Source organism: Moorella glycerini (assembly GCF_009735625.1).
Classification (GTDB): Bacteria; Bacillota; DSM-521; order Neomoorellales; family Neomoorellaceae; genus Neomoorella; species Neomoorella glycerini.
Genome location: NZ_CP046245.1, coordinates 1 through 50,075, shown reverse-complemented (window position 1 = coordinate 50,075; position 50,075 = coordinate 1). Strand labels below are relative to the sequence as shown.

57 protein-coding genes and 2 pseudogenes are annotated in these 50,075 nt (G+C 55.4%); 4 read left to right on the top strand and 55 right to left on the bottom strand.

Annotated features, from left to right (window positions below):
- Positions 1 to 216: 216 nt before the first annotated feature.
- The 20 genes from MGLY_RS17730 to MGLY_RS17635 all read right to left on the bottom strand — a co-directional run bounded on the left by MGLY_RS17730 (position 217) and on the right by MGLY_RS17635 (position 15,084).
- Entirely contained in the window at positions 217 to 1,365 is a 1,149-nt protein-coding gene (locus MGLY_RS17730; RefSeq protein WP_170291262.1) for a copper amine oxidase N-terminal domain-containing protein, read from the bottom strand.
- A gap of 55 nt (positions 1,366 to 1,420) precedes the next feature.
- Entirely contained in the window at positions 1,421 to 1,819 is a 399-nt protein-coding gene (locus tag MGLY_RS17725; RefSeq protein ID WP_156276682.1) for a HEPN domain-containing protein, read from the bottom strand.
- On the bottom strand, positions 1,806 to 2,165 hold the full coding sequence (locus MGLY_RS17720; RefSeq protein ID WP_246187525.1) for a nucleotidyltransferase domain-containing protein: 360 nt from the start codon (positions 2,163 to 2,165) through the stop codon (positions 1,806 to 1,808). Before MGLY_RS17720 ends, MGLY_RS17725 begins: the two co-directional genes overlap by 14 nt.
- A gap of 460 nt (positions 2,166 to 2,625) precedes the next feature.
- Positions 2,626 to 3,114: a hypothetical protein gene (locus MGLY_RS17715; protein ID WP_156276680.1), complete on the bottom strand. Its 489-nt coding sequence runs from the start codon at positions 3,112 to 3,114 to the stop codon at positions 2,626 to 2,628.
- Between the two features lie 22 nt (positions 3,115 to 3,136).
- Positions 3,137 to 3,640, bottom strand: a complete 504-nt coding sequence (locus MGLY_RS17710) for a hypothetical protein (protein WP_156276678.1) — start codon at positions 3,638 to 3,640, stop codon at positions 3,137 to 3,139.
- Positions 3,641 to 3,732: 92 nt separating this feature from the next.
- On the bottom strand, positions 3,733 to 3,933 hold the full coding sequence (locus tag MGLY_RS17705) for a hypothetical protein (protein ID WP_156276676.1): 201 nt from the start codon (positions 3,931 to 3,933) through the stop codon (positions 3,733 to 3,735).
- Between the two features lie 29 nt (positions 3,934 to 3,962).
- On the bottom strand, positions 3,963 to 4,661 hold the full coding sequence (locus tag MGLY_RS17700; RefSeq protein WP_156276674.1) for a prepilin peptidase: 699 nt from the start codon (positions 4,659 to 4,661) through the stop codon (positions 3,963 to 3,965).
- Positions 4,658 to 5,212 (bottom strand): pilus assembly protein TadG-related protein, encoded by a 555-nt coding sequence (locus MGLY_RS17695; RefSeq protein ID WP_156276672.1) that lies wholly within the window; start codon positions 5,210 to 5,212, stop codon positions 4,658 to 4,660. Before MGLY_RS17695 ends, MGLY_RS17700 begins: the two co-directional genes overlap by 4 nt.
- A gap of 8 nt (positions 5,213 to 5,220) precedes the next feature.
- Positions 5,221 to 6,090, bottom strand: a complete 870-nt coding sequence (locus tag MGLY_RS17690) for a type II secretion system F family protein (protein WP_156276670.1) — start codon at positions 6,088 to 6,090, stop codon at positions 5,221 to 5,223.
- Positions 6,091 to 6,105: 15 nt separating this feature from the next.
- Entirely contained in the window at positions 6,106 to 6,408 is a 303-nt protein-coding gene (locus MGLY_RS17685) for a hypothetical protein (RefSeq protein WP_156276668.1), read from the bottom strand.
- Between the two features lie 25 nt (positions 6,409 to 6,433).
- A complete protein-coding gene (locus MGLY_RS17680; RefSeq protein ID WP_156276666.1) occupies positions 6,434 to 7,318 on the bottom strand; it encodes a type II secretion system F family protein in 885 nt (294 codons plus the stop codon).
- On the bottom strand, positions 7,318 to 8,586 hold the full coding sequence (locus tag MGLY_RS17675) for a TadA family conjugal transfer-associated ATPase (protein ID WP_156276664.1): 1,269 nt from the start codon (positions 8,584 to 8,586) through the stop codon (positions 7,318 to 7,320). The genes MGLY_RS17680 and MGLY_RS17675 overlap by 1 nt, the downstream gene beginning before the upstream one ends.
- A 15-nt stretch (positions 8,587 to 8,601) precedes the next feature.
- Positions 8,602 to 9,876, bottom strand: a complete 1,275-nt coding sequence (locus tag MGLY_RS17670; protein ID WP_156276662.1) for a CpaE/TadZ family protein — start codon at positions 9,874 to 9,876, stop codon at positions 8,602 to 8,604.
- A gap of 35 nt (positions 9,877 to 9,911) precedes the next feature.
- The gene (gene cpaB / locus MGLY_RS17665; RefSeq protein WP_156276660.1) at positions 9,912 to 10,547 is read right to left on the bottom strand and encodes a Flp pilus assembly protein CpaB; all 636 of its coding nucleotides are present in this window, start codon (positions 10,545 to 10,547) and stop codon (positions 9,912 to 9,914) included.
- The gene (locus MGLY_RS17660; protein ID WP_156276658.1) at positions 10,534 to 11,739 is read right to left on the bottom strand and encodes a cellulose synthase operon protein YhjQ/BcsQ; all 1,206 of its coding nucleotides are present in this window, start codon (positions 11,737 to 11,739) and stop codon (positions 10,534 to 10,536) included. The genes cpaB and MGLY_RS17660 overlap by 14 nt, the downstream gene beginning before the upstream one ends.
- On the bottom strand, positions 11,688 to 11,924 hold the full coding sequence (locus MGLY_RS17655; protein ID WP_156276656.1) for a hypothetical protein: 237 nt from the start codon (positions 11,922 to 11,924) through the stop codon (positions 11,688 to 11,690). Before MGLY_RS17655 ends, MGLY_RS17660 begins: the two co-directional genes overlap by 52 nt.
- 171 nt (positions 11,925 to 12,095) lie before the next feature.
- A complete protein-coding gene (locus tag MGLY_RS17650; RefSeq protein ID WP_156276654.1) occupies positions 12,096 to 13,727 on the bottom strand; it encodes a recombinase family protein in 1,632 nt (543 codons plus the stop codon).
- Positions 13,705 to 13,908 (bottom strand): hypothetical protein, encoded by a 204-nt coding sequence (locus MGLY_RS17910; protein ID WP_170291260.1) that lies wholly within the window; start codon positions 13,906 to 13,908, stop codon positions 13,705 to 13,707. The genes MGLY_RS17650 and MGLY_RS17910 overlap by 23 nt, the downstream gene beginning before the upstream one ends.
- A 91-nt stretch (positions 13,909 to 13,999) precedes the next feature.
- On the bottom strand, positions 14,000 to 14,569 hold the full coding sequence (locus MGLY_RS17640; protein ID WP_211662178.1) for a hypothetical protein: 570 nt from the start codon (positions 14,567 to 14,569) through the stop codon (positions 14,000 to 14,002).
- A gap of 254 nt (positions 14,570 to 14,823) precedes the next feature.
- Positions 14,824 to 15,084, bottom strand: coding sequence for a helix-turn-helix transcriptional regulator (locus MGLY_RS17635; protein ID WP_246187531.1), 261 nt, complete (start codon positions 15,082 to 15,084; stop codon positions 14,824 to 14,826).
- A gap of 144 nt (positions 15,085 to 15,228) precedes the next feature.
- Here MGLY_RS17635 and MGLY_RS17630 point away from each other — a divergent pair, with 144 nt between their 5' ends.
- The 3 genes from MGLY_RS17630 to MGLY_RS17620 all read left to right on the top strand — a co-directional run bounded on the left by MGLY_RS17630 (position 15,229) and on the right by MGLY_RS17620 (position 17,070).
- Positions 15,229 to 15,585, top strand: a complete 357-nt coding sequence (locus MGLY_RS17630) for a helix-turn-helix domain-containing protein (RefSeq protein ID WP_246187524.1) — start codon at positions 15,229 to 15,231, stop codon at positions 15,583 to 15,585.
- Positions 15,585 to 16,586 (top strand): ImmA/IrrE family metallo-endopeptidase, encoded by a 1,002-nt coding sequence (locus tag MGLY_RS17625; protein ID WP_156276647.1) that lies wholly within the window; start codon positions 15,585 to 15,587, stop codon positions 16,584 to 16,586. The genes MGLY_RS17630 and MGLY_RS17625 overlap by 1 nt, the downstream gene beginning before the upstream one ends.
- A gap of 121 nt (positions 16,587 to 16,707) precedes the next feature.
- Positions 16,708 to 17,070 (top strand): hypothetical protein, encoded by a 363-nt coding sequence (locus MGLY_RS17620; RefSeq protein ID WP_156276645.1) that lies wholly within the window; start codon positions 16,708 to 16,710, stop codon positions 17,068 to 17,070.
- 43 nt (positions 17,071 to 17,113) lie between these two features.
- Here the strand turns inward: MGLY_RS17620 and MGLY_RS17615 are convergent, their stop codons facing one another.
- The 24 genes and pseudogenes from MGLY_RS17615 to MGLY_RS17505 form a co-directional block, all read right to left on the bottom strand.
- Entirely contained in the window at positions 17,114 to 17,383 is a 270-nt protein-coding gene (locus MGLY_RS17615; RefSeq protein ID WP_141265376.1) for a hypothetical protein, read from the bottom strand.
- Entirely contained in the window at positions 17,380 to 17,646 is a 267-nt protein-coding gene (locus MGLY_RS17610) for a hypothetical protein (RefSeq protein WP_156276643.1), read from the bottom strand. The genes MGLY_RS17615 and MGLY_RS17610 overlap by 4 nt, the downstream gene beginning before the upstream one ends.
- A gap of 378 nt (positions 17,647 to 18,024) precedes the next feature.
- Entirely contained in the window at positions 18,025 to 18,390 is a 366-nt protein-coding gene (locus MGLY_RS17605; protein ID WP_156276641.1) for a hypothetical protein, read from the bottom strand.
- A 426-nt stretch (positions 18,391 to 18,816) separates the two neighbouring features.
- The gene (locus tag MGLY_RS17600; RefSeq protein ID WP_246187523.1) at positions 18,817 to 19,293 is read right to left on the bottom strand and encodes a thermonuclease family protein; all 477 of its coding nucleotides are present in this window, start codon (positions 19,291 to 19,293) and stop codon (positions 18,817 to 18,819) included.
- Positions 19,294 to 19,388: 95 nt separating this feature from the next.
- Complete coding sequence (locus tag MGLY_RS17595) at positions 19,389 to 20,504, bottom strand: P-loop NTPase family protein (RefSeq protein WP_156276639.1); 1,116 nt, start codon at positions 20,502 to 20,504, stop codon at positions 19,389 to 19,391.
- Positions 20,501 to 20,863: a hypothetical protein gene (locus MGLY_RS17590; RefSeq protein ID WP_156276637.1), complete on the bottom strand. Its 363-nt coding sequence runs from the start codon at positions 20,861 to 20,863 to the stop codon at positions 20,501 to 20,503. The genes MGLY_RS17595 and MGLY_RS17590 overlap by 4 nt, the downstream gene beginning before the upstream one ends.
- 16 nt (positions 20,864 to 20,879) lie before the next feature.
- On the bottom strand, positions 20,880 to 21,830 hold the full coding sequence (locus MGLY_RS17585) for a M23 family metallopeptidase (RefSeq protein WP_156276635.1): 951 nt from the start codon (positions 21,828 to 21,830) through the stop codon (positions 20,880 to 20,882).
- Positions 21,830 to 23,629 (bottom strand): VirB4 family type IV secretion system protein, encoded by a 1,800-nt coding sequence (locus MGLY_RS17580; RefSeq protein ID WP_156276633.1) that lies wholly within the window; start codon positions 23,627 to 23,629, stop codon positions 21,830 to 21,832. Before MGLY_RS17580 ends, MGLY_RS17585 begins: the two co-directional genes overlap by 1 nt.
- Positions 23,630 to 23,631: 2 nt before the next feature.
- Positions 23,632 to 24,261: a TraC-like domain-containing protein gene (locus tag MGLY_RS17575; RefSeq protein WP_156276631.1), complete on the bottom strand. Its 630-nt coding sequence runs from the start codon at positions 24,259 to 24,261 to the stop codon at positions 23,632 to 23,634.
- A 4-nt stretch (positions 24,262 to 24,265) separates the two neighbouring features.
- Positions 24,266 to 24,559 carry a PrgI family protein gene (locus MGLY_RS17570; RefSeq protein ID WP_156276629.1) on the bottom strand — a complete coding sequence of 98 codons (294 nt, stop codon included), beginning with the start codon at positions 24,557 to 24,559 and terminating at the stop codon, positions 24,266 to 24,268.
- A gap of 30 nt (positions 24,560 to 24,589) precedes the next feature.
- Entirely contained in the window at positions 24,590 to 24,979 is a 390-nt protein-coding gene (locus MGLY_RS17565) for a hypothetical protein (protein WP_156276627.1), read from the bottom strand.
- Positions 24,980 to 24,986: 7 nt separating this feature from the next.
- Positions 24,987 to 25,844, bottom strand: coding sequence for a conjugal transfer protein TrbL family protein (locus tag MGLY_RS17560; protein ID WP_340674050.1), 858 nt, complete (start codon positions 25,842 to 25,844; stop codon positions 24,987 to 24,989).
- Between the two features lie 61 nt (positions 25,845 to 25,905).
- The gene (locus tag MGLY_RS17555) at positions 25,906 to 26,247 is read right to left on the bottom strand and encodes a hypothetical protein (protein WP_246187529.1); all 342 of its coding nucleotides are present in this window, start codon (positions 26,245 to 26,247) and stop codon (positions 25,906 to 25,908) included.
- 32 nt (positions 26,248 to 26,279) lie between these two features.
- Positions 26,280 to 28,115, bottom strand: coding sequence for a VirD4-like conjugal transfer protein, CD1115 family (locus tag MGLY_RS17550; RefSeq protein ID WP_156276692.1), 1,836 nt, complete (start codon positions 28,113 to 28,115; stop codon positions 26,280 to 26,282).
- Positions 28,116 to 28,117: 2 nt separating this feature from the next.
- Positions 28,118 to 30,553, bottom strand: coding sequence for a MobP3 family relaxase (mobP3, locus tag MGLY_RS18640; protein WP_156276625.1), 2,436 nt, complete (start codon positions 30,551 to 30,553; stop codon positions 28,118 to 28,120).
- Entirely contained in the window at positions 30,550 to 30,885 is a 336-nt protein-coding gene (locus MGLY_RS17540; RefSeq protein WP_246187528.1) for a hypothetical protein, read from the bottom strand. The genes mobP3 and MGLY_RS17540 overlap by 4 nt, the downstream gene beginning before the upstream one ends.
- A 451-nt stretch (positions 30,886 to 31,336) precedes the next feature.
- Positions 31,337 to 31,723 carry a type II toxin-antitoxin system PemK/MazF family toxin gene (locus MGLY_RS17535; protein ID WP_156276621.1) on the bottom strand — a complete coding sequence of 129 codons (387 nt, stop codon included), beginning with the start codon at positions 31,721 to 31,723 and terminating at the stop codon, positions 31,337 to 31,339.
- Entirely contained in the window at positions 31,723 to 31,968 is a 246-nt protein-coding gene (locus MGLY_RS17530) for a hypothetical protein (RefSeq protein ID WP_156276619.1), read from the bottom strand. Before MGLY_RS17530 ends, MGLY_RS17535 begins: the two co-directional genes overlap by 1 nt.
- A gap of 149 nt (positions 31,969 to 32,117) precedes the next feature.
- Positions 32,118 to 33,011: a DUF3854 domain-containing protein gene (locus tag MGLY_RS17900; protein WP_246187527.1), complete on the bottom strand. Its 894-nt coding sequence runs from the start codon at positions 33,009 to 33,011 to the stop codon at positions 32,118 to 32,120.
- 151 nt (positions 33,012 to 33,162) lie between these two features.
- Positions 33,163 to 33,474: a hypothetical protein gene (locus tag MGLY_RS17520; protein ID WP_156276617.1), complete on the bottom strand. Its 312-nt coding sequence runs from the start codon at positions 33,472 to 33,474 to the stop codon at positions 33,163 to 33,165.
- A 14-nt stretch (positions 33,475 to 33,488) separates the two neighbouring features.
- Positions 33,489 to 33,650, bottom strand: a complete 162-nt coding sequence (locus MGLY_RS17895; RefSeq protein ID WP_170291256.1) for a hypothetical protein — start codon at positions 33,648 to 33,650, stop codon at positions 33,489 to 33,491.
- An 88-nt stretch (positions 33,651 to 33,738) separates the two neighbouring features.
- Positions 33,739 to 34,578 carry a zincin-like metallopeptidase domain-containing protein gene (locus MGLY_RS17515; protein WP_156276615.1) on the bottom strand — a complete coding sequence of 280 codons (840 nt, stop codon included), beginning with the start codon at positions 34,576 to 34,578 and terminating at the stop codon, positions 33,739 to 33,741.
- 644 nt (positions 34,579 to 35,222) lie between these two features.
- Positions 35,223 to 36,896 (bottom strand): group II intron reverse transcriptase/maturase, encoded by a 1,674-nt coding sequence (gene ltrA / locus MGLY_RS17510; RefSeq protein WP_246187526.1) that lies wholly within the window; start codon positions 36,894 to 36,896, stop codon positions 35,223 to 35,225.
- 347 nt (positions 36,897 to 37,243) lie between these two features.
- Positions 37,244 to 37,909, bottom strand: a pseudogene (locus MGLY_RS17505) (transposase); the annotation flags it as partial.
- A gap of 175 nt (positions 37,910 to 38,084) precedes the next feature.
- Between MGLY_RS17505 and MGLY_RS17500 the strand changes: the two are divergent.
- On the top strand, positions 38,085 to 39,899 hold the full coding sequence (locus MGLY_RS17500; protein WP_156272643.1) for an IS1634 family transposase: 1,815 nt from the start codon (positions 38,085 to 38,087) through the stop codon (positions 39,897 to 39,899).
- Between the two features lie 85 nt (positions 39,900 to 39,984).
- Here MGLY_RS17500 and MGLY_RS17495 read toward each other — a convergent pair.
- The 11 genes and pseudogenes from MGLY_RS17495 to MGLY_RS17450 all read right to left on the bottom strand — a co-directional run.
- A pseudogene (locus MGLY_RS17495) lies at positions 39,985 to 40,605 on the bottom strand (IS110 family transposase); the annotation flags it as partial.
- Between the two features lie 273 nt (positions 40,606 to 40,878).
- Complete coding sequence (locus MGLY_RS17490; protein WP_156276611.1) at positions 40,879 to 41,895, bottom strand: DNA-methyltransferase; 1,017 nt, start codon at positions 41,893 to 41,895, stop codon at positions 40,879 to 40,881.
- Positions 41,896 to 41,918: 23 nt separating this feature from the next.
- Positions 41,919 to 42,869: a hypothetical protein gene (locus MGLY_RS17485; RefSeq protein WP_156276609.1), complete on the bottom strand. Its 951-nt coding sequence runs from the start codon at positions 42,867 to 42,869 to the stop codon at positions 41,919 to 41,921.
- Positions 42,870 to 42,895: 26 nt separating this feature from the next.
- Positions 42,896 to 43,441 carry an HAD family hydrolase gene (locus MGLY_RS17480; RefSeq protein ID WP_156276607.1) on the bottom strand — a complete coding sequence of 182 codons (546 nt, stop codon included), beginning with the start codon at positions 43,439 to 43,441 and terminating at the stop codon, positions 42,896 to 42,898.
- Between the two features lie 5 nt (positions 43,442 to 43,446).
- Positions 43,447 to 44,082 carry an EAL domain-containing protein gene (locus tag MGLY_RS17475; RefSeq protein ID WP_246187530.1) on the bottom strand — a complete coding sequence of 212 codons (636 nt, stop codon included), beginning with the start codon at positions 44,080 to 44,082 and terminating at the stop codon, positions 43,447 to 43,449.
- Positions 44,048 to 44,359, bottom strand: a complete 312-nt coding sequence (locus MGLY_RS17890) for a hypothetical protein (RefSeq protein ID WP_170291253.1) — start codon at positions 44,357 to 44,359, stop codon at positions 44,048 to 44,050. Before MGLY_RS17890 ends, MGLY_RS17475 begins: the two co-directional genes overlap by 35 nt.
- Positions 44,360 to 44,379: 20 nt before the next feature.
- Positions 44,380 to 44,637, bottom strand: coding sequence for a hypothetical protein (locus tag MGLY_RS17470; RefSeq protein ID WP_156276603.1), 258 nt, complete (start codon positions 44,635 to 44,637; stop codon positions 44,380 to 44,382).
- Positions 44,638 to 44,743: 106 nt separating this feature from the next.
- Positions 44,744 to 45,796: a ParM/StbA family protein gene (locus MGLY_RS17465; protein ID WP_156276601.1), complete on the bottom strand. Its 1,053-nt coding sequence runs from the start codon at positions 45,794 to 45,796 to the stop codon at positions 44,744 to 44,746.
- Between the two features lie 61 nt (positions 45,797 to 45,857).
- Complete coding sequence (locus tag MGLY_RS17460; RefSeq protein ID WP_156276599.1) at positions 45,858 to 47,531, bottom strand: hypothetical protein; 1,674 nt, start codon at positions 47,529 to 47,531, stop codon at positions 45,858 to 45,860.
- A 15-nt stretch (positions 47,532 to 47,546) separates the two neighbouring features.
- Positions 47,547 to 49,364: a hypothetical protein gene (locus MGLY_RS17455; RefSeq protein WP_156276597.1), complete on the bottom strand. Its 1,818-nt coding sequence runs from the start codon at positions 49,362 to 49,364 to the stop codon at positions 47,547 to 47,549.
- 178 nt (positions 49,365 to 49,542) lie between these two features.
- Entirely contained in the window at positions 49,543 to 49,863 is a 321-nt protein-coding gene (locus MGLY_RS17450; protein WP_156276686.1) for an SH3 domain-containing protein, read from the bottom strand.
- Positions 49,864 to 50,075: the final 212 nt, after the last annotated feature.

The window sequence follows — 50,075 nt, the reverse complement described above, 5'->3', positions numbered from 1 at the left end:
AGGGCTTTTCACTACTTCCGCAGGCTGACGATGGCCACTACCAGGGTAATAAGAGAAAGCAATGTACCGATGATCTGCAACATTTCTGGTACGGATATCACCAGTCCCACCTCCCCTCGGGATTAAATCCCCGGCAGGTGGGACCTTTCTTTAATCTTGCCCGTCCCCAGAACCATTCTACTTTATTCTACATATTTTGCCAACCCTTTTATTACATCATCCAATCGAAATTACGTGCAGCCCTTGCCACCCGTAGGCACGGATGCCTAAACCATTCATTTCGTTATGATAGACATAAGCCGGGAGGTACTTAGCAAATCCCGTTCCTACAAAGCCGTTTTGCGGGTCATAGCTGAACTTCGCGCCTGGATATTCAGGTTTATATTTCCCATAACTGTCCTCACTGCTATACTCAATATGTCTCACCTGGTCGGGAATATCGGTGAAATGATTGTAGAACACGTTTTCCCCCGGCCGCATCCAGATGTATTGCACGGTAAAGCGGTCCTGCAGGGGGGAGTCAACGCGGTAAATGTAATCGCACTCCACCAGCAGGGTCTGGGTTTCCTCGTCCCAGTGGATGGCTCCTTCCGGCACGCCGAAAGCGAGGAGCAGGTTTTTTATGTTTACCTCGACATTATATTGAAAAACCTCTCCGCTCACCGGGTCGGTTATGGGGTCCATTTTAACCGCCACCGGCCCCGGGAGGGTCACGTCCCATTTGGCATAAGGAAAGTCTACTTTTCGATTGTCTCTCTGGACAACATCCCAACCTATAGGATCTCCACGGTAAGCAGTAACCGTATTGCTTTGCGCCCCAAAAGCCACCGCCGTAATATTGGGATATTGATACCCATCTTTGTCTACAGGCCCGTTCAGAAACTTCGGCTGCGCCGCCTTCCAGGTTGCCTGGTCGCGGATCAGCACCCACTGGATCGGGTCGAACCAGTCTACCTTATACCCGAAGGCCTCAGCCACCCATCTGGCCGGCAGGTAAGTGCGGCCGTCCTTGATGATAGGAGCCACGTCCATATTAGTAACGCTGTTGTCAACCTTGAGGGCCTTGCTGCCCTCAGTCATAGTGATGGTTTTGCCGTTGAGGGCGAGGGTAACGGTGCCGTTGTCATATTTTACGCCTTCCTCGTTAACTCCCAGGGCGTAGGCCAGGTAACGCACCGGAACATAAGTACGGTTATTTTCCACGAAGGTAACGGCGTCCATCCAGTTCTGCCCGCCGTCGGTGACGTAATACCCCCGCCCAACCTTAAATACCACCTCATGGGCCGGGGCCGCCTGGGCTAGTCCGGCGAAAGAGAAGATCAGGGCGGCAAGCAGCAGGGCGGCAAAGGCAAGTTTGCGGGTCATGTTATCAGCCTCCTTTAATTTGGTGGGAATCAAAAAGCACCGGCGTACCGGTACTTTATTTACTTCGCAAAGCATTGGAAACATTATTGTATATAGCTTCTGCTATCTCAATTGCATTCTGGGCATCTTCCCTGGTTGCTCCTGCCGCGTCTCCAGGATAACGGCCTTCAGTAACCCATCCGCTTAACCATTCCAATCTTGTGTTGTAAAATTTCTCTTGCTCCTCCGGTGGTAATAACCCCACCAGGTAGTCAAGGTCATGTTTATAAGCGAACCTTATCCCAAGGCGGATTAAGAGGGCTTTCAAGCTTTTTTCGGCACATTGCTGTGATAAGTAACAAGCCAAATCAAATTCCGGTTCTTTATCATAAAAAAGCATCTTCGCTACCCGGAGGTCCCTTCTCGCCCTATCCTGCCATTTCAATGCTTCTTGTTCCCTCTCACTGCTGTTCATAAAGCACCTTCCCTTCTGCAAGGGCAGGATGGTAAACGGTCCACCAGGCATCTTTATACTTGTTTATGTCCTCCGGGCTAGCAATTACAATATCTTTGGGAACCCTAAACTCCCGTAGTTCCTTCCTAATGGCTGCCTGTATCTCCCGCTTTTGTTCCCGCGTGCAGTCCATGATAACCAGGATGTCAACATCGCTGTCCGGCCCAGCTTCACCCCTCGCCCAGGAGCCAAAAACTATTATTTTTTCGGGACTAAACTTTTCTTGTATACGTTTGACCATAGAATAAACTATTTTTTCATTCATGAATGGTCCCTCCCGGGCCAGGGGTATTGAAGGTGTTGCCATTTTATCACCTTCCTGCCACCATTTTACCCCAGGGCTGCCAATTTATCAATATGGCCAACCACTCACCACCCTGATCTTCTATCCACTCGCCCTATACCACCCCCTCCTTCCATCCAGGGCCTTCAGCCCCCGGCCTTCCGGCCTTAGCTGCAACATTTGCCGCCCGGCCGGGAGGCAAGGGCGGCCCGCAGGGCCGGGCCGAGGAATAGCGGACTGAGCGGAGCGAAGGAGCATATGCCGCAGGCCGCACCCTTGCCGGACCGGCCCAGGGCGGCGGTATAATCCGAGGCCGGCCGGAAGGCTTGGAGGCTTAAGATAAAGGCAGCAGGTACGCTTTAGCGCTCCTGCTGCCCACCGCTGTTGCCTTTATAATAGGGCCGCCGCTACGTCAGGCCGTTAGGCCGTTTAGACGTTGCGGCGGCCTCATTTCTCAATGCCCCGCATTGTTAGTTTTGGAGCATCACTTTTTCTGCCCCTGTTCTTGAGTCTCCTGCCCCGGTCCTGGCTGCCCAGGAGGCTGTTGCGCCGCCTGTTCCCCCGGCTTCGGCTTCTCCCAGTGCACCGCCAGGGCCTTGCCGTCTTTAACTAAGAGGTCCACCTTCATCCCGGGTTTCAGGTACCTGGTCGCATCAATTTCCTCCCCCATCAAATTCAGGAACCCCATCCCTTCCTGGTAGGAGGTACGCTCATCCAACTGCACCGTAATAACCCGCCCCACGATGGCCGGGTCGCCGCTCTTTTCCACCTTGACCGTCAACTCACCGGGCTTCACGCCGGTTACTTCCCCCCGCCGGATCATCCGGTCGAACTCCTCGCGCTGCTGCCTGGCCATGGCCTCGGCTTTTCTCATGGGCAGCACAATCTTGCCGTAGTACATGCCGCCGGCGCCGGTTATGGCGCCAATAACAAAAGCCGCAACAATGATTAAAGTTAAAATACCCTTACGCATGGAAGCCACATTCTCCTTTCAATCAATTGGTAAATTCCCGTTTAAATACCGCCCGGGCCGGGATATCAATCCACTTGCTCCAGGGGCTGGCCCCGGGCTGGATCAGGGCTGGCAGGCCGGGGCAAAGGTTCTCGGCATGATAGGTGACAATGGCCGTGGCATGGATGCCGTCATCATAAAGCATGACATCCGTTACCGGGTCAAAAGGACCCGGGTAATTTTTAACCGGGGCGGGCGAACCGCTTATCGCCAGCTGCCCCCCGCCGCTTCCCGGCGGTGGCGGCGGGGAATTAATCACCTGGCTGCTCTGGCCGTTGCTGTTTGTTACCGGCAAAGTGCCGGCAATTACCTCCCTGGCTTTATTCCTGGCCAGGGCGCCGTCATGGTAGACCGCCAGGGCCCGCGCCGCTTCCCTGGCGGCCGAAGCGGCAACCGTCTGGGCCACAAACAGGTGTACCAGCATCACGCCCGCCAGGGTAAACCACAGGACAAAAGGCGTAATCAGCAACACCTCTAAGGTGGTCATCCCCTTACTTCCCCTCAATTTCCAGGCACCCCCTTCCAAAAAGAAAAAGCCCTCCCGGCAACCGGCGGGGAGGGCGTGGGCAGGGAAAACGCTTATTGAGGGAATTGAGGCTTGATTTTATTGTTCCACCACGGTGTTATAAAACTGCTGGCGGTAAAATAGGTAGCACCTAAAATAATCGTTGCCAAACCAAGGATAATCAGTAATTCTAAAGTGCTGATCCCGTCCCGGCTTTTCAGCACGGCAACTTTAGCGCCGGCCCAGTAGCAAAACCGCCGTAATTTCGCGCCCACAGGAAATCACCTCCTTCCGCCTGGCAACGCTAGTGCAACAAGGCGAACACCGTCCCGGCGAAGAGGAACGGCGCCAGGGGCAGGCCTGCTAAGCGCCTGCCGCTTACCCTTAGCGCCAGCGCGCAGGCTCCCCCTGAGATAAAAGCAAAAGACATGGCTTGCGCCCCGGCGGCAACACCCAGGGCTGCCGCCAGTGCGGGTAAAAATTTGGCATCACCACCTCCCAGGCCTTGAGGATAAAAGGCTGCCAGCAGTACCAGGGGCAGGGCGAGCAAGGCCCCGCCCACGGGCGCCAGCCAGTTGGCGGAAAGCCACCATAAAAACACCCCGGCCACCGCCAGGGCTATAGAAACCTGGTCGGGTATCACCCGCTTTTCCAGGTCGCTCATAGCCGCCGCCAGGGCCAGGGTAAGGATTACCATGCCCTTAAAGTATGCCAGGAGGGAAACGCTACGCAACATAAGCCAGGCGGCCAGCACGCCTAACAATAGCTCAGCAAGCGGGTAGCGCAGCGGTATCCCCCGGCCGCATCGCCGGCACCTGCCTTTCACGAGCAAAAAACCCATAAGGGGAATAAGCTCCCAGCAGGCCAGGGCGCGGCCGCAGGCCTCGCAGCGGGATCTCCCCCAGGTCGATTTCCCCCGGGGCAGGCGGTAGGCCAGCAGGCCGGCGTAGCTGGCCAGGATGGCGCCGCAAGCAAAACCCGCCAGGCCCAAGAAGATTTTCACTGCACCACCACCGCTTCGGATATGCCGGTAGCGCCAACGGGCTTCAGTTCATCCGCCTGGCCATAAAGGTAAAACATCGGCCCGGCAACGAAAGTCCTCAGCCTGGCAACTACCTGCACCAGGTACTTATTGGCGTCCATAACTTTCCCCTTAAAATCATCCGTGGCCGCCGTTGGCCGCACATCCAGTTCCACCATCCTTTGCCGCCCTTCCGCGCCGTTCAGGTAGCAGGTATTTCCCCGGAAAGTTTCCCTGGCCGCAGTCTCTGCCGCCGCCGGGTCGATTTCCGCCCGGATGCCCAGCAATTCCTGCCGCACCCCGGTTATATTGCCGCCGCCATCCGTGACCGGCACATACCTGTATGCCGGCACCGCCCGCGCCGTCAGGGCCCCGGCCAGGGCGGCCGCGTCAACGGCGGCCTGCAGTTGGCCGCGGGTAAAATGAATACGGCCGATGTCCAGGAAGATCATCCCCACCAGCAGGGCCAGGGGCAGCACCAGCATGGCCACGCTGGTAGCCAGCATCCCGCGTTCATCCTTTAAAAACCCCATGCTTTAACTCACCCCCCGATAAAAGCTTTAATAACGCTGATGGCGATAGGCCCTACGACAATCAGGGCCGTGCCGGGGAAAACAGCCAGGACCACCGGGATAATGGTCTTGGATTCCATCTTTCTGGCTATCTCTTCAATGCGGACCTCCCGCATCCGGCGCATTTCCCGGGCATAACCGAAAAGTACATCCGGCAAGTAGCTGCCGCCATGCCGCAGGGCGTTTTTAACGGCCGCCACGAAATCATCAGCTTCGGCCATTTCCAGCCGCCGGGCGAAATTATCCAGGGCCTGGGACAAGGGCGTGCCCAGGTCGTACTCTTCCAGCAGCAGGGTGATTTCCGGTCCTAAAACCCCGGGCGAACCGGCGGCGTTGCGGAAAGCGGCGATCAGGGGCACGCTGGCGCTTACGGCCAGGGCTATTTTTTCTACGAACACCATAAATTCGCGGGTCAGATCCCGGCGTTTCTGGGTTGCCCGGTGATCGAGCAGCGCTTTGGGCAGTAAAAAACCTACTAGCGGCAGGACCGGCGCCAGGGGCGGGGGTATTATCCCGGCCCAGGCCAGGAGCAACGCCGTTAGCAGGGCGCCGGCGCTTGCCGCCAGCCACAAGCCCAGCCATTCTTCGGCACTGAAGCCGTAGCCTGCCAGGCGCAGGCGGTTTGCTAGGGCCTCCTGGTTAAGGAAATCGCGCGTCACTGGCAGTTTACAGGCCAGGTCGCCCAGCCGGACCGCCAGCTGCCTGGCCCTTTGCCGGAAAGAAAACCGGGGCCGGGTTAGCTGTTCCAGGGCTTCTGCCAGTGAATTTCTCTGCAGGCGCCCGCCCAGGCCCAGGAAAAAGAAAAAGACGGCTGCAGCAGCCATAAGGGTAAAAAACATGAAATCCCCCCTTTTTTACAACAGCTTGCAATATCTTACCAGCAGCGTCCCGGCCAGCCCGGCGCACCAGCCCAGCAGGGTAAGCAGAACACCCGGCTGCTGGTAAAACTGGGTGATGGCCAGCACCACCACCAGCATTTCCAGCAACCCGCAGATGAGTTTCCCCTCCTCCTGGCCCAAGCAGGAGATAACAACGGCCCGGATTAGTGCCCGGGCGGCCAGCATGGCCAGCATGGCAGTCGCGGCGCCCAGGAGCAGCCCGGGCAGCACCCGCAAGAACCTCTCCGCCTCCGCCTGGGCCGCAAGGAAGTTTTCCATTTCTCATCCTCTCCTGCATCCCGGGTTATAGCAAATGCTTGCCTGACTTGATAATACGGGCCACCATGATATGCCCTCCAACCAGGCAGCCTATCCCGGCCAGGACTGCCAGGCGCCCCTGGGCCGTAGTCACCACGGCACGGTATTCCGGCATGGCCAGGTACATTACCAGGCCCAGCAACAAAGGGATAAAAGTCACCACGGCGAAGCCCCACCTCACGTCCCCGGTGGCGGCAGCTATCCGGGCGTTGAGGTGCTCGCGTTCCCGCACGAACCCAGCGGCGCCTTCCAGCAGGCGCACGGCATCAGAACCCCCGCCCGCCCCGGCCAGGAGGGCCAGGCCGTCGGCCAGGACGTAAGCTTCCAGGAGGTCAATCCTGGCGGCCATATCTTTGACAGCTTTTTCCAAAGGGGCCCCGGCCATGATATCTTCACGCACCTGCTTGAGCTCGAATTTTATTGGCCCGGGTGAAGTTTCCTCCGCATACTTCAGGGCGTCAAGAACCGAACCCCCGGCCCGGATTGCTGAGGCCAGGTTATCCACCGCTCTCCCCAGTTGGGCTAAAAACAGGGCCTGCCGCCGGCGTTTTTGCCAGCAGGCATAACCGCGCGGAACAAAAATAAAGGCCGCCAGGGCCAGTATCGCGGATAGGCCGGGTTTATTCAAACCCAGCGACAGGATGACGGCGGTTAAAGCCGCAATTAAAGCCAGGGGCAGCATATCATCTTTTGTTTCTACCTGCCAGAGCTCAGCAAGTATCGGGCGCCTGGTTTTTCCCTGCCTTGCAGCTGCATTACGGTAATATGCCTCCAGCACTTCAGTTAACGGGTTACGCTTATGCCAGGCCGCCAGGCCGGCGAGAAAGAAGAAGGCGGCCAGGAAGGCAACACCAAAAAAGAAGGCCAGCATCAGAACACCACCTTCTTTTTAGTAAAAATATGGGGTTCGGCTACCTGGACCAGTTTTTTACCGTCAAAACGGAAGATTGTCCGGGGGTCCGGTACCCGGCCGGCGGGGGTTTCCCTTATCATCACCTCGGCCACCTGGACGATTCTTCTCTCCCGTTGGCTGCCTTTAATTACCTTGGCGGCATGTAAAACAACATCAACCGCCCCGGCTATGCGGTCCAGGGCCGCTGCCCGCCCTTCAACCTGACCTTCCCGCGACATGATCACCATGGCCGGCAGGCGGCCCAGGACGGCATCCACGGCGTCGATGGCGTGGAAGGTGGTCATGGCCGGGTGGCCGACGCACATGGCCTGCAGTACGTAATAGGCCTCAGCGCCCCGGCACTCCCCCAGGATGATCCAGTCCGGCCGCAGGCGCAGCATGGCCGCCTGGGCCAGGCTGGCGATGCTTATTTCGCCCTGCCCGTCCAGGCCGGGCGGCCGGCTTTCAAAACAGCGTATGTTTTCATGCCGGGGCTGCAGTTCGGCTATATCCTCAAAGATGATTATGCTGGCGTCCGGCCCCCAGGTTGCCGTCACCAGGGACAGCAGGGCATTGAGAATGGTGGTCTTGCCGCTGCCCATGGGGCCGGTCACCACCACGTTCAAGCCCCTGGCGATCACCTCGCGCAAATAGGCGACCAGATCTGGCGTCATGGCGCCGCAGTCTACCAGGTCCTCCAGGGCTATGGGGCGGGGGAAGCGGCGGATGACCATGGTGGTACCGCCCCTGGCTACCGGCGGGATGATGACGTTCACCCGCGAGCCGTCAGGCAGCTTGGCGTCTACCACCGGCTCGGATTCGTTTACCCGCCGGCCGCAGGACATGACGATTTTTTCCGCTACGGCCCGCAGGTGTTCTTCGTCGCGGAAACGGGTTTCCGTTTTCTGCAGGCTGCCGTTGATTTCCACGTAAACCTTATCATAGGCGGGCACCAGGACTTCGGTGACGTTGCGGTAGCGTTCTTCTACGGGGAAGATATAGCGCTGCAGCGGCCCGTAGCCCAGCATATCGCTGACCACGCTGTCCACCAGGGCCGGGGTGGCGCCCCTTTCCATCATGGCGATGCCGCGCAGGTAGCCTTCATTGTTGCGGGGGTCCTTCAAGGCTTTGGGGTTCTCCCGCCGCACCCTGGCCAGCACCCGGGCGCGCAATTCTTCAACTTCGTCGCTGGTCAGGCAGGTTTGCTCGCTGCCTAAAAGCTTCGCCGCCAGCGATGGGGCCACCATGCTTTTCCACCTCCTTTAAAACGCGGCCTGGCGGCCCGGCGTTATCCGCCCTAGCCAGGCCAGCAGCTTATTCTTCCTGCTGGCGGCTGGTTTCGCCATCTCTAATCCCAGGACGGACCCCGTCAGGGCCGTTATTTTTTCGGCAAAGGCGCATCCCGGCCGGGCCAGGACCACCGGGCCGCCAGCCCCGGGGTCATTCAGGCAGGCCAGGACGCTGTCATCTTCCGGTATGGCCTCCGGGAAGGCCGGGATGCCGCCGAACTGGGCGGCGATATCGGCCGGTTTAAAAGGCACTTTAGGATTGGTCCGGTTTAATACTACCAGAATGGAGGCCAGGTTTACCTGCAGCCTGGCCGCCGGTTTTAAGAACCGGCTTTCGGTGCGCTTGATAACCCCTATCTCCGGGGTAACCACCAGCAGGATCGTCGTCGCCGTTTGCAGGGTCACCAGGGTGGCGTCATCTTCTACCCGGGTGCTTAAGTCTACTACCACCAGGTCGAAGTATTGATCCAGGACGGACAATACGTGGACCATCAACTCGCCGCTAATGGCTTCCGCCCCCGCCTGCTGGGGTGAGGGGAGAAAGTACAGGTTATCTATGTTGCCGGGGACTTTGACCAGCATCTTTTCGACTACATCCCAGCCGGGGAGGCCCGGCAGGCTTTGCCAGACCAGGAGGTTTTGGGTTACGTTTTCCGGCACCCGCAACCAGTCCCCGGCCGTCTTCGCACCGCCGATGTCGCCGTCTACCAGGACCACCCGGTGCTTCAGGCCTTTTCCTTGCGCCCAGGCGGCGGCGCAGGCCGCCAGGTTGGCCGCGATGGCCGTCTTGCCGGCGCCGCCCTTGACGGAATAGACGGCCACCAGCTGGCGTTTCAAGCTGCCAGGGGTAACAGCACCGGCCATATTGAGCGCTTTTGCCGGCTCCTGCTTGCCCGCCGGCCTGGGATCAGGAGGGGTAGAACCCAGGATGCGTGCCATGTCAGCTGCTGCCGCCTGGTAACTGATGATGCTTACCCCCCTGGCCGCCGCCCGGGCATATAGCCCGGCCGTGGGTTTCAAGCCGCCCAAAGCCAGATAAAAGCGGCGGTCGCGGTATAGAGCCGCCGCGTGCAAGGCAAATTCTACCCCCTCCGTGCCCGGGAACCCCACCACCACTTCCCTGGCCGGGGATTCCTGGAGCATGGCGGTAGCCGCCATGGTGTCGTCAGCCACCCCTACCACCGGGTAGGGAAAACCTTTATTGAGGAACGCGCTGGTAAAATCTTTGTCGCCGAATACAAGGAGCAATTGATGGTCACCCGCCTTTTTTGCGCTCGAGGTTTCTAATCTCCCGCCTTATTCAGGGTGCAGGCCAGGTCATCCCCGGCGGCCCGGGCATTAAGTATCCTGGTTGCCTGTTCCGGCGTCACGGCCAGCACCACTGCCTTAGCGGCCAGGGCGTCATTCCCTGTCGGGGTGGCCAGCACAGGAACCCCAATAGCTACAAGTTGGGCGCCCGGCGCTGCCCCCGGAGCGCCGCCGCCTTTAGAAAGGGCATACACATCCACATGATCCCCGGGCTTTACCGCCTGGCCTACAGTGGTATCATTCTTGGCCTCCAGGCTTAAAGCCACTGTGCCGGGGTATAGCTTGAGCCTGCCGGCCAGGCCCGCATCTGCGGGTTCGGACAACATCGAGTTGGTTATAGGCATCCCGGCGGGGATAAACCCCGTGCTCGCTTTCCCGGCTACGCCCTCCATACTTCTCAGCCAGTGCGTTCCTGCCATTCTTGCCGGGAATTCCTTCAGGGCCAGGTCGCCTTCGCCAATAAGTTCATTAGGCTTGATGTCGCGGCTGGCCACCACCACCGCTACCAGGTTTAAATAAGAATTAATAGCGGCGGTAGCGGCCAGGGCCGCCATTACAGCACAGGCGGCGGCCAGCACCAGCAGCAGCCGGTAATTCTTAAACAGGCGCACCAGCAGATCCCCCTTCCGGCCATAGCAGGGCAACCAAAGCACCAATGCCGGCAGCGATACTTTCGCTGCCGGGAGGGACTATAGCCGGCGCCATACCGGCTACCGTCGCCTGGCAGCCCTCCTGATCTTCGGCAATAACTACTTCCGGTACCTTGCCTAAAACATCTTCCACCACCGAGGGCCAGATGCTTAAAGCAGCAACCGGTACCCGGTTGGCAACCAGGATGGCATCATTAAGGTTTTCCTGCCCCTGGCAGGCATATAAGGCCCGCAGGTCCCCGCCTACAACGTATACCTGCCGGGCAAAATTATCCCACGGTACCCGTAAATAGGGCGCATCGATAATCACCCGGTAACCGTCCCTCACCAGTTGGCCCAATAAGGCGGCTATGCCAGCCAGGTCATGCTTTTCAGGTACCCAGAGGGCCCCCCACGGGGTTACAGTATGTTGCCAGCTTCCTTCACGTTCAAGGGTGGTGTTGCCCAGGTGCAAACGGACCATTGGCGGTGTTTCCAGATCTATAACTGCTGCCTGTCCCCCCTGGGAGGTGATATGGGCCGCCAGGGCTGCCGCCAGGGTGGTCTTCCCCACCCCGGCGCAAGGGCTAAGGAAGGGAACAATCCTGTCCTTGTAAGGAGCAAGCGGGGACCAGTCTACATTCCCCGCCGGTTCTACCGCCGGGCAGGCTGCTGTTTCCCTTATTCCAGGCAAGGCTTCTAGCTGTTGTGGTACGTTTACGCCTTTAATGTTATCATTGGCCTCTACCGGTTCTTCCTTTTTCTCCTCTTCTTCGTAATAAATCAAGGGGGCCGGGCGCAATTCCCCGGCCAGCGCATCTTCCAGGGCTTTTGCGATATCCGGCGCGGTGATGCCCTTTTCCCCGGCAAAAAGGATACATGCTTCCGGGACCCCCAGGGCTCCAGCCCGGCGGGCGATATCTTCCCCTGTCTTATCTTTCTTGCCGGCCACGATAACAACGACCGGGAGGCTACCCCGGGCCAGGGTTTCCCCAACTATTGCGACTGGATCATCTACCCCGCCCATGCGGGATTTCCGGACGGCCACGACGGCGTCAGGGAGCCACCCGTCTTTTAGTTTGCTATCAATGTCAGTTTTAGGGTAACGGGCCTTAAACCAGGCTACCGCCGGGGAATTACCCGCGGCAAGCAAGATTCTCTTGTGCTCCAGCATTTAGTCTCCTCCCTTACTATTCTCCAGTTGCCCCAGGGCGCTACCACCAGGTTACCGTCATACAGCCTTACAAGCAAATTCCTCGGTCCCGGCCCCCTGGCCCTCACCTGTATGGTCCCGGCCTGGCCATACAGCGGGTGGCTTTTATCCCGGTTCACATACCTAACCTGGCACCTCTTACTCATTTTTGCCACCTCCTTCCCCTGGCTGGAGAGGGGGATCTGGATCAGGAAGGATTATGTCTAATACCATGTAACCGCTCCTTTCGGGGTTTAAAAAATTATGCTACAATCACCATAACAACCAAAAAATAAAGCGCGGGTAATACCGCGCCATCAGGGAAACCTATTGAGAAATTATTTGGTTTTTGCGGGTATCAGGAAGTTGTATGTATATAAGCAGGCTTCTCGATGTGTGCAAGTTAAAACACTACTGCAAGGTGGTTCTTTTAAGTTCTTCTGTGGGGTTAATATTGTAAGTTCTTCGCAATGTTCCGGGACATTTTTGCCCGGCCCGGTAAAGGGGAGGTTAAAGTACCCTTCTATTTCCAGGCTACCGTCAGCATATATTTTTACCCTCTGCACCAGCTCGCGAGTGATATTCTGCTTTTGAAAAAAATTTAGTTCATCCACCGACCTTGCCAGGTTTTCAGCGTACTGGCGCAGGAATTCTACGCCTTTTTGCACCTGTTCCTGGGCGTTAATTACGGCTTCAAGCCTCTTGATATCTTCTTCTATTCTTACTAGCTCTCCTTCTTGTTCCGCCCGGTAACGCTTGTAGTCTTCTTCGGGCAACGCCTCCAGGATAAAATAAGCCCGGTCAATCCGCTCGATCACCCGTTGCACCTGCTCTAGCCTCTTCCGCGCTTCCTCCAGGCGCCTCCGGGGAATGCTGGCTGTTTCCAGCTTCTCGCTGGTAATATACTGGTAAAAAAGCTCCGGGTTCTTAATTATAGAAGCTATAGTATCCCATACTGTCTTATCTATTTCTTCAGTTCGCCAGGGTGGGAGCCCGCACCTGCCTACCCGGCCCTGGTCGTCAAACTTGGTAGGGTAACGCCCGGGACAGGTATAATAGCTATACTTCGCCCTCTGGGGATTGTTATGGGTGACGACCGTAAGCCTCCTCCCGCACTCCCCGCATACCAGCAGGCGCTGCAACAGGAATCTTCTCCTGGTAGTCTTAGGGTTAAAACGCTTGGACCTGGCAAGCATCTCCTGGGCTCTCATAAAGGTTTCCTGGTCAATTATGGCCGGCACAAGGACCGGTTTCCAATCAGGCTGCTCATCCTTGCGCCTCAACCGGCCGGTATATACGGGATTTTTCAGCATCCGTACCACCGAAGAGTGGACCCACCCCTTGCCCCTAGGACCCTGGGGATACACCTGGCCCAGCTTCTGGGTAATCTGCCAGGGAGTTAATGGTTCCAGGGGATCCGTTAGCCACTCAAACATTTGCTTGACGATTTCGGCTTCCTGGGGATTAATTACCAGGGTATCCCCCTCGGCGTCCCAGCCATAACCAAAAGGCTTGGCGTAGCAGCGGATCTTGCCGCTGGCCGCTTTTTTGGCCTTGCCCCTCTGGGTACGCTCCTTTATGAGCGCGTGCTCGAATTCGGCAAAGGCCCCTCGCATCTGCAAGAAAAGCATCCCCTGGGGCGTCTTTTGCCAGTCAAAATTAACAAACTCCAGCCTTACTCCTGCCTTATCAAATTCCCGGCAAAGGATGAGCAAATCTGTAAGGTTGCGGGAAAGCCTGTCGGGGTCATAGACAACTACAAGGTCCACTTTCCCGGCGGCTACGAGCTGCCTCACATAATCCAGGCTAGGGCGGGTCAATTCCGTCCCGGTGTAAGCGTCTTCAACAACTTCGACTTCTAAAGCCCCTAAAGCCCGGGCCTTCTTCTCGCAGAGTTCTTTCTGGGTGGCCAGGGAAAAACCAAGGGCCTGGTCCTGGGTGCTTACCCTAGCGTAAATCACGGCCTTCATCTTTCTTCTTCCCCATAGCAGGATTCATGTTTACTTCCTTCAACATCCCTTGCGGGTTTTCCTGCCTGTCAGGGCAGGCCTGGCGTATAATATCAACCACCCGGGCATAGGCCCTTCTGTGATCGGCAACATTCCCCACAGGAATAACCCTTATCCTTGGTACAGGCCGCCCTATTTGCATAAGCACTCCCCCTTCCTCTATGAAAATATGCACGACGGCTTGTTCGCCCGGCATGTCCTGAAAAACAAAAAACCGGGTATAACCCGGTATTTTATGGAAGGAGAGGTTTTTTGCCGCCGCCCTTACCTTTTTTGAACCCGCTGGCGGCAGGTATACTACCCAGTGTTGATATCATTAACGGCAGGTCTGCCGGCCGGCTGGTAGGGTCCAAGGTGCATATGTACTTATTGCGGCTACTGTCCAGTTCATAGGCGCTGCCGGCCCACTTGAGTAAATCCATCCCTCCAATTTTTGTCCCTTTACTCATTTCGATGACATGTATGGCTTGCTGTTCCATTAGCCACTGGATATCTTCATCATATTGGGAAGCACTCGCTTCAGCTGCTTCTTTTTCCCGTTCCTGTCGCCGCCTTTCTTTTTCTTTCTCCCGCTTCGCAAATGCCTGCCGGACCGCTTCAGCCAGGGCCTCATCCCCGGCCAGCCCTGGCATTTTCTGCAGATCCTTCAATGCCTGGCGCACCCGTTCAGCGGCAGCCTTACGGTCCTTTTCGTCTGCTTCTTCACTGATTAGGCCCGCCAGTTCGGCCAGGACTTTAGTGGTAGCTAAGGGATTATCCACTATCACCCTGGCCACGGCCCGGGCTACCTCCTGGCGGTCCACTCTAGGGGCTTTGCCAGGTCCGCGTTTGCCTTGTTCCCGAAGTGGAGGTAACCCATGGCGCTTGCGCCATTTTCTTTCCGCGTCTGGTGTCCGGTTTTTTCTCTGGATTTTATCTTCTGATAGGCATACTACGGCTATATAAGATTGGTCCGGCACTTTTTATTCTCTCCCTGATGACATTATTTTTTCTTTGGAAGGATATGGAACGCGAAACAGCGAATATCACCACAATTAAACTCAAGTTGCTTTATCCTTTATTTCCCTTCTGTACCAGAAGGGATTAGGGTACCGATAAAATTGTGTGTCTCATGCACATTTTCTAGCAAAAAAATTTCCTCTACCTGTTTCCCTAGCAAAGACGCTATTTTTATGGCCACATCTACAGTGGGTATTCGAACCCCCCGTTCAATACGCGTATATACTGTTCGGTCTATTCCAACTGCGAGGGCTACTTTTTCTTGGGTTAATCCTTTTGCCTTTCTGGCTTTAAAAAGCTCCACTCTCATATTTTTCATCACCTGTTTCTGTGTGCCTTCTACACATTATTATAGTGTATCATCTGCACAAGTCAATAGCTTTTTTGAAAAAAAAGTTTAATTTTTGCACATAAGTTGTGGAGTTACACAAAAAGATTTATTATACAATTAGAGGTGTGGCTTATGAGCACATTAGGCGATAAGATTAAACAATTAAGAAAGAAAAAGGATTTAACCCAAGATGAATTGGCTTCTATCCTCCATGTAAATAGGGCCACCTTAGCTAACTGGGAAATTAATAGGGCTGTTCCTGATCCTGCCACCCTTCAACGCCTCGCCGACTTTTTCAACGTCAGCGTGGATTACCTCTTAGGTAGGACAGATGACCCTAACCCCGGCCAGCACCGCTCTACTATAGAAGATGACTGGCCTGAAGTTACAAACGTGCTGCGACGCTGCGGGAGGAAACCAACACCAGAAGAACGTCGGCGTATTGCTAGAATCATTAAGGCAGCAATAGAGGATACGGATGATATTTGATGGGTAAAAAAAGACCAAAAAAGGTTAGGAAGGCGCAAGCGATTGCAGCCGCCAGATTTTTTCGGCAGCAACTGAAGTTAGCGGACGAGAATGGCATTGACGCCAGGTGGGTTATAAAGCAGGTCGCAGTGTTAAAGGTTTTTAGCTCTTCCCAAGACCCTGATTTTATTCACGAGGAAGGATTTACCCTCTCCTTGGGAAATGGAAAGTACGAGGTATATGTCAATCGCGATCTCCCTGAAGGCCGCGACAATTGGACTTATGGCCATGAGACGGCACATATTGTACTAAAGCATCATGAAGAATTCGATGTTGACAATCTGCTGCCTTATGAACACTGGATATTAAACCGGGAGGCCAATATATTTACCTCGGAATATTTGATGCCTGAAGATAAATTTCGTAAGGCGGTAAGATTACCATTAACTGTTAACGAATTAGCCCGGTTAAAGAATATCTTTAAAGTATCGTGGCAAGCGGTAATAAACCGGCTAGATGAGCTACATATCTATCCCAAGGCCAACATTGAGCAATTATTTTGTGAACGGCGAATTGCCACCAAAGAAGTTGAGATGGCCATAGCTACGGTAGCGGTGGCCGAAGAGAAAGGGCAGGTTAATACCATGCAAAAAGATGTATTGAGAATTAACCTTGACGAAAATATGCGATTCACTATTTGCCCCAGATGCGGCAATACGGATTTCTCGGAAGGTGCATCTTACTGTAAAATGTGCGGGTTATACCTATATAATGATTGTATCGAGTGCCATGCCCACAATGTCGCCGATGCCCGCTACTGCGAATACTGTGGAAACGAAACAACACTTTTTAAGGCAGGCATCCTAAAGCCTTGCGATGATGCTACTTTATACATAATGCTGGAGGAACTTCTTTCGCGGGAAGTAGTCACGGAGTTTGATCAGGAGGGCAATTTACTAGCAATAAGAATAAAAACTGAAGAGGATGATTTACAGATTAAGGAAGAAGACTTGCCGTTTTAAGACGTAAGGTCTGGGTATATAACGAGCTTGCCATATATACCAGCAGGATGCCAAAAGGATATATGCTGGCGGTGCTGGTGGGTGGCAGGGCGGATTTAAACATGAAGGTGGCGGAGGTCTTATGAAAAAGGAATACCATTATGACCCTGAGCTTGATGTTGACTTAGCCAAAAAAACAGCGGAGTTCATAAAAAAGGCGGCGGAGGAATACATATTTGACCCCAACACTGAAGTAATGCCAGTTCCCAGGCACTGGGGCGAGTTCCCGGGAAAAACGAAGGTTTGTTTTACAAAAACCCTAGAACCGGACGGCTGCCTATACTACCTGTTAAGCGTATCCGCACCTTATGTTAGGGTCTCAGATATGATGGCAACAGCGCTTCTGAAATTATTCGATGCCCCGCCTACTGTCATGTGTCCAGGAAATCCCGCCTCAGATAGATCCAGATGTGCGCCTTTTCTGCTGGCCGGCGGGCAGTGGTAAAGTGCATTAGGAATCAAAAAGCACCGGCGTACCGGCGCTTTCTTTATTGGTTGCTGGCAAGCCGTGTAACCCTAACTTCTACATCATACCCGAGAGACCGTAAAAAGTTCCTGCAATCCTCCCAGCTCAAGCCGAAAGCAATAGTATCGCTTAAACCCAAGCGTGCTACTATATCTCTTAGTAATGGCAAATCGCCTTCCTCAAATTCCTCTTCCATCATCACTTTTTCAGCCCAGTCTACCAATTCAGCAAGGGTGAGGCGGTGACCAAGGTAGCTAATCAGCTTATTGGCTACATCCTGTTTGGTTATCATTTTTCTTGCACCTCGCTAACCTTCTCATGACCGTGGTCTACAGGGTATTTTCGATGCACTTCAACCAATTGCCTCCGGTTATCATAAATCTCCTGGTAGAAGTAAATAGTATTTTCGTTACTATCTACTTCCTTTACATACCTGGCACTCCAACCCCTGCGGCCAGGAACGTCATACCAATATCTTCTTCCCCCATTTGGCAACTCATCCCAATTACCAAACTTCTTTTCGTTTTGCCTTCTTCTTACCTGTATAGTATCCATATTTTATCTCCCGGCCTCTTTATCTCTGACTATCGCATAATAGTTCTTTTTAACCTCTTCCCAGGAAAGACCTTAACCGTTCAATACTACCTTCCTTACCACCATTTTACCCCAGGCCTGCCAATTTATCAATATTGCCTACTGCACACCCTGTTCTTCCTATCCTCTCGCCCTATGCCATACTCCCTTCCATCCGGGCCTTCAGCCCCCAGGCCTTCCGGCCTTAACAGCAGCATTTGCCGCCCCGGCCGCCGTCAAGGCCGCGCAAGCGCCGCGAAGCGGTGGCCCGAAGGGCCAGCCTTGACGGCAATAGGCCGGGGCGGCGGTATAATCCAAGGCCGGCCGGAAGGCCTGGATGCTAATTACGTTAAGGGAGTTTTACGGAGAATATATCATCCGCACCCATAATGGATCAGAAACAGCATAAGTCGTAACTCCACAACGAGGAAAAATTTTCTCTAGCAAATATAAAAAGTACCAAAGAAAAACCTTAAAATGGTAGAATGGCTGGCGTTGGCAACCACGTAAAACCAAAAACCTAGGAATTCTACGAGGGAATTGGGGCGAAAGTGAACAATATAAAGGAGGTATCTGCTCTTTCATCCGAGTTTCTACTTGTTTAAGGAGGAGAGTGAACGCGACTTCGGGAGTTGCTCCTTTTACAGAATCCCCTGTTTCAACACAAAAGGCTCTCCATTCTTTCTTTCTATTATCTTTTATAGCTACAAATTTAACCATTACCATCCTAGATTACCTCCTTTTCCAAGGGCAAAAAGACTTTTTCTCCTTCGGCAACACTGGAGCGAAAAGTTTAAAATCGTTAAATCATTGTGCTTTTAATCCTCTGCCTTCCGGTCCTGAGACCAAAACACAGCCGCTTGGCCGGGAGGCAAGGACGGCCCACAGGGCCGGGCCGAGGAATAAATGGAGGGGACCCGCCCGAAGGGCGGGACGGAGGCCGTTTATGCCGCAGGCCGTACCCTTGCCGGACCGGCCAGGGCGGCGGTATAATCTAGGGCCGGCCGGAAGGCCAGGAGGCTTAAATCAAAGCAGCAAGTACGCTTAAAGCCGCTCCTGCTGCCCACCGCTGTTGCCCTACAAAAGGGCCACCGCTATGTCAGGCCGGAGGCCGTTTAGACGTTACGGCGGCCCTGCTCCATGATATCCTTCCTACCGCGCCCGTCCCCACAAACCCCTGCCTGCTTCCTTCGCTTCCCGCTGCAACTCCACAAAAAGACCGGCATATTTCACGTTGGGCGGGACGGTCATCACCTGGGCATAACCCTTAAGGAGCAGTTCGGCATTGAACATTTTAGACCGGACTTCCTGGGCGGAACCGGAAACCGGCTGCTCCAGCCAGGCATAGGCCAGCAACCGCCCATATTTGTCCCTTTGCCCGGCATCAAACTCCAGCCAGACCTTTTTCCCTAAAAGCCTTTCCTTCGTATAGGTCGCAGCTTCCTGGCCGTAAGGCTGTTCCTTGATGTTTAGATCAGGGTGGGCTATCTCGGGGCAGTTGATGCCAATAAGCCTTACCTTCTCCTCCCGGCCGTCAAGCTTTACATGGATGGTGTCGCCATCGGCTATAGAAGTAACCACGGCAGGGACAGTCTTAACTTTTCCAGGGTTACCACTACAACCTGACAATACCGCCGCTATTAAAGCAATTACCAGTAGCAGATTAAATGTTCTTATCGCCGGTAAAAAGGGAAAAAGCGCTAATCGCCGTTTCTGCAATTACTTCAACCCCTTTTCCAGGGCCAGAAAGAACTTTTCTTTTTGGCCTGGGGCAATACCGGCCGTAAAAGCTCGGCAAGTGTCTCATCCGGCATACTGAAAGGATCGGGATGGTGCGGCATCACATATGCTTTTAACTCCGGGATTTTCCTTATTTCCTTCACCTCCCGTTCCGCCGGGGCAACCAGCGCCAGGCTGAATGAAGATAACGGCTCAATTCTTAGCAAGTCGCCCCAGCGCCACCTGGCGGCGCTGGCCACCAGGACGGCCAGGTTGGACCTGAAAGCCTCCCTGGTCCTCTTTTTGCCAGCTACCCCTAAATCACGGACGATATATTCATACCGCCCGGCCCTCAACTCAGGCAAAAGCTCGTCAAATATAAAATTACCATCCCTTTCTATGAATTTGTCAACCCCGGTTTTAGCAAAAGGAAACACATCAAAGCCTTTTATACGCCAAGCATTACTTACCCGGCCGTCGTCCGCCTTGATAATTTTAAGGTAATCTTGCATTACCGGGTTCTGGCTGTCTTCCACCAGGGCCACATTATGGCCTTGCCTGGCTAAAAAAGCGCATATCGCCAGGGCGGTATGGGTGCAGCCCAAACCCGGTGCGGCCCCGGCCACGGCAATAGTCACCACCCCCACCGGGCGCTGCTCGATCACTACTTTTTCCTTTACCTGTTCTTCGCCGGTTAAGCCACTCATGACATGCCACCTGGCGGCCTGGGCGTAGGTGGCCGGGACACGGGTAAGTGCCTGGGCAACTAGAGCGCCCCAGTCGGCCTCAACCGGGCCGTCTATGATGTCATACACTCCCAACCCCACAAGCCTTGCCACCGTAGCATCCCCCGTCTGCCTGCCGGGTGCCAGCAGGAATATCCTCGTATAGGGCCTGGCTATACGATAACCCTGGACGGCGGCTACCAGGTCCGGACCCGGACCGGCATCTATATCGAGGATCAGGACATCAGCCGCCACCCTGGCGGCAGATTGGAGGGCATTGCGAATTCCCGGAGAATCCATCACCTCTGCCTGTTCGAATACCACTTCGCCGTATTCTTTCACGGCTTTTCTCACCTGCTCCGCCCTGGCCGGGGTAATCAGCAGGGCGTACATCATAAGCGTTCACCTCTTTCCAAAGTTTTTTCCAGCAATCTATGTAACATGGCCAGGACCCGCGTAGGGCTTTCTCCTCGTTCCACGGCCACCGCCCCGGCTAAGAGGGCCAATTCTGGGGTGATGGCCTGCCGAGGTACCTCCCGATACCCTCCAAATAAGATTTCCGCCAGCAGCAAAAGGGGCTGACCCTTGAGCAAGGCATATTCCTTTATAGGCACCTTCAGCGCCGGGTTTCCTGGGTCTACAAGGGCCAGGGCTTGCCTGGCCACTTCGGCGTTTTTCCTGGCCAGGTCTACCGCCTCCAGGTGGGCGGCATAAACCCGGACGGCATGATCATATTTACCGGCCTCATCCATCATCTCTCCCTCCATTCGTTTACTTGAAGTAATTGATAGGGTTGACCGGCTGGCCGTGTACCCTGATCTCAAAATGCAGGTGCGGCCCGGTGCTCTTGCCCGTACTGCCGCTGTAGGCGATCACGTCACCGGCCCTAACCTGCTGGCCCCGCTGGACGGCGATCTGGGACAGGTGGGCATAGATGGTAACCATGTCGCCGTGCTCGATGTAGACGGCATAACCGAAGTTCCCCATCCACCCGGCCACTACCACTACACCGTCGGCGGCAGCGTGGACGGAAGTGCCCATAGGAACTCCTATGTCTATCCCTGTGTGGAAGCCGTCAATGTCCTCTACCGGGTCTATCCTGGGGCCGAAGCCGGACGTGATGGTGTAAATACCCGGTGTAGGCCACTTCAGCCTGCTTTCCACCGGGGTCCACCCGTCTGGTACCCCGGTCCCCACGTCCAGGAGGAAGGACAGGTCCGCGGTGAGGATATTTTTCACCTTCTCCCGCTGCTTCTGGTTTAATTTCAAGTCGCCCAGCACCTGGTCCAGGGAGCGCAGCTTGAAGACCGGGTAGCTGGTGCAGCTCGGCGGGTCGCCGCCGTCGCACACCTGGCAGCTCCCGGACTTTTCGATGAACATCCAGGCCAGGTCTTCCGCCCTGCCGGGACTGGCCTTGCGGAAGTCCTGGTCTAACCTTACCGCATCTATCGCCAGCAGGGGCTGCCAGTCTACGGTAACCCCCGGGTCGCAGGGGGACTTAGTGCTGTCGCTCACCGTCTTCGCCGCATTAACGTAAATCATCACCTGCTCCGGGGAAGCGATGGGCACCCTTTCCCAGATCACAATTGGCCCGGCGAAGAGCAGGGCCAGCAGGGCAACTGGAGCAAGGATTATTACCAGCACCCACATCAGGGCTTTTTCCGGCTTCTCCGGGAGGAGGGCCAGGGCCGCGCGGGCCAGCAACCCCGCCGGGGCGGCCATTACTGGCCGCCCCCCGTGAGGTAGGGCATCTCGTAAGGGGCGGCCTCAACCCGCACATGCACCCGATGGTTCCCGGCCACCAGCAGGCCCTCACCGCGCTTGGCGCTGGCTAAAAGGTCGTGCTCCGCTTCCGAAAGGTTCATCAGGGCGGTGATGGCTTCCAAATCCTTCTCGCCTTGAGCTAGAAGCAATTTATAGCAGGGGTTATCTAAAAGGGCCTGGCCGTGCCTGGCCACTTCGGGGGCCAGGAAGTCGATTACGTTCTGGCTGATGACCACCAGGCCACCCATGTATTTCCTTATGCGTTTTGAAGTGTCCCGCAGGAAGGCCAGGGCCTGGGGCGTCTGGGGGTCAACCAGAAGCCAGGCCTCGTCCACCACCAGCAGGGTCCTTTCCTGGCGGTCCTTCTCGATCTGGTGCCAGGCGTAGGAGAGGACGTTGAAGTATTGCGCCCTCCTCACGGCGTCATCGGCGTTCTGGAGGTCGTGGACATCCAGGATGATCAGGTCGCTGTCGGCGCTGGCTGTGGTCGGCCCGGCCCAGAGGGAAGCGTCGGCCCCCTCTGCCGCCCGGCGCAAGAGTACCGCCAGGCGGCCGTAAGTTTCCGGCCTATCCTCCGCCCTGGCAGCGACATAGGCGTAAAGCTCCCTGGTGGTGGGCCACTCCTCCGGGGGTATAACTGCCGGGTCGGTCTGCCAGCCTATCCCCGCCTGGCGGTAGACCTCGGTAAGGGCTTCCTCCAGTGCCGCCCTCTCCAGGTCATTCAGTTCCCGTAAGTAAAGGTTGAAAAATGTACGCAGGGTCTGCAGGTGCAGGGCCAAGGGGCCCTGGGCCGTCACCCGCTCGGCTTCTTCCTCCTCATCGTCCAGGGGAACCGGCCGTACCTGCAAGGGGTTGATGCGCCCCTTACCACCGGCGCAGTTGATCCAGGCTCCATCAAGCAACCTACCCATTTCCCGGTACTCCCGTTCCGGGTCGATAATGATTACCCTGGCCCCCCGGGCCAGTTCCCGTAAAATCAACATCTTAACCGCGAAAGATTTGCCGGCCCCGGGCTTGGCCAGGACGGTCCAGTTAGAATTCGTCCTATCCCCGCCCCGCTGCCAGATGTCAACCAGCACCAGTCCGCCGTCCCGGTCGCGGCCCAGGACCACGCCGCTGCCGTCGTTGATGCCGCTGGCCGTGAAGGGAAAGGAGGCGGCCACTGTCTCGGCGGGCATGTTTCTCGCCCCGGCGTCCTTGATGCCGGCAGGCAGTAACGCCCAGGGGCCGGCCGCCTTCAAGCCTTCTTCCTGCCGGAAGACGGCCGCCCTCCCCCGCATCCCGGCGGCCGCCAGGGCCGCTTCCACCTGCCGCGTCCGCCGGTCCAGGGTTTCCTGGTCCGGGGCCAGGACCAGGAGAACAACGGTTACGTAAAACACCTGCTGCTGTTCCTGATCAATCTTTCTAAGCAATTCCTGGGCGTCCTTCAGGGCCTGCTCGGTGCGCTGCATCACCAGGGCGTTGCCGCCCAGCTCCAAACGCCCGATGTACTCGCCGATGGCCCTATTTATGCTTAATACCAGGTTTGCCGGGTCGGTAGGGGTTACATGGATAGAGGCCACCACCCCCGGCAGCCCTGCTACCCGGGCCAGCCAGGCCGGGCCTACCCTGGGGGGATAGTCAGTAATCACTAAAACCCTGGCTACCTGTTCCCCGAGGATTATTTGTCTCGCCCCGAAGTCCAGGGCCTGGGGGGAGAGGATGTCCACCAGGCCGGTAATTCCCGGCGTTGTTGTCGTGTTTTTGCTCTTAGCCATCTTTAAACTCCTTTCACCTGCGATGGTAAATACGGCCCCGGCATTGGCGGCCGCTCAAAAGCCGCCTGGGCGGGATGGGTAAAAACAAAGACCAGGTCAATGATTTCCTGGTCGCTGCAAACTTTTACCTTCAGGCCGGAACGTTCCAGGTTGCCGGCCAGCTCGTGCGCCCGCTGCAGGAGTTCTACCTGCTCCTTCCCCGGAAGCAAAATGTAATATCTTCTTTCCAGCGCTTCCCCGCTGGCCACCAGGGTGGCCACGTAGCGGGTATACTCCTGCAGCAGCTTCTTCCGAACCGGGTTAGATGCTTCCCGGGCCAGGTCCTGCAGGCCCCGCAGGTAGGCGTCCAGGTCCACCGGCCTGCCCAGGGAAAGGATTTGGAAGGCCTCTCGCTGGCCGTTAAGGGCTTCGTGGACAGCGGTAATGACGCGCATCTTCTCATTCTCCGATTTAAGGGCCAGGTTGAAGGGCTCAACCTTCAATACGGCCACCACCTGCCCGTCTTTCCTGGTTATCACCCCGCCGGCGATGTCCTTCCAGGGAAGCCACTCCTGGACCGCCTTCCGGGCCGCTGTTTGCTCTACTAGCTGTTGTTTGGCAGGTTTCTTTTTCCCGGGTAGCTTGAAAGCCATATCCTCACTCTCCTTTGGTCACGTATAAATATCGCTGCTGGGCCATAGACCAGCGCCGCCACTGCCGTATAAAGTCCAGGAGGCTCTGGCCGTTAGGCCCCTGTTTAATAACGAAGAAGGCCAATCCCGGCGGCATAACGAAGAGGACGAAGCGGACTACGGATTTGGTAAACAGGCCGGAAAAGAAAAACAACCCCAGGCCCACCAAAGCCCCGGCAACTACGGCCGCCAGCTCGAACCAACCGAATCCGGGGAAGAACTCGAATTTGGCCGATACATTTCTGGGTATTAAATACATAAGTTTGAGTTGACACCTCCTGCCTAAACTTCACAATATCCCTGTTACCCTACCCCATAACCAGCCCATAATTAGACCCAGGGCCATGCCTGGCAAGGCTGCCGAAAAGCGCCGTGCCCATTCTTTAAACTTGATGCCGCAGTGTTTAGCGCCCGCACTGGAGCATGCAACGTAGTGCGCGCTAAGACCACCTGAAGCGACAGTAAGCCAGCCGTAACCAAATTGCCCGGGGCCAAAGGAATAATTCATCAAGTCAAAGAAAACGGCGCCTAACACCAGCCAGAAAGAGGCAAAAAAACCGTTAAGGAATATTCTTGTGATAGAGGTGTTGTAACGGTAAAGGGAATAATCCGGGAACAAAGAGATTCCGGCAGCAAAGATCAGGTATAATAGAGCGCCCGCGCCAAAAAGAGCAGTCATCGCTAATCTACCCCCTCATGAACATGCGCCGCATGATATACATCGTCCCAGCCGTCTGGCCGGCCTGGCCCATGGCCCCTCCTAAACCGGTATGGTAGGCGAACTGCCGCAGGACGGCAGGGGTCTTGAAGGCCACCCAGAGCCAGCCGATCAAGAGAAACAACTTCAACACGTCGGAGTTAAAGGTAAAGGTCACGATTGTCGCTAAAAACCCCTTTACCAGGAAGGTCTGTAAGGCCTGGGAGCCGGACAGGACCACTAATTCCCGCCACCATACGGCCGCCACCCCCTCATCGGCCCGGGTCAATCCTACGGCCATAAAGGGGCCGACGGCGGCCAGAGCAGCCACCTCCACCGCCCGGATGCCGGTCTGGATTAAAATTAGTACCCAGATGCCCAGGGCGGCGATGTCGGCGATCAAGATCAGGGTAGGCGTTGTGCCTAACGATACGAGGGTGTCGAGAAAGTTGACCGGGTTGGGATTCACCGCCGAGAGGTTGGCCACACTCTGGGCCAGGTCATTGCCCCAGGTATAGACGGTCTTTACCAGCCAGGGCCCGGCCCCGATGATGGCGGCGGCCACGGCGGTGCGCTTCAAGAGGCCGCCCGGGTCAGCCCCCGGGTCGCCGTGGGTGTGCAGGATATAGGCCTGCAAGGCTTCGGCCCCTACCTTGACGGCTAAGAGGCTCCCGGCCACCGCCTGGGCCAGGTGGACGGCGCTCTGGACGTATGCCGAGTCCAGGATTTGTAAAGCCAGGGCCATCTCGTTGCCGGTGAAGGAGACGAAGGAAGTCAGGGCGTTTTCCATGATACTAGCCAGGAACTTGTTGATGGCGGTAACAATCAAATTAGCGATTACATCCAAATTCTTTCCCTCCCCCTAAAAAAGGGAGCAGGCCCGGTATTGCCGGGCCTGCGCTATAAATCTACCCCCCGAAGTAGCTTAAAAAGACCTTAGTTATGCCGACAGCACTCTCCCCGATGGCTCCGCCGATTAGGACGTTCCGCATGGCGCGGTTGTGGTGGGCGGCCGTGGCCGGATCGCCGTCGGACATCTGCTTCATCAGGGCGTGGTAGCCGATAGCGGCCCCGGAACCGGCCGGGATGATGCCTAATAGCCAGGAAGTGGCGTCATTCAAGAGGTTTACCGCCCCGGTGACAATCTGGGGCTGGCCGCTGGCGGCGAAGGCGGCCCGGGCGAAGGCCAACAGGATAACGGGTACATACGGGCTGGCTTTCTTCATGGTAGCAGCAATCTTGCGCAACATGGTCTCCTATCTCCCCTTTCAGGATTTTAAAGTTACACTTCAGGCATATAAAGTTCCGGCGACTGCCCGGGCTCCCCTGCTCCGGCTTCTCCGCCGCCCCCCGCCGGCTTCCCGGGCAGCCACACCGGCGGGGCTGCAATCACCTCCTGATCAGGCTTATCTATAGCAACCGGCTTTAACTCGCCGGCTACGGGCCACTCCGAGATGTCCGGCAGGGGCAGCCGGGCCGGGTTTTCCCGGGCCTGGAGGATTAAAGCCCATCCCTTCGGCCAGCGCCGCACCTCGTCGGGCAGGAGCAAAGGCCTGCCGGTTAAGGCTTCCGTGGTCCCGGAAGAGTAATCGGCGGCCCGCACTTGGCTGGAGTAGCTTTCAGTCCGCACCGTGTACTGGCCCGTCATGGCGCTGATTGTCTTTGCCGTTTCTTCTCTTGTGGTAGATAAATAAACCCAGGTGGCGCAATTACCAACAATGGTCCCGGCTGCCTCTTTGTATTTGTCCTTCAATTGGCCCAGGTCCTGGACGGCCAGAAGGAAACGCATCCCCCGCCCGGCCGCGACCGTGAGCCGGTGGTCAAAATCAGGTACAGGGGGCAGGTTCCCTATCTCGTCCAGGAGGAAATTAACCCGGACCGGAAGCTTGCCGCCGCGCTTTTGGGCGATATCTACCAGGGCCTGGTACACCTGGCTGATGTACAGGGTGGCCAGGACGTTCCTGGTGCTCCTTTCGTCTGGCACCACCAGGAACACCGCTGCTTTTTCCAGCCCGAGGATTGTTATGTCGTGGTCCTGGGCTGCCGTCAGCCAGGCCACCTCCGGGTCGGCCCAAAGCCTTAGCTGCGCCGCCGTCCCTGTAAATATAGAGCTCCTGAGCTTGTCTTCGGACAGGGCCGCCACGCCGTAGGCCGCCCGGGCCGGGTGGCCCCGGGGGAAACGGCGGAAGTATTCGTCCAGCTTTTCCCCGCCGCCGCTGCCCAGTTCCGTCAGCAGGGCGTAGGCGCTGGCCAGGTGTTTGGCTCCTTCGGGGGCCTGGTCCGCCACCGCCAGGGCTAAAGCCGCCGTCAGGCTCTCCTGGGCCTGGGGCCAGATGGCGTCGCCGTAGTGGGGCTGCTGATGGGTGATGATGTTGCCTACGTCCCAGGCAGCCTGGCTGGCGGCTGGGATATTCCCCTCCCGCATAGACTTAATCACCGGCTCCAGGGGGTTCCACCTGTTACCCCGCCCGGGGTCCCTTAAGTCGATTAGCACCACTTTGTATCCCTGCAGCTGCAGGTATCCCGCCGCCATGGCGTAAAGCTCGCCTTTGGGGTCGGTGACCAGCATGGATTGCCCGGCCCTGGCCAGGGCCCAGATGGTGGGCATGGTGATCCGCCGGGACTTGCCGCTCCGGGTGGACCCGATGACCAGGCAGTGGGTATCGCTTGCGTCCAGCCAGGCGGTAAACCTGTTCCCGGCTTCCGCCCCTACCACGAAGCCTCCCGGCAGTTTGCCGGTCAGATCCCAGGGGGTCAAAGTCCTGGCGATCTCCTTCCGGGTCCGCCACCGGGCCGTGCCGTGCTGGCCCTGGCCGGCCGCCTCGGGACCGCCTATATCGTCCCTGGCCTTGCTTTTCCGCCTGGAGGCGGGCCACAGAATAGAAAGGGCTGCAGCGCCGAAAGCGGGCTGCAGCCAGATCCAGGTGTTACGCATCTTTTCATCCTTCACCAGTATTGCCGGTCCGGCCAAGGGGTGGGCCAGGGTTTCTTTTTTCCAGGCTTCCAGGCCGGGCTTCATACCGTGGGCTTTCATGAATAAGGGCAACTTTAACACTAATGGGGCCAGCAGCAGGTCCGATAAAACCAGGAGCAATAAAATGACATGGCGGAATTTTATTTTCACAACCTCTCCATCTCCTTTCCTTCTTCCCTGGCCTTCCGCCGGCGGCGTTCCAGGTCCCTTTCCGCCAAAAGCTGCGCCTGGGCTTCGGCCCGGGTGCGCTCCCGCTCCAGCGCCCGCCAGGCGGCCTTCCAGACGTCATAGGCTATGCCCGTATTCCTCACCATTGGCCGCGGGATATTTATTTCCCAGGGCGACGGCGGGGCCTCGTCCACGCCCAGGTTGGCCATCAACCTGTCCCAGCTCCGCCTGCCCAGCCAGAGGTCATCCTGGCCTATAGTTGCCCGGTCCAGGACATCCAGCAGCCGGGCTTCCGTTATCTCCACCCCGGCCCGCCGGCACCAGCCGCGTAGTATTTCTTCCCGGCCGGCTTCATCCACCCCCAGGGCTTTCAGGGTTGAGGTCATGGTCACCAGGGTCCAGCGCAGTTCCCTGGGGTTCTCCGGCCTGTCGCCGGCTTCTCTGATGGCAGTTAAAGCCGGGGTAATGCGCTCTTCTACCAGGCGGACGTTCAATTGCTCCCTTAACTCCTGTTTTTGTTTGTCCTCCGGCCCGGTCCTCTTTATGCCGAACCAGGGATAGAGGAGTTCGTGTTCTTCCAACCCCAGGTTTTCTGTTAGCCGCTGCCAGGCGCTTTTACTTATATGCCCCGGTATAGGCACGCCCTGCTCTTCGCACTTGCGGGCAAACTCTTCCATGCGCTTGATTTCATTATTAATCACCCTATCTATATCGCCTTCACTCAACCCCGCTTCTTTGCCGAACCTTGCTGCCGCCTCGCGGGCCATATCCTCCTCCCCCAGGCGGGCCATAGCCCGGTAGATGGTTCCTGCCGTCCAATAGGCCTCGCCCCTGTCATCCTTTACCCAGTCTGCCCGGGCGTTCATCAAGCGATAGGCAGCCTTTAACCCCCGGCCGGGATGGAGCACCATGTCTATGTCCGGCACTTCCCTGGGCACCAGGTCATAAGCCCTAGCCACCACCTGGTCGGCTATGTATTCCAGGAGGCGGCCAGCTTTTTCGGGGTTAGCGCCGGCAAGCTCTTTAAACCTGGCCTGCAGCTCTTCATGGTTAAGAAGCGATGCGGCAATAGATCTTGCCTGTTCCTTTAGTTCTTCCGGCAGGTAAGCAAATGCCGGCTTCCCTTGCGGGTCCGGCATTGCCTTGGCAAACTCTTGCAGTTGAACTGCTATTCTTTGTTCCAACTCTTTCTCTAATTTGGGTTTTAATATCCCTGCTCCCGGTTTCACCTGCAAGTAGGCCCTGTCTACGGCCCGGCAGGCAGTTCGCCATAGCCTTTTGGCGATTTTTTCCGGGATAACCGGCATATATTTGCCTCCAGATAGTCCTTCTTCAGAAGGCAATTCCCCGGCAACTTCGCTCGCAGGCTCAACCTGTTGCTCCAATCGTTGTACCTGCGCCGCGCCTTTCAAGACCACCTGGGCCACCCGGTCGCGGATATCTTCATAAGCCTTCCGGGCCGCCTCGTCCAAAGCTTCGGGTTTTAAGGTGTACTGGGAGGCGAGTTGCCTGGCTAATTCCTGGTAGCGCCCGGCGGATTGGCTAAACCCCGGTTGTTTTAGTAGCCAATCGGCAATTTCCCTGGCCTGGGCTTTCACCTCGGCAGGCATATAGGCCAGGGCTGCCCTGCCGTGCCCGGGCATAATTGCGGCCAGTCCGGAAAGCCTGCCGGCCAGTTCTTGTTCTGCGGCCGGGTTTAATACCGGCGCTATCCCCGGTTCCCCGCCCGCCAGCGCCCGGACCTCCAGCCTGGCCTGCCTTATCTCCCTGGCAAGATGTAAAACGTCCTGCCTGGCTGTTTCCCGGAGTAAATCCCTTATGGCTGTCTTCTCTGCTAAGAGCCTGGACCTTTCTTCGGCGTATATTTCTTTTACGAACACCCGGCGCAAGTCTCGTTTTTCACCCTCGGACAGCATTCCCCTGGTCCGGGCAGGATTCTTCTCCCACCACATCAAATGGACGTGGGGATGGCCCTGAGCGGCATGGAAGGCCGCCACCCACCGGAGATTGCTTTCTGGGATTCCCATTTTCGCCGCCGCTTCCGCTACCGTTGCCCTGAGCATCGTCTCCCAGGCCTTTCTGGTGGTATAGCCCAGCCTGACGGCATCATCTTCTCGAAGTGAAAGGACCGCCCGCCAGACTATGCCTTTGTGGCTTCTCAGCTCTTCCTGCGTCGCCTTCAGGTCCGGCGTGACCCCTTCCTCCGGGCCGAACAGCCCATGGCTTCCCGGCCGTTCTTCAGCGTATTTCACGTGGCCAGCGGCGGTGCCGGGGTTTTCCTTCTCCGGTTCGAGTTCGCCGCGGTCTGCTCCGGGCCGGGTGGCGATGTACCTCACGTGGCAAACATTTCTCTGCTGGTTCTGCCTGGTTGGAGGATAAAAGGCCAGTTTCATTACGAAAGGCGCGTGGCTCATGCTTCATCATCCTGTTCCCGCAGGTAGGCCGCAGCCCTTTTCCTAGCTTCGTTGTAGATCTGGAGCACGTCTCGCCTGCCCAGGTCGCCTATGACCTGGGTGTTCAAATATGTGGCCGTCGCCGCCATCCTGGCCGCCTTGCTCGCCAGCTTTGCCAGACGGTCTTCGGTGGGCTTCAGTACATCCCGCATCGCCCGGCGGACCGCATCGGTGATTACGTCTTTGCCGTCGACGGCAGCTTCTTCGGATATAGCCTGGGAAAGTAGCCTGCGTATCGTTACCGCTATGCTCTCCTTTCGGCGGATTGATAAAGACGCGAGCGCATTATACACATCCTCCGGCAATCTCACGGTTAGGCGTTTCATGTTGTCTATCCCCCTATTTATTGAAAGAGTCTTAAAGGCCGCTCTAAAACATCAAGTACCCTCAAGATTTTTTACGTTCCGGGCGTCATTTAGGCATCTCTTACCCATCATGAGCACCTCCTTGAGCATCTCTTATAAATTAATAAGCGCCAGGCACTGCCTGGCGTCTGGGAATCGCGCGGAGCACCGCGCCTTATCCTGCCTTTAAAAGGAGCGCGCCGGCATCAGCCGTAACGTAGCGCTCCTTCCGTCAAATTTGCCTGGTTCCTGGAATCAGGAAGGCCTGCGTGGGCAAGCCTTCCTTTGGTGCCTGGTCAAAGCAAACAGCTCCAGGCCAAACAAATAAAACGCCCGGCGGTCTATTGCCGGGTTGATCGTTTGGTTATAGATAAACAGTACCTCGTCGTCAGAAGAATACTTAACCCTGGTCATAAAAAAGCTTTTTCTGGAAGAGTTTAAGCAAGCTAGATCGGATTGGCTCAAATGTCTTTTCCTCTAGGGACCCAAGATATGCCTTTATCCTTCTAACGTCAACGGCCCGCACCTGGTCAATTAAAACTATAGAGGCCTGGGGAATCCCCCCTGCTCCTGAAGGTAAAGGCTGGTATAGAATAGGGTTTTGCTTGGCCCATGGGCCGCTTCTAGTTGTCAAGGGGACCACAATCACCACGGGATAGCGCACAGGGCCTTGAGGTACACCGACAACAACAGCAGGCCTTACTCCTTCCTGTTCATGACCTTTAGGGTCATGGACAGGAAGGGCAATCAGAAGAATATCTCCTGCTGCTACAGCCTCAATGGCCATTACTGTTTGCCTCCTTCAATAATCAATCCGATCCCTGTTTCATACCGTACCGGTTTCCCTTTAGGCGGCCCCTCTGGACCCCAATCATACGGGGGCAATTCACCTAGTTCGGCTTCCAGCCACGCCTGGTCCTCGTTTTTCGACTGGATTAATAAAAACTCCAAAAACCTTTTCACTACAGGGGTTTCTTTCTCTGGCAAGGCTTCTATAAGCCGGTATAATTCATCCTTGGCTACGCTCACCATTTGTCACCTTCCTTTCGGCTAAATCCTAATCCTCTGCGGCAATTTTTAACCATGCTTCGGCTTGCTTTTTCATATAATCACCTGTCCAGGTTTATATACAGCTTTTTCCACTCCAAAAACATAGTACCATATGCTATCGCCAAAATCAATCAAACAACCCTTATCTTTAGGCCGGCTACCAGGGCGTCGTCTATCCCTTTTTCCTCTTTCGACCTGGCTCTCCATATCGCCTCCCGGACCGTTATGCCCAGTTTCTTTAATTCTGCAGCCAGCATCCTTTTACCCTTGGCAACCGCCTCGTTTGTTTCCTGGTCCCGGTCGTAAGCTATCACCACCTCTGCCGTCCCTAACTCCAGCACCTCTGGTACCACCGGCTTCCAAGAAGCAGCACCCTGGGCGCCGATGACCACCGCACCAAGATAAGTAGCGGCAATGTCGGCTTTCAGCGGTCCTTCGGTGATCCATACCCGCCGGTCCTTTATCTCCGCCGGCCTGGCCATATGGGCCGGGGTGCCACAGGAGCAGCCGCCCTGGCTGGTATGGCCGCTAAACAGCTTGTATTTTCCGTCCGTGGTATCATCCATACGGCGCTGCAAGGCCTGGATGCGGCCTTTAGCATCCCGTACCGGGATAAAATATGCCGGCGAAGAATTAAAGGTCCAGTAGCTGCCGCCATGCCTGCTCCTGGCCCGGTAGAACCCCGGGATGCCGGTTAAATCCAAGCCGCATTGGATTAACTTCCTGCATATTGACCAAGGCGGCACATGATCAGGGACTGATTTGTAACCGTTTCTCTTGATCTCAAATTCGCTCAACCCCCGCCTTAGCAGGTCCTGCCGGTGGCGGAGATAAAGGTCCAGCAGCCTTAAGAAATTACGGTATACCCGGTCCCGGTTATCAATCGACGCTAAAGGCGCCTCCTGTGAAAAAACGTCTTCACGGTCCTTGCCAGGGATGACCCTTCCTGGTTGTAGCCGGTGCAAGTGGGCCACCTGGCCATTGCTGAGGGTGATATGCTTAAAAGCTCCCTCGCTCACCCGCATGCAGCTGCAAAGGTAACTGTTAAACCCGCACCAGTCAGGATGCCCGCATATTGGGCATGGCTCCCGACGGGAAGCTTTTCTGAAGCCCTCGTACTCTAACCTGGCCGCTCCCATTCCTCTCCCCCTTTAACTGTGGCTTCAAGTGCCCCGGCTATGCACCGGGGCCGGTGCGGGCTTTTATTCCTTCAGGCAACACACATACCAGTTCCTGGCCCGGGTAAACGGAAAAATAGAGATACGCCTTAGGATTATCGTCATACAAGCTGGCTTCATACCGGCCCTGCAGCCATCCTGCCGGTTCGTAAAGTATTTCATCGCTATACCTGTCAAGGTATTTCATCTTCGCCAGCTGCACGGCCAGGCGGCAGCCGCAGTGCAGGTCAACCTGCTCCCCGCCGGCTGTTTCGATATAGTGCCGGTAACCGCCCGCATCCCGCTTGAGCCTTAAAATTCCTTCCTTCATCGTAGCCGCCCCCTTTAACTGTTAACCTTTTTGGCTTTGAGAGATGTAACACCGCACCAGTAGTCTGACGGCTTGATGCCCCACTTCTTGCAGGCCAGCCGTTTCGCCTGGCTGGAATCCTTGGCTTCCACAATAAGTTTTCTCCCGCTCGGCGCCTTGACTTCGTACTGTGGCATTAGTTACTGCCTCCTCTTTTAGTGCCCTGCCTCCCGGGCGGCGGGCTGTTTGCCCGGGAGGCAAGGCTGTGGTCCAGCTTGCTATTTTTTATGCAACTTTATCCGCAGCCATGCCCTCCGCCTCAAAGATGCGCCTTAACACTTCCTCCACCTCGCCCAGGACCGCCATGATTGCCTTCAGGGCCGCCTGCGGGTCCTGGCTGGCGTAATGTTTAATGTACTCCCACCCGTGCCAGAGGTACCCTTTCGCCCCGTAAAGCTCGCATAAAACGCAGGCCACCGTTTCCGCTATGATCTCCTGGTCCCGGTGCTGGCCGCCCTTCAGAGGCCGGATGGTATTGTGGACCGCATGGGCCAGTTCATGAAAGAACACGTCCACGTCATGGGAGTAAAGGATTACCTGCTTCTGCCCGGGCCGGAAGCTCCCCGCTGCTGTACCGGCAAAAGGCAGGTATTTCACTTCCACCCCAAACCGCCTGGCCACTTCATACAGGGGCGGCAATTCCGGTGGGGAATAATCCGCCTGCGGCAACGGTTCCCCTTCCGTATCCTCGTACCTGAAGACCGGCACTCCCCGAAAGCCAGTGCAGATAACTTTTTCCTCCTGTTTCTCTTCTCCGGTTTCCGGATCTATCACTTTCTGGATAACCTTCCTGGTCAACGGCGCCAGGATATAAAAGGCTCTGGCTCCCTTCTTCACCTTCCGGCCGGCCTCCCGCCACTGCTGGTAACCCCTGGCATCCTCCGTCCCGGCGATGAGCATCAGTAGCCGGTTGCCCAGGCTCCATTTATCGCTCGGTTTGCCGTAGCCCGCCCTGGCGTTGATAAAAGTCCGCGCTACTGCCTGGGGTAAATTGCCGCCGGCAAACATCGCCAGCAAGTTGTCAACTGCCTGCCTGACCCGGCTTTCCTCCAGCTTTATGGCCATCCGTAACGCCTCCTTGCCTTTTTTGGCCTTCGGCCCTTGGCCTTCCGGCCTTAACAGACAAGCTTGCCACCCGGCCGGGAGGCAAGGGCGGCCCGCAGGGCCGGGCCGAGGAATAAATGGAGGGGACCCGCCCGGAGGGCGGGGCGGAGGCCGTTTATGCCGCAGGCCGGACCCTTGCCGGACCGGCCAGGGCGGCGGTATAATTTAAGGACGGCCGGAAGGCCAGGAGGCTTAAATTCAAGGCAGCAGGTGCGCTTAAAAGCGCTCCTGCTGCCCACCGCTGTTGCCTTTATGATAAGGCCGCCGCTACGTTAGCCCGTAAGGGCGTCCAACGTTGCGGCGGCCCCCTATCTTCCCTTATCCCCTTACGCTTTAAAATACCGGCAGGCTGCCCCGTAAGGGTTAACTTTTCTGGATGCAATCTCGCAATGTCCGCGTTTTTTGCCCCAGTAATGCCGACAGGCAGCGCATACTTTGGCCGCCGGTGCTTGTAAAGCCTTTGCAGTACCCCCGGGTCCAGTTTTTGTGTGTCGAGTAGACATATTGATTCCTTCCTTTCCTTGAGAAATAGAAAGTACGTTCTCGTTATGCCCCTCACAACAACCGGACGTGCGGTTTTCCCGCATCCGGCTCTTCAAGGAAGCTCACACACGTTGACCGCTAAAAGCGTAGAGATTGACATAGATTTGGGGACTGGGCACCGGATGGCGCTTGACGAACTCCCAGAACCGCTTGCGCGCATTTAACCGCTTCTGGCTCATGCGGCTTACCCATTTGGCGACGATATGCAGGGCCTGCTGGGTAAAGGCCCTCACCCGAGGGTAGTTGCCGCTTACCCCGTAGTAGCGCTGGTGGCCGAGGAGTTTGCTTATGAATATGGGCCACCATTCGCGTAGGGGCATGGCATATCTGACCACCTTCACCCAGGCTTTGATCGCCTTCAGCTTTTCCCGGAACTTCTTGGCGCTGGTGCGCCGGCCTAGCTTGTAATAGCCCTTGCGGGTCTTGTCGTTGTAGTGGGTAAAGCCGAGAAACTCAAAGGTGGGTGGCTTCAAACCCCGACGTCTGGCGTTTGCTTCGGCATAGCGACCAAAGGGGATTACCCTGGTCTTTTCTGCTGATAGTTCGAGCCCGAATTTGGCCAGCCGCTGTTTCAGGGCCTGGTGGATCTTCGCCGCTTCTTCTTTCTTCTGGACGCAGACGATGAAGTCATCGGCGTACCTGATGAGTTCCGCATAGCCTTGCAGTTTGGGTTTGACGGCTTTCTCGAACCACAGGTCTAAGACGTAGTGGAGATATATGTTGCTTAGTACCGGGCTGATGAGGCCGCCCTGGGGCGTTCCTTCTTTGGTTACTTGCCAGTTCCCTGCTTCTATGACTCCCGCTTTTAGAAACCGCTTGATTAGCCGTAGGAATTGCTGGTCCCCTATTTGCAGTTCGAGCATCTTCATTAGCCATTCATGCTGTACAGTATCAAAGAAGCCGCGAATATCGGCGTCGATGATATGGTTGGTTGGCCGTTGCATGATGGCTACGTCTATGGCTTTTAGAGCGGTGTGACAGCTGTGCTCGGGCCGGAACCCATGGGAGCTATCCAGAAACAGGGGTTCATAGATGGCCTTCAGGATGGTCGCTATTCCCTCTTGGACTATCTTGTCTTCTACCGCCGGGATGCCTAACGGCCGCATTTTGCCGTTACTCTTGGGGATGTATACCCGCCTGACTGGCTGGGGCCGGTAGCTCATAGTCCGTAGTTTCTGTTCTAGCTCGCGCAGGTTCTCTTCCAGGTTCTGGCCGTATGCTGCTACTGTCATGCGGTCGACGCCGGGTGCTGCGTTCTTCCGCAGCTCCGCAAACCACTGGCCCAGGTTCGTGGCACTGAACAGGCACATCAGGTTCAGGGCCTTGGCTCCTCTGGGCGAGTAGTCGGATAGGTCGGCCAGTCGTGTTGCCAGTGTGGTCCCCAGTCGTCGCTGGGACACTGTTTCCCTTGCCAACGGCGCTTCCTTGCCAGCCCCTTCGAGTGGCTCACATGCCGCAGCAGGCGTTACCCTACCTACACCTCTACTATGGGCTGGTCCGACTGCCGGCACCCCCTGGCTTCCTCTTCCCCTTACCGGGTTATCAGAAGCTACCTTGCCGCCTGGCAAGGAGGCTGCCGGCTCTCCCACGTTCCGATGCGTGCCATTTGGGCTCATGCCGTGCTCATAAGACCCCGTCCCGGCACCGGCCTCTCGCCTTGGCAAGGCCGGTTGCTGTTGCCTTCCCTCGACATGAATCGTGTCGGCCTGGGATACGTTGGTACTTTCGGGGCTCAATCGCTTCATCTCCTATCTCAATAATTTGCTTCTAGCTCGTTAAATCTCCTGCTCTCTTAGATTTTCATTTTTTATGATGAAGTCCAAAAGGGCAGACTAAGCCTCCATCATCGTCCACAACAACAAGACGATGGTTTAATCTTTAAGTCTTGGGCAGTTACCCTCACCACTTCTTGCCCTCGGCTACCCTATCATGTCTCCCGGGGTCTATGCCCTGTTTCATTCCTTCGTTCGGCCTTTTGAGGGCGGGTGGGTTGTGCCAGTACTTACAAGCAGGGTCTATGCCCTTATGGAGATGATATGGCTTCCCCCACCCAAGACTTTTTACCTTGTGTTTGGGTTTTTACTTAAGCTGCTTGCTGTAATTGGGCGCGGCGATAGTCGCCTAACACTTTGTCAGAGTCGTAGTTTTCTTTCTTCCTGGCCAGGCCGTACATCACCCGTAGCAATTTTACGGCTATGGCTATTAAGGCCTGCTTTTTCTTTAAGGGGTTTTCCCGCCTGGTCAGGAAGTAGTGGTACAACGCTTTAAATTCACGGTTCTTGGCTACTAGAGTTAGACTGGCTTGGTATAACAGGTTCCTTAATTCGGCTCGCCCGCGTTTGGATATTTTGCTTTGCCCGTTCTTCTGCCCGGAACTTTGTTCGCTTAAGTTCAGTCCGGCGAGTTTTTGGATTTGCTTCCAGTGCTCGTAATTTTGGGGATCGCCTATTTCGCCTAAAAAGCCGGCTACTGTTACCAGGCCTATACCGGGGATGCTTAATAAATTGCCTGCGATATCTATTCCTGCCAAAATATCGGCCATGGCTGCTTCTGTTTGCTCGATTTGCTTCTGGTAAAAGGCTATTTCGTCCAGGCAGGCGTTTAGCTTGTGTTGGGCTCCGGTTAATCCTTCGGTTACTCCTATGGACCCCTGGGCCGTCTGGTAGAGGGCCTGGGCTCTTTTCATCCCTACCCGGTGGTTACTGGCTTCTTTTAATGCAGTGGCTAATTCTTCGAGTTTATAGCCCAACTTTGACACTAAAACTTCTATTTCAAGGGCTTAAAGACCACCAAGACTAGTAATATCAACGATCTTTCTCTACCGAAGTCGGCAAAACGTAGTGAAAACAAATCTGCCTTAGAGTATTTTCACGCCGGGCATCTCTTGGTATAATAGTAATGACGATAACCGAGGTGATGCCCCTTTGTTCCCCCGTATTATCACTACCAGGCGCGGCGGCCATACCTACCATTATCTGGTCCTGGTAGAATCCTACCGGGAAAAAGGCAAGGTAAAACAGCGCCAGGTTGGGCATTTAGGCAACATCGACCAGTATTCCCAGGAAGAGATACAGCGGCTTATTAATAAACTGCGGGAATTCCTTAAGGAAGATGAGCTGGGCACTGTTAAGGACCTCCAGACCTTCGGCACCAAGCATTATGGTATCCCCTATGTGGTGAATTTTTTCTGGGAGCGACTGGACCTGGACGCCTTCTTTAAAAACTATCTCCAAAATCGTCAAGTAGAGATGGATGTGGCCTTATGCACCAAGATTATGATTTTAAACCGCCTCATCGCTCCTAAAAGCAAGCTTGGAGTATCCCAATGGTTAAGGCAAATTTACCTGCCGGAACTGGAAGAGAAACAGCCTGAGTTGCATCATTTTTACCGTACTCTTGACGTCCTGGAAGAAATGAAGGATTATCTGGAACGCCACTTGTACAACCGGCTTACGGATCTCTTGAGTTATCAGCTTAACCTGGTGTTTTACGACTTGACCAGCAGCTACTTTGAAGGTACCCATTGCCCCCTGGCCAGGTTCGGTTATTCCCGCGACCACCGGCCGGACTGCCGGCAAATTAATATTGGCCTCCTGGTGACTCCGGAAGGCATGCCTATTGCCCACCAGGTATTTGAAGGTAATATACCTGATAAAGTAACCGTGGCTGGCGCCATCGAACAACTTAAGCAAAAGTTTGCCATCAAGAGCTGTATTTTCGTGGGCGACCGGGGTATGCTGACCAGTCATAATTTAGAAGAACTCAAGGAGGCTAACTTCCGTTATATCCTGGGCTTTCATAAACGCGGCCGGGAAGTGAGCGATGAACTACTGGCCAGGTACCAAAACCTCGAAGAATACCAGCTAATAGACGGCGATAACCCCCTCTTTTATGTGGAAGTACCACCAGAGCAGGTACAGGCTCCCCCTAAAGAAAACTTGGTAGAGGGAGAAGAGGAAGAAAAGGAAAACTTCGAGCCTCCGGTTCGCTATATCCTTTGCCACAATCCTCTCAAAGCCCAAGAGGATTATGAATTTCGGGTCAAAGCGATAGAAGAAGCCAGGATAAAATTGCAAGAGCTGAAAGACAGGCTGGCCCGGGAAACCCCGCGGCGGGGGCGCAAGCCTACCACAAAAGGAGTCATGCTTAAAGCAGCTGCTATCCTTAACAAGAAGGGCCTTGCTCCAATTTTTGATATTACTTATGACGGCAAGTCTTTCAACTTTGAAATTAATGAGCCGGCTCTGGCTAAAGAGGCTTTGCGGGACGGCAAATTTTTAATCCAGACTAATGCTGACCTGCCAGCTGAGGAGGTAATTGCCGCCTATAAAAACCTGCTCCAGGTAGAAACCGCCTTTCGCCATATCAAGGACTTCATTCGCTTGAGGCCTATCTACCACTACAACGAAAGTCGGGTTAAGGGACACATCTTTATATGTGTGCTGGCTTATCTCTTTGAAAAATGGCTGGAGGTGATACATCGCCGATATATTGAAGATGAGATTTTTAAGGCGAAACAAATCCCTGATCCTGAAAGTCAAGAAAGAGAGTTACGCCGCTGGAAGGTTGCCCATAAAAGCGGCCGCCGTATCCTGGAATTATTAGAAGAGATAAAGGCTGTTGACCAGCAGTTTCTTGATAAGCGGATTTATAGTATCACCCAGCCCGGACAAAGCCAGAGTGAATTGTTAAAAATTTTGGGCCTTCCACTTCCACCTAAAATTTTAACCTTCAGGTAGCCACTAAGAGCCCCAGAAAGGGGTTGTAGTGACAATTGTCCCTATGGACCCCTTGATTTTTAAGGGGCGGTGTCAAAGTTGGGTTATAGGCTAATATTAACCTGGGGAAGGGACAGTTCCTTAAGACCCATTGGGCTGCTTTGCCTAACAGGTTTTTGAATACTTGCCCCAGCTCGGGGAAGTATTCGTCCAGGATGGCCTGGAGTTGGTTTAAGGCGCTGTTTAGTTTCCGGCGTTGCTGCCGCCGGGTTACGGTCAGGTTCCTTAGTTCGGCATATTTTCCTTTGGGCAAAAGGCAGTGGAGGAAATTCCCGTCCTTGACTACTTTGGCTATTATCCCGGCGTCTTTTCGGTCGTTCTTGGTGGGGGAGTTATCTACTTCCTCTTTCCGCCTTTTGACGTGATAGGGATTGACTATCACTACTGTATAACCCTGCTCCTGGAGAAACCATGCTAAGGGTTTCCAGTAGTGGCCGGTGGGCTCCATGCCGATTACTACTTTTGTTGCCCTGGCTTTTTCTTTGGCTTCTTCCATTTTTGCCACTAGACGATAATAGCCTTCTTTGCTATTATGAAACTTGAAGGGTTTGACCACATCCAGTTCGATTTGGTTATAGATCCGTGCCCAGTGATTGTGCTTGGCTACGTCGATCCCGACAATTATCACTTCTCCATGGACCAGTAATTTCTTTTGCACTTCATTCATTCGGTTTCTCGCCTCCTGGTGGGTTTGTTTGTTTTGGTCTATTATTTTTTTACCAGGAGGCTTTTTTATTGGCAACACCTACCTTAATTCATTACAGGAATGCTTACGGCCTGTTCCCTCCTGCACATGCAGCTTCGATACGTCCGTTGCCGTTCGCACCGTGCATGCCAGTTCCGGGCGGTTGGCTATTCCTTACCCGGGCCGGACTCTCACCAGCAATCACGCATCAGCTTGCGTGGCGCACCCATGTCCTGCCACCTCCATGTGCTTTGATCAAGTAGCAACTGTTTCTAGCCTTTTTCCCCAGATCACCTCGTAAGTGTGGGTGGCAAACAGCTCCTGCACCTCAAACTGCATCCTCTTGACCGCCATTTCCAGATAGGCAGGGTTCAGGTCAATATAAATGCTGTTTCTCCCCAACTGCTTTGCCGCCAGGGATGTGGTCCCGGACCCGCCAAAGGGATCCAGGACCGTGCCTCCAGGGGGGCAACCTGCTAAGATACACGGTTTGATCAGGTCGAGAGGATAAACAGCAAAGTGGGCTTCCGGAAAAGGTTTGGTTGGTACAATCCACACTGAGCGTTTATTGCGTCTTTCCCGGGGTTGATGCCGGGCATTGAAGCCGGTATAACGCCGGTTGCCCACCCCGTCTTGTTTTCTTAGCCCGCTGTTTGTGGTGCCTATTACTCCTGCTGAACCCCTTGGGTTACTACGATCGCCGCTAACTGCATCTTCCTGGATAGCCTTGTAGTCGTAGTAATACCGTTCGGATTTGCTCAGGAGGAAGAGGTATTCGTGGGCCCTGGTAGGCCTGTCAAGCACGCTTTCGGGCATGGCGTTGGGCTTGTACCAGATAATATCGCTGCGGAGGTACCAGCCGGCATCGCGGAGGGCAAAGGCCACCGCCCAGGGAATACCTACCAGGTCCTTCTGTTTCAGCCCGGCAAACCGGCCCCGGTTGGCCTGCAGGTAATAAAGGTGCCGCCCGGTCCCCTTCTGGCGCCTCTTTTCGTCCCACTTTCCCTCTTTGCCCGGGCTGGCGTAGCAGTCGCCCAGGTTTAACGAGAGAGTCCCGTCGGGCCGGAGCACCCGCCTGACCTCGGAGAAAATATCCACCAGCCTGGCGATATATTTTTCCGGGGTATCTTCCCCTCCCACCTGGCCCTCTATGCCATAGTCGCGCAGGCCCCAGTAGGGCGGGGAGGTAACGCAACAGTTGACGCTTTCTGCCGGCAGCCCTTTAAGGACCTCCAGGGCATCGCCGAGGTAGAACTTGTGATGGGTATGCATCTGCTTCCACCTCCCACCTTAAATCAGACTAAGCGGTATAATTCCCGGTACTTGTCATGCTCTTTGCCGGATCCCGGCGGCCCGGGTAACTTCCCTTTTCCCTTCCTGGCCGGCTTCGGCCCCGGCAGGTGCCGGTAGTCCTCCCGGCAGGCCTCCAGCAGCCAGCCAGCGGCGTTGGACTTCTCTTTCCCTTGCTTCATCATGGCGATCTTACCGAGAACGTAATCCAGCGGATAACCTGATAATTCACTCACAATCTCCCCGGGCAAGGGATGTCCTACCGCTTCCATGAAAGCCTCCTGGACCCGGCTGGCGAACCCAGGATGTCCTTGACCCCCATCTTCGCCTGTTAAGTTGTTACAGGTTGCCGGGGCTTCAAGGGGGGCGCCCTCATCTGCAGGGTTGCCCGTCTGTTGGGTTTGGTTTCCCTGGCCAGGTTTTGCCTCCGGGTGCGGCGTTACAACAACAACATCATCTTTTCTATACTTTTCTTTTCTTACATTCCGCTCCAGGAATACCTGTATCGGAATACCCGGGACTTTAGTCCCAGGAAGTTCTGTATCGGAATACCTCCCCTCTTCCCCGGTATGTTTGAATGTCCCCCCGCGTATTTCCCGCAACGGGCCTTCATAACCCGGGTCATCATGGATGGCATAGCGGTTTCTCCACCCGGACGGCCCTTCCCGGCCGGCCAGTTTGCCGTAATCCTTGGTTACATCCAGCAAACCCACCCGCCAGAGCATTTCCGCCAGGCGGTAAAACCGCTGCTTGCCCATCTTGAACTTCTGGCAGAAGTAATCCACCGTCCAGGGCATAGCAGCTTTGCTATCCAGGGAATCACGCCTGTCAACAAACCTCTTCAGGGCGGTATAAAAACCAGCTAGGTCGATACCGCCAATCTCCAGGAGCCCATCCATAAGCGTATTGTCAACCACCAGGTGCCCCCGGCTACGGCCGCGTACAATCTCACTCAACCTGTTACCCTCCCGCTATTAGCAGGCTATATTGCCTGCCAGCACCTGCTTTTTACTAAGCCGCCGGGTGCAATTAACGGCATAACCTCTCGCCAGCTGATGAACTTCTTTATCCCCGGCCCCTGGACACCATAGTTATAAGGCCAGGTCTTCACAAAAACTTTGTTAACAACACCATGTAGACTCAATGCCTCCAGCGGGTCATCCTCAAAAAACCATTCAATCCCGTAGTGCCGGGCAAACAATGCCTTATCGCCCCGGGGAAGGAACATCAACGCCCCGCCGGGGAAGCCGTTCGCCGCCAGCCACTCCCGCGTAAAATTGGCGGCCAGGACCGGCCGGCTGGTGAGGTAGATAACCTCATGCCCGGCGGATGCCATTAAACACAATGTCGCCGCCGCGTAGGGGAAGGGCTGGGCCATCTTCAGCAATTCCAGGCCTTCCGGTGTACTAAAATACCCTGCCGGTATTCCCGGGGAAGGGTATTGGGTTAACGAAAGGCAGGTAAACTTCATAGCCAGCATGACGTTTACATTGGCGATAGTGTTGCAAAGGTCAACCCCGATACGCATGCATATCACCCCCCACCGGCCATAACCCAAGCCTTTTCCCATCCAGGCTGCGGCCGACCCAACAGGTATCCCTGGCCATACTCAACGCCAAGGTCCTGCAGAACCTTCAACTCGCCCGGCCTTTCGATTCCCTCGGCAATTACCTCCGCCCCCAGGTAACGGCACACCTCCAGGGCCTGGGCCAGGAATAAGCGCTTGGAAGAATGGCCGACGCAGCTGGCTACCAAAGATCGGTCCCACTTGATAAAATCCGGCTTCAGGTGCAGGGCCGCCCGCAGCTGGCCTATATCCGGCCCAACGTCGTCTATAGCTATCCTGGCGCCATTCCCGCGCCAGGCACTCAAGGCGCCCGTTAATTGCTGTATATCCCTGCAGCCATACTCGGTTAACTCGATGACCAGGCGTGGGTTCGCGTAGGCACCGGCATCAATATCAACCAGCCCTGCCGCCGTCACGTTAACGCTTAAGTAACCCTCCGGCGGGTAGCCGCCGGCCAGGACAGCCCAAAAGCAGGCCGTATCAAGCTCGCTCAAAAGCCTATAGGCCGCGGCGCTTTTAAAGAGCCGCCCCGGTTTGGCAAGGATTCCCTCCCCCCGGACCAAAGCCTCATATCCCCATAACCGCCCGGACGTAAGGTTCACTACCGGCTGGTAGTAGACACGTATCCTGCCGGGATTTTTTATTACCGCTTCGATGTCGCTTTTTTTGAGCAATGAGATCACCGCCTTCCCGCCAGGGGCTGTATGGTTTCCGCCCGGCAAAATATTCTTCTACCTTTTCAATCTGGGCGGGACCGATATAGTAAACCGTCACGGGCGGCTGCCCGGGCAGCTTTAAAACAATAATTTCGCTCTCAGGTATAAGGACCAGCTCTGATACCTGCACGTGTACCGGTACAAACGGGTTCTTCTCCCCCACCTCTGGCCACCACCTCTCTTTTAAAAATCAAAAATCCCCGCCAGGGTTTCCCTGAACTTGTCCGGGTCAATCCTCTTTCCATTCCGGTTGGCGTCCCCTGGGACAGGGGGCACAAGCCCCCTCTCTTCTAACCTGGCCAGCCTTTCCTCGATACCCGCCAGGCGCATCCCCAAGTCCAGCCACTCCCGGGCCACTCGGCCCCTTAACCGGGGAGGATAGCGGAAAACAGGATGGTCTGGCGGGACACGAATTTCCAGCCTTTTCAATGCTTGAGGCAACTTTTTTACCTCCCTTTCCCGCCAAAACGGCAGGGTTAAGTCTAGACTAGGCGACTTTCCCGCCAAATGGCCGAAAAAATGCTATGAAACCCAGTAATTGCAAGGCTTAAGCCATCCCGCCAAGCATCTTTAGATAACCGGTCGCGTTGGCAAAGAAGGGGTCTTTGGCTATTCTAGCCCCCGGCAAGGCCCGCAACAACCCATCGTCAAACAGGCAGGCCCCGCCGCCGGCGAGAATTACCAGGGCCACAAACCCGGCGCGGCCGCCCCAGGCCGCCAGCACCCCCTGGGCGATAGCCTGGGCGACGTCGCGCCTGGCCTTTAGTAACGTTTCCTCAAGATGGATATCCTTGCCTGCATAGTGAATAGGCCGGCCGACTAGCGCATCTTCAACAACCTCCTGGTACATGGCCGGGGCCAGGGGGGCACCTGCCTGGCGCTGGAACTCGGCCGCCAGGGCGCGGTGTACCAGGTGGACACCCGCCTCCAGGCTGCCGCAGGCCTCCGGCAGGGGGCATGGCACGCCATCACCACGGTCTTCAAAGAGCAGGTAGTCGGTGGTGTAGGTACCCACATCGACCACGCCGAAATACCCGTTCCCGGGCAGGGCTACATCCCCCGCCAGCACCACGCCCGCCCCCTGGGGGAACACCAGCACCTTACCGAAGCTAATATGCCTTTCCTCCCCGCCGTCCACGCTCACCCAGGCCGCCAGGCTTTCCAGGCGCTTTTTCAGGGCATCTTTCTGGCCACGGAAATAGGCCAGGGGCAACCCCATCGCCAGGTCAAACTGTTTGGGGAATGGTCCTTTATCCCCGGCACCTGCCAGGTAAGCGGCCGCCAGCAGCATCAGGTCATGGAGGGCCGCCGGTTTCTCCCGGCTTAAAGAAGTGGTGGCCGCCAGGGATCGCAGGGCCGCCTCGCCGACAAGCTTTTCCTCTACCTCCCCGCTTATTTTACGCACCTTTACCTTATGGCCTGTCCCATCGCGGAACATCCCGCTTAGGGGGTCCTCAACATAAGGCGCCACTACCGCGGGAAAAGAGACCCTGGCCACCGGCGACACGGCTTTGACAAAGCCGTAACCCACGTCAACGCCTACTGTTTTAATTGGTGCCACGGTTGCCGCCTGCGGGTCAGTCTGGATAGTAGCAAACATTAAACCACGCTCCTTTGCTAAATAGATCGCTTAAAAAAGAAAACCGGGGCCTAACCCCGGTTCAAGGCGACCACGCGCCATATGCAGTATAATAACTCACCCACCATCCCCAAGTTGTAACCCAATGCGGCGCCCACAAATAGGAGCCGTTATATAAATTCCTGGGTTCAAACCGAGATAATGGATATGTTCCTGTTGCCCATCTGGTGTAACGTGATTCGCCTATCATCGCCTCCCCGCCCTGAAGGCCCGGGAAATAATATGTTGGGTTGTAACAATTAATATGCACAACAGAATATTCATCATTGTACTTGGCTGTATTGGGATAATTATCAGGCCAGATATAGGCCGCCTTAATTTCCCCGGGATTTAAAAAAACTGTGCCGCTCCAACTCACGCCCCTATATCCCAGCCCTCCCCATCTAATATCAAGGCTGGCAGGCACCTGGACAACATGGCTGCTGTCCCTGTTAGCCACAAAGAAGGTGCGGTTGCCGAAGTCAACCCAGGCATCAACTTGTCTTAAACTATCATTAGCAATTCTATAGCCGAGATTACTCTTATCAACCGCAAATGCGCCATACTGGATGTCACTATTCCCACTATCCACTCCTAGTGCCGGTACCCATCTAACCAGATCTGCGCCAGTATCGAACACGGGTCCTTTAATCACTGCAATGCTGGTATCACCGTAATAATACCCGCTGTAAGGCCAATTTATTTCGTGCCCGTATTGATAGCCTCTTGGGTTTACATGAGTAATAATATATGATGCATAATAACCATTTAAGGAATAACGAGCATAAAATTGATTAGGAGCGGTAGCATACCAATGATCATAACCATAACCGGCTCCCCATGATGCTCCATTCCGGTTGTTTGCAGCGTTTGTCTTGGCCCATTCCGGCGCTTCAGGGTCGCCGACGCTTAGTACCTGGTAATATAAATATAATGTCGCCTCGTCGTGATTATTTCCATCGTAGTAGGGCCAGTAATCCCGCCTATAAGTAAAATAATAATTAACTGCCGCTGCATTGGCGCTAAATGACTGCCACCAGTAGTAACCAGGCAATCCCCCTGGAACTGTAATATTTTGATTTACACGATAGTAGCCAGGGCTATACCCGTCAACAGTCGTGTTTGCTATAAGGTTGATTTTTACCGGATAAGACCCTACAGACACAGCTGAATATAACGGGTACGCGCCATAATAAGGGTTCCAGCCATACCGGCCGTTGGGTGTCGCGTCCATAAAGTCCGCCCCGGCGATAGGGAAAGCTAGTTTAAGGTCTTCAGCAACAGGGAAAAAGGGCACATAGAACAATGTGGGATTGGGCGTAAATTGTATTAACCAGGAAAAACTTCGGGGAGTAAACCCGTTTTTTATTTGCGGCGCCCAGACTTCCCGCCAGCGATTGGTATCTTCATATTGTGTTTCCTGGTACCCGGCCAGTTCCTGCGCTTGCTCTGTTCTGGAGGTTTTTTTGAGCACGTAAGCGCGGGTTTCCTTGCCGGTAGAAGGATCGCATTCGATAAATAGATCTTCCCTGTCTCCATAGTAAAAGTAACCATACACGTTTCTATCTCCTGTAGGATTGCCATTTAGATCTTTAATGCCCTGCAGGGTTACCCATATCTTTGCGGGCGCCGCCACGGCTTTCCCGGGCATGGGCAAGAGCAAGCTTAAAAATAATATCAGGGCAAGCCCACGGGAATATTTCTTTATTTTGGCCATAACAACCACCATCCCTTACTGGATTAGCCGGACCCTGATTTTCGGTTCAGGGGTGTTCGCCGGTATTAAGGGCACTTCCTGCCAGTAGGTCTCAACAATCTCCCGCGTTACCGTCCGGTAGACAGGCACCCGCTTGGTAACTATGGGGTGATAAGCCCCAACCGTAAGCTGCTGCTCGCCCGGCGGCGGGCCGCTGGCCCCGGATGTGCCGGTATAATCCTTCTCTAGCTTGTTGTTCTCATAGGTAATCTCGATATACTTGCCGTCAAACTTCTCCTGCACCCAGTTGCCGTTGCTGTAGTCATAATCCACCGTAGCAATCAGCTTAAACTGGGTATGGCCCGGGTTCCAGTTCCACTCCACCGTAAGCGTTTCCCCGGCGTGGAAATACTCGTAGGCACGGTCCACCAGGTACATCATCGAATTGCTCTTATCGTAGTCATAAAGCCGCACAAAGGCAAAACCATTAACCGGGAAAGAGGAGGCAAAGGTGGCCTTAACCTTATAACCCTGGCCCACCACCACGCTGTTGACCTTGTTGCCGTTCTGGTCGTAAACATCCAGGCCGGTAACCGCCAGGTCATTGCTGCCCTGGAGGCCCTGGCCGCCACCGCCGTCGCTGGAAGGCGGCACATAAGCATCCTGGCTGGCCTGCTTAACGTTGTTGTCGTAATAGGGTTCTAAGAAAGTACCAATCCCCGGCGGCACCTGGCCGTTGTAGGTGGGGTTATACAGCTGTTTTTGCCATCTTCCCGGCACACCGCCCAGGGTTACCCCGTTAGGGTCGTAAACGGCGTTGATGGCGGCAATCAGGGTATACTTCTTTCCCTCAGGCGCGGCATAGAACCCGTTGATTGTTAACGCTCCCGGCGTTCCAGCGGCTACGGAGCCCCGGGGAATATTAACCTTCTGGCTGGCCACCTGGAAAGGTTTCGGTTCCCCTTCCGGCCAGGCGTAGAGGGTGAAAAGGGCGTTAACCGCGTCAAAAGGCGAGAGGTTTTCAACAACGGCCTGGAAAGGCGCCTGGCCGTTACTGCCGGGAGAACCGGCGGTAAGCTGGGCCACGCTCAAGTCTGCCGTCCAGGCTACCTTCTTGTGCTCGTAGCCTACCTCCGGGACCCAGTAAACGCCCATGTTGGGGTAAAGCGTTTCCAGGCGATGCACCAGGCCGATGGCGGCGTCTTTGGTTAAGTTAAAGAGGTAGGTGGGCTTGTTGTTCGGAAAATTCCCGGCGGCCCGGATGTCGCGCTGGCCGTCGTTGACGGTATCGAAATTGGGGCCGGGACTGACCAGCATGGGGTTGGTCTTGCTGGCACCGGTGATGTTAGATGAAGTAAAAATATATGTGCCATATGGCATGTGGTAGAAGATGTTCCTTATAGCCGCGCTGCCCTGCTTCGCCCCGGCATCGGTGACGTTGTACCAGCCGCCGCTCTTGGGCCACTCCAGGGCTTGAAGCCAGGTATTCAAATCAGAGGACGGTGGGGTTAACCCATCTTTAGGATTGATAAACCCCCAACCGTCCCCCAAAATTAGGTTGCCCTGGGCATCGCGGTTATCAGGCGCGAAAAGGTATTCCGCCGTGCTGCGGTAGGGCCCGGTGGGGCCGAAGTCCCCCAGGGAGCCCCCTTCTGGATTACTGGAAGAGATGCTGAATGGGTGGACAAGGATAAAATCGATGTAGGCCCCCTGGGTGCGGGTGTAGGTGAGGTTGCCGTAGCCTGGAGGCGGTGGGTAAGCATTCTTGTCCTTAAAATCCCAGGCCCATGCATCCAACGGCATCATGAAAACAATCACCGCTAACAGTAAAACCGCAACCAACTTCCTGCGCATCTGCTTGCCACTCCTTTGCTAAAAGTTTTTCGCCCATAAAAATAGCGATAGGGCGGGAAAAATCCCGTCCTATCGCCATCTGGGGAAATAATTGACCCTTTACTTTGGCAGAAGTAAGGGGCCGGTTAAAACGCCTCGGCTGAGTGAGGCACTCCACAGCCTTGGTTTTGAGTATCGTTTACCTGCTAAGTAAAGTAGCTATAACCCCAATAAACCCTGTCACTAAGGTAAATAGAGCTCCTGCCGCAAAATAGTTCAATGTGGTTAATTTGCCGCTAAATTTCTCATCCAGCTTATCAATACGGCTTTCTAGTTTGTCAATGCGGTTTTCTAATTTATCAATACGGCTTTCTAATTTTTGATCACCGTCTTTAATTTCTTTGGTTAAAGTTTCATCCAGCTTATCAATCCTCTGCAAGAGGAAGAAAAACTCGGGCGAAGCTAGGGTATGATGCGGTTCGTTGGTGGCCGCTATCTCCCGTAAGCTTTCCTCCGGCATGGCGCTCACCTGCCTTGTGCCTCCATTCTAACCCAATATTACTGGTAAATCAATCCCGGCATATCATGTGTAAAATTTTTTCTTCCAGCGCCTTGACTAAATACCGTAATTAAAGGATAATCTAGTTAAGGGAACGGCAAGATTGAAGCCCTTTGGCGGCCCCACCAAACCGGGGTTCGTTTACGGCCCTTGAAACTGCGCCAACAGCTTCA

What these genes read in the sequence shown, in the direction of transcription:
- MGLY_RS17730 (WP_170291262.1), bottom strand. Translation starts at nt 1,365, where the DNA reads ATGACCCGCAAACTTGCCTTTGCCGCCCTGCTGCTTGCCGCCCTGATC.
- MGLY_RS17725 (WP_156276682.1), bottom strand. Translation starts at nt 1,819, where the DNA reads ATGAACAGCAGTGAGAGGGAACAAGAAGCATTGAAATGGCAGGATAGG.
- MGLY_RS17720 (WP_246187525.1), bottom strand. Translation starts at nt 2,165, where the DNA reads ATGGCAACACCTTCAATACCCCTGGCCCGGGAGGGACCATTCATGAAT.
- MGLY_RS17715 (WP_156276680.1), bottom strand. Translation starts at nt 3,114, where the DNA reads ATGCGTAAGGGTATTTTAACTTTAATCATTGTTGCGGCTTTTGTTATT.
- MGLY_RS17710 (WP_156276678.1), bottom strand. Translation starts at nt 3,640, where the DNA reads ATGACCACCTTAGAGGTGTTGCTGATTACGCCTTTTGTCCTGTGGTTT.
- MGLY_RS17695 (WP_156276672.1), bottom strand. Translation starts at nt 5,212, where the DNA reads ATGGGGTTTTTAAAGGATGAACGCGGGATGCTGGCTACCAGCGTGGCC.
- MGLY_RS17690 (WP_156276670.1), bottom strand. Translation starts at nt 6,090, where the DNA reads ATGTTTTTTACCCTTATGGCTGCTGCAGCCGTCTTTTTCTTTTTCCTG.
- MGLY_RS17685 (WP_156276668.1), bottom strand. Translation starts at nt 6,408, where the DNA reads ATGGAAAACTTCCTTGCGGCCCAGGCGGAGGCGGAGAGGTTCTTGCGG.
- MGLY_RS17680 (WP_156276666.1), bottom strand. Translation starts at nt 7,318, where the DNA reads ATGCTGGCCTTCTTTTTTGGTGTTGCCTTCCTGGCCGCCTTCTTCTTT.
- MGLY_RS17675 (WP_156276664.1), bottom strand. Translation starts at nt 8,586, where the DNA reads ATGGTGGCCCCATCGCTGGCGGCGAAGCTTTTAGGCAGCGAGCAAACC.
- MGLY_RS17660 (WP_156276658.1), bottom strand. Translation starts at nt 11,739, where the DNA reads ATGCTGGAGCACAAGAGAATCTTGCTTGCCGCGGGTAATTCCCCGGCG.
- MGLY_RS17655 (WP_156276656.1), bottom strand. Translation starts at nt 11,924, where the DNA reads ATGAGTAAGAGGTGCCAGGTTAGGTATGTGAACCGGGATAAAAGCCAC.
- MGLY_RS17650 (WP_156276654.1), bottom strand. Translation starts at nt 13,727, where the DNA reads ATGAAGGCCGTGATTTACGCTAGGGTAAGCACCCAGGACCAGGCCCTT.
- MGLY_RS17910 (WP_170291260.1), bottom strand. Translation starts at nt 13,908, where the DNA reads ATGCAAATAGGGCGGCCTGTACCAAGGATAAGGGTTATTCCTGTGGGG.
- MGLY_RS17635 (WP_246187531.1), bottom strand. Translation starts at nt 15,084, where the DNA reads ATGAAAAATATGAGAGTGGAGCTTTTTAAAGCCAGAAAGGCAAAAGGA.
- MGLY_RS17630 (WP_246187524.1), top strand. Translation starts at nt 15,229, where the DNA reads ATGAGCACATTAGGCGATAAGATTAAACAATTAAGAAAGAAAAAGGAT.
- MGLY_RS17625 (WP_156276647.1), top strand. Translation starts at nt 15,585, where the DNA reads ATGGGTAAAAAAAGACCAAAAAAGGTTAGGAAGGCGCAAGCGATTGCA.
- MGLY_RS17620 (WP_156276645.1), top strand. Translation starts at nt 16,708, where the DNA reads ATGAAAAAGGAATACCATTATGACCCTGAGCTTGATGTTGACTTAGCC.
- MGLY_RS17615 (WP_141265376.1), bottom strand. Translation starts at nt 17,383, where the DNA reads ATGATAACCAAACAGGATGTAGCCAATAAGCTGATTAGCTACCTTGGT.
- MGLY_RS17610 (WP_156276643.1), bottom strand. Translation starts at nt 17,646, where the DNA reads ATGGATACTATACAGGTAAGAAGAAGGCAAAACGAAAAGAAGTTTGGT.
- MGLY_RS17605 (WP_156276641.1), bottom strand. Translation starts at nt 18,390, where the DNA reads ATGGTAATGGTTAAATTTGTAGCTATAAAAGATAATAGAAAGAAAGAA.
- MGLY_RS17595 (WP_156276639.1), bottom strand. Translation starts at nt 20,504, where the DNA reads ATGATGTACGCCCTGCTGATTACCCCGGCCAGGGCGGAGCAGGTGAGA.
- MGLY_RS17590 (WP_156276637.1), bottom strand. Translation starts at nt 20,863, where the DNA reads ATGATGGATGAGGCCGGTAAATATGATCATGCCGTCCGGGTTTATGCC.
- MGLY_RS17585 (WP_156276635.1), bottom strand. Translation starts at nt 21,830, where the DNA reads ATGGCCGCCCCGGCGGGGTTGCTGGCCCGCGCGGCCCTGGCCCTCCTC.
- MGLY_RS17580 (WP_156276633.1), bottom strand. Translation starts at nt 23,629, where the DNA reads ATGGCTAAGAGCAAAAACACGACAACAACGCCGGGAATTACCGGCCTG.
- MGLY_RS17575 (WP_156276631.1), bottom strand. Translation starts at nt 24,261, where the DNA reads ATGGCTTTCAAGCTACCCGGGAAAAAGAAACCTGCCAAACAACAGCTA.
- MGLY_RS17570 (WP_156276629.1), bottom strand. Translation starts at nt 24,559, where the DNA reads ATGTATTTAATACCCAGAAATGTATCGGCCAAATTCGAGTTCTTCCCC.
- MGLY_RS17565 (WP_156276627.1), bottom strand. Translation starts at nt 24,979, where the DNA reads ATGACTGCTCTTTTTGGCGCGGGCGCTCTATTATACCTGATCTTTGCT.
- MGLY_RS17555 (WP_246187529.1), bottom strand. Translation starts at nt 26,247, where the DNA reads ATGTTGCGCAAGATTGCTGCTACCATGAAGAAAGCCAGCCCGTATGTA.
- mobP3 (WP_156276625.1), bottom strand. Translation starts at nt 30,553, where the DNA reads ATGAGCCACGCGCCTTTCGTAATGAAACTGGCCTTTTATCCTCCAACC.
- MGLY_RS17535 (WP_156276621.1), bottom strand. Translation starts at nt 31,723, where the DNA reads ATGGCCATTGAGGCTGTAGCAGCAGGAGATATTCTTCTGATTGCCCTT.
- MGLY_RS17530 (WP_156276619.1), bottom strand. Translation starts at nt 31,968, where the DNA reads ATGGTGAGCGTAGCCAAGGATGAATTATACCGGCTTATAGAAGCCTTG.
- MGLY_RS17900 (WP_246187527.1), bottom strand. Translation starts at nt 33,011, where the DNA reads ATGCGGGTGAGCGAGGGAGCTTTTAAGCATATCACCCTCAGCAATGGC.
- MGLY_RS17520 (WP_156276617.1), bottom strand. Translation starts at nt 33,474, where the DNA reads ATGAAGGAAGGAATTTTAAGGCTCAAGCGGGATGCGGGCGGTTACCGG.
- MGLY_RS17895 (WP_170291256.1), bottom strand. Translation starts at nt 33,650, where the DNA reads ATGCCACAGTACGAAGTCAAGGCGCCGAGCGGGAGAAAACTTATTGTG.
- MGLY_RS17515 (WP_156276615.1), bottom strand. Translation starts at nt 34,578, where the DNA reads ATGGCCATAAAGCTGGAGGAAAGCCGGGTCAGGCAGGCAGTTGACAAC.
- MGLY_RS17490 (WP_156276611.1), bottom strand. Translation starts at nt 41,895, where the DNA reads ATGCATACCCATCACAAGTTCTACCTCGGCGATGCCCTGGAGGTCCTT.
- MGLY_RS17480 (WP_156276607.1), bottom strand. Translation starts at nt 43,441, where the DNA reads ATGCGTATCGGGGTTGACCTTTGCAACACTATCGCCAATGTAAACGTC.
- MGLY_RS17465 (WP_156276601.1), bottom strand. Translation starts at nt 45,796, where the DNA reads ATGTTTGCTACTATCCAGACTGACCCGCAGGCGGCAACCGTGGCACCA.
- MGLY_RS17460 (WP_156276599.1), bottom strand. Translation starts at nt 47,531, where the DNA reads ATGGCCAAAATAAAGAAATATTCCCGTGGGCTTGCCCTGATATTATTT.
- MGLY_RS17455 (WP_156276597.1), bottom strand. Translation starts at nt 49,364, where the DNA reads ATGCGCAGGAAGTTGGTTGCGGTTTTACTGTTAGCGGTGATTGTTTTC.
- MGLY_RS17450 (WP_156276686.1), bottom strand. Translation starts at nt 49,863, where the DNA reads ATGCCGGAGGAAAGCTTACGGGAGATAGCGGCCACCAACGAACCGCAT.